This is a genomic window from Bacteroides sp. OF03-11BH, assembly GCF_003604005.1.
GTDB classification, from domain to species: Bacteria; Bacteroidota; Bacteroidia; order Bacteroidales; family Bacteroidaceae; genus Bacteroides; species Bacteroides ovatus.
Genome location: NZ_QTMW01000024.1, coordinates 1 through 57,671, shown reverse-complemented (window position 1 = coordinate 57,671; position 57,671 = coordinate 1). Strand labels below are relative to the sequence as shown.

Below are 57,671 nucleotides of genomic sequence, written 5' to 3'. Positions count from 1 at the left end.
GACACTGACCGCCAAATCTGCCGGAGACATGAAAGCGGAAACTAATTCTTCGCTGTTAGCTTTATATCCGTTGAAGAACTGTGTTTTAAACTCGGAAGAAATGGTATAGTACCAATTCTTGAAAGCTCTCAAACCTAATTTATTATATAAGCGGAATTGGTCGGTATTAAAAAGATATTTATGATATTCATCTGACGGCGTGGAAGTCATACCCACTTTAGCTTCCAGTTGATTCTCAAACAGGACTTTTTCATTATCATTATAGTTGGCAAAAATCTGAAAAGTCGCTAATCCGGAGAAGTTACTTTCACCTCCCTTATACCAGTTATCCGAAAGGTGGTTCTGACTGATCTGCAACGATCCGTTACCTCCGGTCACCCACCAGTTAGGCCTGCTAATCTTCATATTGGCCTTTCCTACATTATCATCCATGTTTTCCGGTTGAAACAGATGAATAACGTTTGCTTTGGGAGATATTTTCGGCTTCACATCGTGACGGAATACATCACGACTCATGATGCGGTCTTCTGTAGTGACAACCAAGTTCGGACGTTCCAAATAAAGATCCATCAATGCACTGTTCACTATTTTCTCGGCACGCTGGGTTTTGGTAAATGCCAGGGTATCATAAGGCAGAAGTTCCGCTGTCAGTTGAGGAGTGGTGTCCCATTGCATAGGCTTCCATTCCAATTTCGAATATTGTGCCATCGGAGCATAATAATATGCCAATGGTGTGAACAGACGAAAATAATCGGGATCAGACGGAATATAACGTGGCGGCACAGACAGGTCGTTCAAATAATCTAATTGCGCGACATACTTATTATATAAATAAGAAACGGTATCCAGTTTCGGAGTCGGCCCCGACATATTCAGTTTGAGCATCAAATATTTCTGAAGCTCCGCCGAAAGCGTATCTGCTTTCACAACTCTGGCTTTTGCCACAACTGTTGAAGATTTAACCGTTTTGGCTGGTTTAATCACTTCAGGAGCAGGCTGCAGAGAGTCAGTCGGAAGTGAAGCGGATTCGACAGGTTCCTGCGCAAAAAGCGATAACGATAAGATTGACAGGATAAACGCTGAACATAAAGTAGTAATTCTCATCATATTTGTCTATGGTTTAGGGTGCAAAGCTACATTATTTTGTTCAGAAATCATAGGATTCTTTTAAAATTGCATTTTTTAATAAAATTGTGGAGACGAAAGACTGTAATCTTCCTCTTTTTTTTATAATTTTGCGGTTTTTAAGTTCGTAAGAATACTACTAAGTAAACAATTATTAAAACAGTTATAGCTGTGGGAGAAACAAAGTATATTTTCGTCACCGGTGGTGTTGCCTCTTCTTTAGGAAAAGGGATCATCTCATCATCCATCGGTAAGTTGCTGCAAGCAAGAGGTTATAATGTAACCATCCAGAAGTTTGACCCGTATATCAACATCGACCCGGGAACATTGAATCCTTATGAGCACGGAGAGTGCTATGTAACCGTAGACGGACACGAAGCCGATCTCGACTTGGGACACTATGAGCGATTCCTGGGTATACAAACGACAAAGGCGAACAACATTACTACGGGACGTATCTACAAGAGCGTCATTGACAAGGAACGTCGTGGAGATTATCTGGGTAAAACGATCCAGGTGATTCCTCACATCACAGACGAGATCAAACGGAATGTAAAACTGCTTGGTAATAAATACAAGTTTGATTTTGTGATTACTGAAATCGGTGGTACGGTAGGTGACATCGAATCACTCCCCTACCTCGAAAGTATCCGTCAGTTGAAATGGGAACTCGGTAAGAACGCTCTTTGCGTACACTTGACCTATGTTCCTTATCTTGCTGCTGCCGGAGAATTGAAAACAAAACCGACGCAACATTCTGTAAAGGAACTCCAAAGTGTGGGTATTCAGCCGGATGTACTGGTACTGCGTGCCGAGCATCCGCTAAGTGACGGACTGCGTAAGAAAGTGGCACAATTCTGTAATGTAGACGATAAAGCCGTCGTGCAGTCTATTGACGCGGAAACAATCTACGAAGTACCTATCCTGATGCAAGCGCAAGGGCTGGACAGCACTATCCTCGAAAAGATGGGACTGCCGGTAGGAGAAACTCCGGGACTCGGCCCATGGCGTAAATTCCTGGAACGTCGTCACGCTGCAGAGACTAAAGAACCGATCAATATTGCACTGGTTGGAAAATACGATTTGCAGGATGCTTACAAATCTATCCGTGAAGCTTTATCGCAAGCGGGTACTTACAATGACCGCAAAGTGGAAGTTCATTTCGTAAACAGCGAGAAACTGACAGATGAGAATGTAGCTGAAGCTTTGAAAGGTATGGCGGGCGTAATGATTGGTCCGGGATTCGGTCAACGGGGTATCGACGGCAAGTTTGTCGCTATCAAATATACACGTACACATGACATTCCGACTTTCGGTATTTGTCTGGGTATGCAATGTATTGCTATTGAGTTTGCACGCAACGTACTAGGATACGCAGATGCCAACTCACGTGAAATGGATGAAAAGACTCCGCACAACGTGATTGATATCATGGAAGAGCAGAAAGCAATCACCAATATGGGTGGTACGATGCGTCTGGGTGCTTACGAATGTGTATTGCAGAAAGGTTCGAAAGCATATCAGGCTTACGGACAGGAACATATTCAGGAACGTCACCGCCATCGCTATGAGTTCAACAATGATTATAAAGACCGATATGAAGCTGCCGGCATGAAATGTGTAGGTATCAACCCGGAATCGGATCTGGTAGAAATCGTTGAAATCCCGACTTTGAAATGGTTTGTCGGTACACAGTTCCATCCGGAATATGGCAGTACGGTACTGAACCCTCATCCGTTGTTCGTTGCATTTGTGAAAGCTGCCATCGAAAACGAAAAAGCAACGGTGAATGGCTAACGATACGTGGTAAACAACCGGTAGTTTGTAATTTATATAATTTGTAATTAAAATAAGAATGGATAAAAACACCATCACAGGTCTCGTTCTGATAGGTATATTATTGGTAGGATTCAGTTTTTTGAGCCGTCCAAGCGAGGAACAGATAGCTGCGCAAAAAAAATACTACGATTCTATTGCCGTGGTACAGCAGCAGGAGGAAGCGTTGAAGGCTAAAACGGAAGCTGCACTGGCTAACAGTCAAAAAGAGGTGGCATCGGCTGCCGATTCTTCTGCTTTGTTTTTCAATGCCTTGCATGGAACCGACTCTAAAATCAGCATCCAGAATAATGTAGCGGAAATCACTTTCACAACCAAAGGCGGACGTGTCTATTCAGCCATGCTGAAAGATTATATGGCACAGGACAAAAAGACGCCGGTCATGCTGTTCGACGGTGACGATGCTTCGATGAACTTCAACTTCTACAACAAGGCAGGAGCCATCCAGACCAAAGATTATTTCTTTGAAGCTGTGAACAAGACGGACAGTAGTGTTACAATGCGTCTGGCTGCGGATAGCGCAAGCTATATCGATTTCATCTATACGCTGAAACCGGATAGCTACCTGATGAACTTTGAAATCAAAGCGACAGGCATGGAAAACAAGTTGGCAAGCACCAAGTATGTGGACATCGACTGGTCACAACGTGCCCGCCAACTGGAAAAAGGATTCACTTATGAGAATCGTCTGTCGGAACTGACTTATAAAGTAACAGGTGACAATGTAGACAACTTGTCTGCTGCCAAAGATGACAGTCAGGATTTGCCGGGACGCATTGATTGGGTAGCTTTCAAGAATCAGTTCTTCTCGTCTGTATTTATCGCTGAACAGGATTTCGACAAGGTTTCCGTTAAGTCAAGAATGGAACAACAGGGAAGCGGATATATCAAAGATTATTCTGCCGAAATGAATACTTTCTTTGATCCGTCAGGCAAGGAACCGACAGAGATGTACTTCTACTTCGGTCCGAACCACTTCAAGACGCTGAAAGCGCTGGATAAAGGACGTGACGAGAAATGGGAGCTTCACCGACTGGTTTACCTGGGTTGGCCGCTGATTCGCTGGATTAACCAGTTTATCACGATCAACGTATTCGACTGGTTGTCCGGCTGGGGATTGAGCATGGGTATCGTTCTGTTGATTCTGACTATTATGGTGAAAGTGCTGGTTTATCCGGCTACCTGGAAAACGTACATGTCTTCTGCCAAGATGCGTGTATTGAAACCGAAAATTGATGAAATCAACAAGAAATATCCCAAGCAGGAAGATGCAATGAAGAAACAGCAGGAGGTGATGAGCCTTTACAGCCAATACGGGGTAAGTCCGATGGGTGGCTGTCTGCCGATGTTATTGCAGTTCCCTATCCTGATGGCTTTGTTTATGTTCGTGCCGAGTGCTATCGAACTGCGTCAACAGAGTTTCTTGTGGGCGGACGACCTTTCTACTTATGACGCTATCATCACATTCCCGTTCCATATCCCGTTCCTTGGCAATCACCTTAGCTTGTTCTGCTTGCTGATGACGTTGACAAACATCTTGAACACAAAGTACACAATGTCTATGCAGGATACCGGAGCGCAGCCACAAATGGCGGCTATGAAATGGATGATGTATCTGATGCCGATTATGTTCTTGTTCGTCTTGAACGATTATCCGTCAGGTTTGAACTATTACTACTTCGTGTCAACGCTGATTAGTGTGGGTACTATGATTCTGCTTCGTAGAACGACTGACGAAACTAAATTGTTGGCTATTCTTGAAGCGAAAAAGAAAGACCCGAAACAAATGAAAAAGACCGGATTTGCTGCTCGCCTGGAGGCGATGCAAAAGCAACAAGAGCAATTGCAGCAGCAAAGACAGAATAAAAAATAAGGAGTAATTCCTGAATCATATTCTAAGAAAGCCGGACATCCTATTTTGGTTGCCCGGCTTTCTTTCTCTAAAAAATAAAATAAGATGAAAACTAAATATTCTTATAAACAAATCTGGACAATCTCCTACCCTATCCTAATCAGTCTGATTATGGAACAGATGATTGGTATGACGGACACTGCTTTTCTGGGACGTGTCGGAGAAATCGAATTAGGTGCTTCCGCCATTGCAGGTGTATATTACCTTGCCATTTTCATGATGGCATTCGGTTTCAGCATCGGTGCCCAGATATTAATTGCGCGTCGCAATGGAGAAGGAAACTACAAGGAAATCGGACCCATTTTTTATCAGGGCATATATTTCCTGCTTGCCATGGCAGTGATTTTATTCACGTTCTCCATCGTATTCTCACCATATATCCTCAAGAATATCATTTCGTCTCCTCACATTTACGATGCAGCCGAGAGTTATATTCACTGGCGTGTGTACGGGTTCTTCTTCTCTTTTATCATGGTCATGTTCCGCGCCTTCTTTGTAGGTACGACACAAACCAAGACGCTGACTTTGAACTCTATTGTGATGGTACTTTCGAATGTGGTATTCAATTATATCCTGATTTTCGGTAAATTCGGTTTCCCGCAATTGGGAATTGCCGGTGCTGCTATCGGCTCTTCGCTGGCTGAAATGGCATCGGTGATTTTCTTTATCATCTATACCTGGAAGCGGATTGACTGCAGGAAGTATGCATTGAATATACTGCCTAAGTTCCAAGGGAAAACACTGAAACGAATACTGAATGTTTCTGTGTGGACAATGATTCAGAACTTTGTTTCTTTGTCTACCTGGTTTATGTTCTTTCTATTTGTGGAACATTTGGGAGAGCGCTCTTTGGCAATCGCGAACATTATCCGAAACGTGTCGGGAATCCCGTTTATGATTGCAATGGCATTTGCATCCACCTGTGGTTCATTGGTCAGCAATCTGATCGGTGCAGGTGAACAGGATTGTGTACGGGGTACTATCAGGCAGCACATTCGCATTGGATATATATTTGTATTGCCAATTCTGATATTCTTCTGTCTATTTCCGGATCTGATCCTACGTATTTATACAGATATGCCGGATTTGAGAGCAGCATCCGTGCCTTCACTATGGGTATTGTGTTCTGCCTATCTGGTGCTGGTGCCTGCCAATGTTTATTTCCAATCAGTATCAGGTACAGGGAATACGCGGACTGCACTGGCTATGGAACTTTGTGTATTGGCTATCTACGTCACATACTCTGCATATTTCATCATGTACCTGCGGATGGACGTCGCATTTGCCTGGACAACGGAATGCGTATATGGTATTTTCACGCTGATGTTCTGCTACTGGTATATGAAGAAAGGAAACTGGCAGAAAAAGAAGATTTAAATCCTTTTTTCACTATCTTCGCAAGAAAATAAACATTTTATAAAATATATGAGACAAGCTAATTTAATTATGATGTCGGCGGCAATGTTGTTAGCTGCCTGCGGAGGAACCAAAGACGCAGGCAAGACAGATCAGGTGCTTATCGAGGAATCGGATATTAAGATCGAAGGGAAGCGCATGACTCCCGAAGCACTTTGGGCTATGGGACGTATCGGCGGATTCGCCGTATCGCCCGACGGAAAGAAAATTGCGTATACGGTAGCGTATTACAGCGTACCGGAAAACAAGAGTAACCGCGAAGTTTTCGTAATGAACGCAGATGGAAGCGAAAATCAACAAATCACTCATACCACGTATCAGGAAAATGAGGTGACTTGGATTAAGGGAGGCACCAAACTGGCATTCTTAAGTAATGACAACGGAAGCAGCCAGCTTTATGAAATGAATCCGGATGGTAGCGGGCGCAAGCAGCTGACCAACTACGACGGAGATATTGAAGGATATTCCATCTCACCGGATGGCAAAAAACTGCTGTTTATTTCACAAGTAAAGACGAAAGAAAGCACTGCTGATAAGTATCCGGACCTGCCGAAAGCTACCGGTATCATCGTTACCGACCTGATGTACAAACATTGGGATGAATGGGTGACAACCGCTCCGCATCCTTTTGTTGCCGACTTTGATGGTAACGGCATTTCCAATATTGTGGATATTCTGAACGACGAACCGTATGAAAGTCCGATGAAGCCTTGGGGTGGCATTGAGCAACTTGCCTGGAATATGACTTCGGACAAAGTGGCTTACACTTGCCGTAAAAAGACAGGACTGGAATATGCGATTTCTACCAACTCTGATATTTATATCTATGACTTGAATACTAAGAAAACAGAAAATATTACTGAAGAGAACAAAGGATATGATACCAACCCGCAATACTCACCGGACGGCAAGTATATTGCCTGGCAGAGCATGGAACGTGACGGATACGAAGCTGATCTGAACCGTCTGTTCATCATGAACCTGGAAACTGGCGAGAAGCGTTTTGTGAGTAAGGCATTCGAATCGAATGTGGATGCTTTTGTCTGGGGAGCAGATGCTAAAGTGATCTATTTCACAGGTGTATGGCATGGAGAATCACAAATTTATGCGCTTGACCTGGCAAATGATTCGGTAAAGGCTATTACTTCAGGAATGTATGATTACGAAGGGGTAGCTCTTTTCGGAGATAAGCTGATTGCGAAACGTCATTCAATGAGTATGGGTGATGAGATTTACTCTGTGGCACTGGATGGTTCTACCACTCAACTGACACAGGAGAACAAACAAATCTATGACCAGTTGGAAATGGGTAAAGTGGAAGGTCGCTGGATGAAAACAACAGATGGTAAACAGATGTTGACATGGGTGATTTATCCTCCACAGTTTGATCCGAACAAGAAATATCCGACTTTACTGTTCTGCGAAGGAGGTCCGCAGAGTCCGGTAAGCCAGTTCTGGTCTTATCGCTGGAACTTCCAGATTATGGCAGCTAATGATTATATCATCGTTGCTCCGAACCGTCGCGGTTTGCCGGGATTCGGTGTGGAATGGAACGAACAGATTAGCGGCGATTACGGTGGCCAGTGTATGAAGGATTACTTCACTGCTATCGATGAAATGGCAAAAGAGCCGTATGTGGACAAAGATCGTCTGGGATGCGTAGGTGCCAGCTTCGGAGGATTCTCCGTATATTGGTTGGCCGGACATCACGACAAACGGTTCAAAGCGTTCATTGCTCATGATGGTATCTTCAACATGGAAATGCAATATCTGGAAACTGAAGAAAAATGGTTTGCCAACTGGGATATGGGAGGCGCATACTGGGAAAAACAGAATCCGGTGGCACAGCGTACGTTTGCCAACTCTCCTCACCTATTCGTAGAGAAATGGGATACTCCTATTCTCTGTATCCATGGAGAAAAAGACTACCGTATCCTGGCTAATCAGGCTATGGCTGCTTTTGATGCTGCCGTGATGCGTGGTGTTCCTGCAGAGCTGCTGATTTATCCGGATGAAAACCACTGGGTATTGAAGCCACAGAATGGAGTGTTATGGCAGCGCACATTCTTTGAATGGTTGGACAAATGGGTGAAGAAAGCTCCGTCTAAATAAAATTTTACGTTAATTACATAGTAGAATAAACATAGTAAACTAAAAGAAGCCCCTGTTCTCAATCTTTTGAGTTCAGGGGCTTCTCCATTGCATTCATCAAAATCGGCTAAAATTATAAAAAAGTTCGCTAAATTTACTCCGAATAAATATTTTCAATTTCTACAATATACATCTTATGGAAACCTCCATGAGCACCACCGTACCACTTTTCTATTGATTCTTTATCCAGAAAACATTCCGGTTTGATAGTGTCAGCATAAAGTTTCTTACATTCCAGACTCAAACGTGCCTGCTCGAACAGGACATTTCCTTTTTCTGTAAATACAGGTTTCAATCCGGTTTCTTTTACTTTATCTATATTACGTCCCGACTTGGAACCACAAACAGCGTGAATTTTCTTATTTTCTTCTCCTAAGAAAGAAAGTGTCAGGTAATCGTTCTTCTCTACAAACTCGTATGTATACCGTTCGGGACGGATAAAAACGAAAGCAACCGGTTTATTCCACAACCAGCCGATGCCACCCCAACTTGCTGTCATCGTGTTAAACTTCTCTTTTGTTCCGGCTGTAACCAGCATCCACTCTTTTCCGATCGCTTCGAAAAAGTTTTCTTTCAAATCTTTTACTTCTAATTTCTTCATCTCTTTATTCGTAAATATGTATTCATAATTAGTTTATATAATAATTTAGGCACGGATTACACAGATTAACACGGTTACTTTGCAACAATAACAACACTAAAAACCGTGAAATCCGTACCTAGAAAAATAACGATTAATTCATGGCAGGTACTTATCTAATTATTTCTGTTTATTCAATTTCACAATCTCTCCCAAATAGGGAATCTTCACCGGAATCTTCCGTTTCTTAGCCTCTGTTGCGAAGACTTTCGGGGGATCATGCAAAGGCTCGTCAGACAAATCGAATGTGCCATAATGCATGGGAATGGTAAGACCAGCATGCATTTCCTCGGCGGCAGTCAATGATTCGTAAGGCGATATATGATTGGGACGCATAAACCAGCGAGGTTTGTATGCCCCGATGCCTAACAAAGCATAATCCGGTGCTCCGAACAGATCGGGAATCTCACGGAAGTGACTGGAATAACCTGTATCACCGCTATAATAAAGAGAAATTCCATTTCCTTGCAGCATGAAAGCTCCCCACAGTCGCTGGCCACCATCACGTACGGAACGTTTGCTCCAGTGTTGTGCCGGTAGAAAAGTAATCTTCAATCCCTCATCTTCCATTTGTTGATACCATCCGGCTTCAATCACTTTCATTTCGGGAAACCATCCCTGAATCAGCTCACCGGTTCCCAAGCCGCAAAAGAGTTTCATTTGCGGGTTATTCTTCAGTAAACGGGCTATACTCTGTTTATCCAAATGATCGAAATGGTCATGGCTGACAAGTAGATAATCAATCCCTGTAAATATGTCAGGATTAGCGGGAAACTCGCTCTGTCTCTTCACAAAAGGAATACTGCCGAACACAGGATCGAACATGATTCGTTTACCTGCTAACTGGAGAAAGAAAGAATTATGTCCGAGCCATATCAGGGAATCTCCCACCACTGCATCCAATGAACGGAGATAACAAACCTTTGGATCCCATTTCACCGTTTTCTTCTCTTTGCGTTGGGGATTGGGCGAAAGACGCCATTTCAGTACACTCCCCATCCCCGGACGGAAGCGATGCTGCCGATTAAAAAAACGCCCGCGCACCATCGGATTTCCTCTCCAATAAGGGTTGACTGTCGCTAAACGTTCGTTTCTCCTAAAACATATATGTTCACCCATTTTTATTTCCTGAATACGTATTTACAAACTTACTAATAAATTCTCGATTTACGATGAATTAGAGTAAACAAAAAATGTACCCCGGACACACTATCGGGGTACATTTACTTATAAAAGAATAAATATTATCCTTTTTTATATAGAATGAGACTTCGTTAAGAGCAGTGCAAGCCATACAAAGGCAGTTGCCAGCCAAGAGCTGAAAGATTAATAATCATTATGACTGCACCCAATATCCATAGAATCAATAGCGACCATTTCAAGCCTGCTCCCATCGGCGACCAATGGAATAACTGCCGCAAGATAGTATACAAGAAAGCTCCTAATGGAATACCGATGAGGGCAACTCCGGCAATCGTACCTAGCAGTGTCATCATTGGAGATACGGAAGCAACCGGCATCCAGTCGATGGCAGGCAGCATCTCGTAAAGCAGTGCTCCTCCGCTAACTGCCACGGCAATTGCTGCAAACACCAGTGCTACCAGTACAACGGCCAGTACGAACAAGACAGGGCAGCAGAGAATGACAAGAGCTACCAGAAATATTTTAAAGAGAACAGCAGCAATGGAAACAAATACATCGCCTATCTTTTGAAGAAAGGTACGAGGTTTGCCGGAGTTCATATAGTTGTTAACTCCGTCCGCTACACGTTCGAAACCGTCTGTCACTGTTTTGCCAATATTCTCAATGGTCACTGCTTCTCCACGCATACTCAATTTTTCCGCGGCAGTACGGGCTTCCGGAATAACGATCCATCCGATAATATAAAGTATAATCATCGGGCAATAAGGTACAAATACAAGGATAATCATCAATATACGCACTAATGTGATGTCCCAACCGAAGTAAGCTGCCAATCCTGCCGCTACGCCTCCCAACAATTTATTATCCGGATCACGAAACCAGCGGCGTTGAGCAGCGGTTTGCGTACTGCCTTGATTAGCGGACGATGTTTGTTCCGTTCTTTTCTGTGAGTCCATATCCTCATCAGCAATTCCAAAGTCTTCCGGTTTGCCGACACGGGCGATAATTTCTTCTACATCCGAAACTGTGATGACCTGTTTTCCTTCAGTTACTTTCTCTGCAAACAGTTCGGCAATACGCATCTCAATATCGTTTACGATCTCTTCCGCACCCTCCTGTTTACGAAAGTAATGCTTCAAATTAGACAGATAATTATCTAACAGTTGGTAGGCATCGTCATCTATATGATAGACAATTCCTCCTAAATTTATGGTCAATGTCTTTTTCATTTTTATTTCTTCTTTTTCGGATTATCTATTGGCTATATGATTCACTGTATCGTTAAGTTCTTTCCAGGAAATTTCCAGCTCTCCCAAAAAGACTTCTCCTTGTTCAGTGAGTTTATAGTATTTGCGGGGAGGTCCCTGGGTAGATTCTACCCACTCATAACTTAACAGGTCATCATTTTTCAGACGGGTAAGCAATGGATACAAGGTGCCTTCCACTACAATCAGTTGGGCTTCTTTCAATTTCTGAATAATATCAGAAGCATAAGCGGGCTCCTTGTGCAACAAAAGCATGATACAATATTCAAGCATGCCTTTCCTCATCTGTGATTTTACATTGTCTACTTTCATTATTCACTTCTTTTAGATGCACAAATATATGCATTACTTTAGTACCTTGCATTACAAAGTACTATAAATTAATAATAATTAAAACATTAGAGACTCTCCACCTTATTATAAAAAGAAATAATGGCTATATTTGTGCCCGTTAAACCAAGAAATAGAAAATACATATGTTTACAATTCGAAAAGCAACGGTAGCCGATTGCGAGCTTATTCATAAGATGGCAAAGGAGGTATTCCCCGCCACCTACAAGGAAATTTTATCTCCCGAACAACTGGATTATATGATGGACTGGATGTATGCACCTTCCAATGTGCGCAAACAAATGGAGGAAGAGGGACATGTGTACTCCATTGCTTATAAAGAGAATGAACCATGCGGATACGTTTCCATTCAACAACAGGAAAAGGATGTATTCCATCTTCAGAAGATATATGTCCTCCCCCGTTTTCAGGGCACGCATTGCGGCAGTTTTTTATTCAAGGAAGCAATCAAGTGTATCAAAGAAATACACCCGGAACCTTGTTTGATGGAGCTCAACGTAAATCGTAATAATAAGGCTTTGCAGTTTTACGAGCACATGGGAATGAGAAAGTTGCGGGAAGGTGATTTCCCGATTGGTAACGGGTATTATATGAATGATTATATTATGGGACTGGATATTTGATATACAAACAAAATGCCCCGGAACATTTATGATACTTGTTCCGGGGCATTTTGTTTATTTAGTTAATGGCAAGATTTTATTTCGCTACACGTTCCAACCATTTTACCATTGAAAGCATTACAATCATGGAAGCACCAGTTGCTCCTACAAATACCAACCAACAAGCCCAAATAGGCACAGTTGTATAAAGAATACCACCGATAAACAACAGTGAGTTACCCACAGCTGTTGCAGCCAACCAGCAACCTTGCATCAGCCCCTGCAAATGAGGAGGAGCTACTTTAGATACAAATGATAATCCCAGAGGAGAGATGAACAGTTCGGCAACCGTAAGAATGAAATACAGGCCGATCATAATCCACGGAGTCACACGAATAGCATTGATTTCAGCAGCACTCATAGTACCCAACACCTCTTTCGAAGGCAATGTAAATGAGAATACCATTAAGAATACATACGCTAACGCGGCAATACCCATACCAATGGCAATCTTCATCGGAGTAGAAGGTTCTTTACCATTCTTTTTCATTGAACCGAACATCCACATGATAAAGGGAGTCAGGAATACAACGAAGAACGGATTAACGCTCTGGAATATTTCAGCTCCCTTGATCTGCGTAAAACCTAAGTCAATATTAATCACACTCAAGTCCACATAGTCACGGGCGAAATAGGTCAAAGAATAACCATTCTGATGGAAAGATAACCAGAAGAAAATAACAACACCGAATACTGCAAACAAAGCATAGATGCGCTGTTTTATTTCAGTAGCGCTCATTTGGATTTCTTCCTTGTTCACAGTCGCAGTCCCTTTACCAGTTTCCATTTTAGTCGCAGGATCCGGGAAACGTTTCTTATTTGCCATATAAATAATCAGCGAAACAAGCATAGCACCAATAGCAGCCATAAAAGCATACTGGAAACCACGGTTAAACACGTCAAGATAGCTATTCACAAACATACCCATATCGGTTACAGGAGTTCCATCGAGAACAGCAGTCTTAGCCAAAGTTGTCAGATTCTCCATTGCCTGTGGAGCCATATCATTTCCTTTTTCTAAATATTGATGGCACAATTCAGGTAAAGTAGCATCATAATCGAAGTTGTTCACCTTCAACCACCAGTTGCGTACACCAATAGCAATAAACGGTGCAAAAACAGCTCCAATATTGATAAACATATAAAATATCTGGAAACCGGCATCACGAAGATTGGAATATTTGGGATCATCGTACATCTGACCGACCAAAGCCTGAAGATTTCCTTTAAACAAACCATTACCAAAAGCAATCACCAAAAGCCCGAAACAGGTTAATCCCAAGTAAAGAGCCATACTAGGAACAGGAGTCGGAGTTGGAATGGCAATAATCAAATAACCGACAGCCATTAATATCAGCCCTACTAAAATAGTGCCTTTGAAATTTTTCGTCTTATCAGCAATAACACCTCCCGCCAAAGCTAAAATATAAATGGAAGCATAAAACGCGGAATAAATGTATCCGGTAGTTGTCTCGGACAATCCAAATTTCGCTGAAATAAACAATGTCAAAATCGCCATCATAATATAGAAGCCAAAACGCTCTCCCATATTAGCTAAAGCTGCAGCAATCAGACCTTTAGGGTGTTTACTGAACATAGATATAAGTTTTTAGAATTAATAATTGATTGATTTAAATAAATATTTCTTGCAAATATATACTTTTTCTCGAGTTTTTGCACAATGATTTGTTAAACTACTCCTCAAATAAACGACAAATTTCCGCCCTGGATTCACGAATCAAATCTTCCGGAGCTATTTTTATCTGAAGTCCCCGTACACCGGCACTTACATAAATATACGGAAATTGTTGGCTGGTTTCATGAATATAAGTAGGAAAATGCTTTTTCATACCGATCGGCGAACAACCTCCCCGGATATATCCGGTAAGTGGCAGAAGTTCTTTTACGGGAATCAACTCGCACTTCTTGTTACCCGAAGCTTTAGCTGCCAGTTTCAAATCAACTTCATGTTCTCCCGGAATGACACAGACAAAATATCCGCTTTTATCGCCGTGCAGAACAAGCGTTTTAAAGACCTGCTCGATGTTCTCTCCTAAACTTGCTGCCACATGAACAGCACTCAAGTCGTTTTCATCTACTTCGTAGGGAATTAATTCATAGGCTATCTTAGCCTTATCTAACAGCCGTGCGGCATTTGTTTTATTGATTTTCATTTTCGTTGTATTTATAAGTTCTATATCTGATAAATAAAGAATATGATATGATAAGTGCCAACTCATCGAAGATTGTCCGATAAGTTGGCACTCTATGATTTAAATTAGAGACCCAGCTCTTCGCGAAGGAACTTAGATGTATATCCTTTAGGGCTCTTCGCAACTTCTTCCGGTGTTCCGTAACTAAGGAGTTCTCCCCCGCCCTTACCACCTTCAGGGCCCATATCGATAATATAATCCGCCATTTTAATCACATCCAGATTGTGCTCGATGACGATAACAGTATTACCTTTATCTACAAGCTTATTCAATACTCCCATCAATACACGGATATCTTCAAAATGAAGTCCGGTAGTCGGTTCGTCAAGGATATAAAGAGTTTTGCCCGTATCTCTTTTCGATAGCTCCGTTGCCAGTTTCACACGCTGGCTTTCTCCGCCGGAAAGAGTGGTAGAAGATTGCCCCAGTTTTATATATCCGAGTCCGACATCCTGCAAGACTTTAATCTTATTCAAGATTTGCGGCACATTTTCAAAGAATTCCACAGCACGGTTGATCGTCATGTCAAGTACATCGGCAATTGATTTTCCCTTGAAACGCACTTCTAGTGTTTCCCGGTTATAACGTTTACCATGACAAACCTCACAAGGCACATATACATCAGGAAGAAAATTCATTTCAATCGTCTTATAACCATTTCCCGTACATGCTTCACAACGCCCACCTGCAACATTAAAGGAGAAACGTCCCGGTTTATAACCACGAATCTTAGCTTCCGGCAGACCCACAAACAGGTTACGGATATCAGAAAACACACCGGTATAAGTCGCAGGATTGGAGCGTGGCGTACGTCCCAAAGGTGATTGATCCACATCTACTACCTTATCTATATTTTCCAACCCTTCAATCGAATCGTATTCCAAAGGATCTTGTAAAGAACGATAGAATTTCTGTGAAAGAATCGGCTGCAAAGTTTCATTAATCAAGGTGGATTTTCCACTTCCTGATACACCAGTTACACAAATCAGTTTACCCAACGGAAATTCAACATCTACATTCTTCAGGTTATTCCCCTTCGCTCCTTTCAGCCAGATAGATTTCCCATTTCCTTTTCTACGCTTGGCAGGGATTTCTATCTTCATCTTGCCATTCAGATATTGCGAAGTCATTGTATCTGTATTCAGCATCTCCTGCGGGGTTCCGGCGAAAACGACTTCGCCTCCGAGACGTCCGGCTTTCGGACCCATATCGATGACATAATCGGCAGCCAGCATCATATCCTTATCATGTTCCACTACAATCACGGAGTTCCCCATGTCGCGGAGTTCTTTCAACGAGTTGATAAGACGCAGATTATCACGCTGATGCAGACCGATACTCGGCTCGTCGAGAATATAAAGTACATTCACTAATTGCGAACCAATCTGTGTAGCCAAGCGGATACGCTGACTCTCACCACCGGAAAGACTAACAGAGCTACGATTCAATGCCAGATAATCCAGACCCACGTCCAGCAAGAACTTCAAACGTGTGCGAATCTCTTTCAGAATCTCCACCGATATTTTCTTCTGCTTATCGGACAGGAACTCATCCACCTTCATCAACCAGTCGTACAACTCGTTGATGTCCATATTCGCCAACTCATTGATATTCTTATCATGGATACGAAAATGCAAAGCTTCTTTATTCAAACGAGCCCCTTTACATTCGGGACAAACCGTTGTTTTGGCAAATTGTTCCGCCCATTTCTGTGCTGTTGCAGAAGCATCCTTTTCCTGCAACATCTGAATATACTTCACCACTCCTTCGTAAGTAACAAAGTAATCGGAGGAAGTACCGATCAGCGAACTCTTGATTTTAATCCGTTCATCAGAACCGTACAAGACTTCATCAATCGCATCGTCCGGTAACTCCTTTATCGGAGTTTTCAGTGTTGCGTCGTACTTCTCGAGCAAAGCACCGATTTGCCAGAAAATCATCGCATTCTTATATTTTCCCAAAGGTGCTATCGCTCCTTCATAAATGGAAAGTTCACGATCGGGAATCACTTTGTCCACATCAATCTGATTGACTACTCCCAATCCCTTACACTTCGGACATGCTCCTTGCGGTGAATTGAATGAGAAGTTATGCGGAGCCGGTTCACGATAAGACAATCCGGTGACGGGACACATGAGCCGCTTACTATAATGACGGATACTTTCAGATTGGGCATCCAGAATCATCATCAACCCATCTCCCTGGCGCATAGCGGTTGCCACACTCTGTTTCAAGCGCCGGTCATCTTTCTCCGCTACCACTAATTTATCAATAACCACTTCTACATCGTGATTTTTATAGCGGTCGAGTTTCATACCATGCGTGATTTCACGCACTTCTCCGTCCACCCGCACATACAGGTATCCTTTTTTACGTATTTGTTCGAAAAGTTCCCTGTAATGTCCCTTACGTGAACGAACTAGCGGAGCCAGCAGATATATTTTCTTTCCTTTATAATCTTTCAGAATCAAGTCCAGAATCTGCTCTTCGGTATATTTCACCATCTCCTCACCCGACAGATACGAATAAGCCACTCCCGCACGGGCATACAGCAAACGGAGATAATCATATATCTCCGTAGTCGTTCCTACGGTAGAACGGGGATTTTTATTCGTTGTTTTCTGTTCAATGGAGATAACCGGACTCAAACCTGTTATCTTATCGACATCCGGACGTTCCAGATTGCCCAAGAAGTTACGGGCATACGCTGAAAAAGTTTCGATATAACGACGCTGTCCTTCGGCAAAAATCGTATCGAAGGCTAAAGAAGATTTTCCACTACCGCTCAATCCGGTGATAACAGTCAAACTGTTACGGGGAATTTCGGCATCAATATCCTTTAAATTGTGCACGCGCGCACCGTACACATTAATATATTCTGTTTCCTGCATATTCATATCCTTCCATAAATGTTGCAAAATTAATGTTTCCGCCCGAAATATGCTCCTAAAAAAGCACAATATTATTTTCTTAACTCAAATCTTATGAAGATATAGGGCATTATTTGTACCTTTGTTCCTTGATTTCAAGAACCAATAGTTATAATTTGATGAAACCGATAAACCGTATATTCTTATTTCTGCTTTTTATAAGCGTTTCATATGCTATCAGTTATGCACAGGAAAACCAATCATATTTCTTGCATACCATCGAAAAAGGACAAAGTTTATACTCCATCTCCAAGATGTATAATGTCACTACATCAGACATCATACGTCTGAATCCTGGCTGTGACGAAAAGATCTATGCCGGACAGACAATCAAAATCCCTACAGGGAAAGAGAGTCAGAAGGGAGAAACATTCCATACGATTCAAGCCGGAGAAACACTATACAAACTGACAACCATGTATAATGTATCCGCCAAAGATATTTGTGAAGCAAACCCCGGTTTGAGTGCCGAAAATTTCCGCATCGGACAGGTCATCCTGATTCCGCAGAAAAAAGAAGAGCAAACTGCTACTGCAACTCAAACGCCTACCGAACAGACCACCATTCAAGGTCCTGTTGTGCCGAAATGCAAGGATATGCATAAGGTAAAACGCAAAGAGACTATTTTTAGCGTGAGCCGTGAATATGGAATCAGCGAGCAGGAGTTAATTGCAGCTAACCCGGAACTGAAAAAAGGCATGAAAAAGGGACAATTCCTTTGCATCCCTTACCCGGCAGCAACGACCGTGCAACCTACACAGAAGGAAGATCCTTACGCTATTCCTCCCAGCAATAGCGAGCTTTTCCGCAAAAGTAAAGAGACTCCCCAAAAGCTGTCTACCATTAAAGCAGCTTTATTGTTGCCTTTCCAGGAAGAGAAACGCATGGTGGAATATTACGAAGGTTTCCTGATGGCAGTAGACAGTCTGAAGCGTACAGGTATTTCTCTTGATCTATATGTATATGATTGCGGAAAAGAGGTTTCTACATTAAATACGATTCTTGCCAAGAACGAGATGAAAAGTATGAATATCATCTTCGGTCCGATGCATCAGAATCAAATAAAGCCATTGTCCGACTTCGCAGAGAAGAACGACATACGCCTGGTGATTCCTTTCTCTCAAAAAGGAGAAGAGGTATTCAACAACCCAGCTGTTTATCAGATCAATACGCCTCAATCTTACTTATATTCAGAAGTTTACGAGCACTTCACCCGTCAATTTCCCAATGCAAACGTTATCTTCATAGAACCGGCGAGCGTTGATAAAGAGAAAGCGGAATTTATCAGCGGCTTGAAACAAGAGTTGAAAAGTAAAGGAATTCCAATGAGAACCGTCAGTGAAAGCGCAACGAAAGAAACGTTGAAAGCAGCGCTCCGCAGTGATAAAGAAAACATCTTTATTCCGACATCAGGCAACAACGTCTTACTAATTAAGATACTTCCTCAACTGACGCTGTTAGTCAGAGAGAATCCTGCAGAGAATATTCATCTGTTCGGCTATCCGGAATGGCAGACCTATACCAGAGATCATCTGGAAAACTTCTTTGAATTGGATGTATATTTCTATTCTTCATTCTATACGAATACGTTGTTCCCGGCAGCTGTGCAGTTTACCAATGCTTACCATAAATGGTATAGCAAAGATTTGGCAAGCAAATACCCTAATTACGCAATGCTGGGTTTTGACACCGGCTTCTTCTTCCTGAAAGGATTATCGCTTTATGGCTCGGAACTGGAAAACAATCTGCCTAAAATGAACCTGACTCCTATCCAGACCGGATTCAAATTCGAGCGTGTAAACAACTGGGGAGGATTTATTAATAAAAAGGTGTTCTTCATACGTTTCACTAAGAATTTTGAATTAGTAAAACTTGACTTCGAATAATACGAAAATGATAAAGATAAAACCATTTTTGATCGCAACACTCCTACTTACAGGATTTGCCTTTCCTGCTGTCGCTCAAATCGGAGAAGCACGAAGCAATTTATCGGTAGGTATCAATGGAGGTGTCAATTTAAACAGTGTTTCTTTTACTTCTAGTATCAAGCAAAATAGCCTGATGGGAATTACCGGAGGTTTGACAGCACGTTATATATCCGAGAAGTATTTTGCTATGATTTGTGGTGCACAAATCGAGCTCAATATATCGCAACGAGGTTGGGATGAATTATTTGAAATAACAACAACTAATGCAGATGGATATGAGGTAACAGAAAAGGACCCTAGTAAAACTTATACTCGCAAAATGACCTATCTTGATATTCCTTTTCTTGCCCATTTGGCCTTTGGGAAAGATAGAGGATTGCAAGCATTTATAAATCTAGGTCCCCAAATCGGATTCCTAATTAGCGAATCAGAAACAATGAAAGGTATAGATATGAATGATGTGAGAACTAATAGTCCCCAGAAAGCCGTGTACGGAGTTAAGATTCAAAATAAATTTGACTATGGTATTGCCGGTGGCGGGGGTGTAGAACTTAGAACAAAGAAAGCAGGTAGCTTCATTGTTGAAGGTCGCTATTACTTTGCCTTGTCCGATTTTTACAGCACTACAAAGAAAGATTTTTTTGCCCGTGCAGCACACAGTACAATTACCATAAAGCTCACATATTTATTTGATTTGAAGAAATAATCCCTCTTTCAAGGAGGAAGAGATTAAAACCTCTTATTTAAAAATCCTATTCACAACGAACTAAAAAAATCCCCACTAACTCTAAACGAATTAGCGGGGATTTCTATTTCTGGGAGCTTTAGTCCTTTTTATCGTAATCTATCCGCAGCTTTTACCATCACCTCATCCCGTCCGATAGCACGGATAGCCAGTATATTCAGGATGATAGAAACAAGTGGCAAACACAATGCCCAGCCTATACGGAACATATTTTCATCATTCTTCAATGCAAAATAAAAAGCAAGGGCAGCAATGTAATAACCTACCAATAATAAGCTATTGAAAATTGTCATGCGAATCTGCAACATACGGTTCTTATACAAAAAGATAGTAGCCACAGACACGATGGTGCTAACCATCAGAATTCCGAACAAGCCCCATGTAGACTGAATAGCACCGTTTACTTCCAATCCTAACGCCTTAAAAGGATGTTCTCCCATTGCGTCAATGAAGTAACCCATCGGCAAACACATGGCTGTAATCAGCAATCCTACAACAATCAATAAATAAACAGTTTGAATTCGTTGAATCATAAGTATTCTAAATAGTAGTTGAGTTAAACAATAATAGCCAAGCAATAAGGAGCAGGGATAATCATCCCACTTACTACTTGACTATCAAATTCTTCGTCAGAAAATAAATTACTGAAGTTTTTCTTTCTCCTTAGCCGGATTTCTATAATATATTTTCCCTTCGATGTATTCTTGCGTAGCAATCAAGTCCGGTTTCGGCAATTTCTCATAATAACGAGAAATTTCGATTTGCTCTCTATTTTCAAACACTTCTTCCAAATTGTCATTGTAAGAAGCAAACTCTGCCAGTTTCTTAGAAAGATCGTTTTTGATTTCTACACTGATCTGATTAGCACGCTTACCAATAATGGCAACTGTTTCATAAACATTACCTGTATCAGCACAGAGTTCCATCATATCACGGGTTACTGTTGTAGCAGGAGCATTTGTTTTTTTGTAGTCCATAAATCTATTTAAATTTAGTCTTTAATTACTTTCTGTGATTCATTGAATATCTTCTCGGCTTCTTTCAAATATTTACTTTCAGGAAATTCATTCTTAAAAGCGTAATATTCATCAATCGTTTCGCGGTAACGATCCATCTTCTTGTCTTCAACGCTATAGATAGCCATTTCGTGTCTTGCACGCAGAACCAAAATGGAAAGTTCTTCACGATAATCAGTATAAGGATAATCCTTCAATGCATTTTGAGCTGTAATTACACAAGACTCATAGTTATTGCCCAAATAATTACCCAGATTATAATATAACCTTGCTGAATAAAGCTCTTTCAAAACCAGTTTATCCTGTAAAGCAAAAATCATATCCTGTGCTTCCTGCTTCTTTGTGCTGTTCGGGAAATACTCCATGAACATCTGCAATTGCTGGATAGCCTGATAAGTGCTTGACTGATCCAAACGTGGTTCCGGAGTATCCAGGAATAAAGCCTTACCTGCATGGAAACGTGCCAGTTCAGTAAAAGTACCACGAGGATATGTATTGAAATAGGTGATAAATGTCTGGGCAGCTGTCTGATAATCTTTCTGATTATAGTAGCTCATTCCCAACATATACAAAGATTCTTCCGCTTTATCGGTTCCTTTCAGAATGGTTATCAACTCATTCAGCAACGTAGCTGAACGATTATACTGTCCCTTCGCAAAATAGTTTTTGGCGGCTTCGTACTTGTATTCGTAATCGGTGCTTTTCAGCAATTTATTATACTCCCCACATGATGTAAGAGTAGCCGCCGCAAGCAAAGTTATAATGATATTTTTCTTCATCCTATTTAAAAATAATGCGCAAAGTTACTTATTCGCTGGGAATTTAGCAATTAATCTGTGTTTTTTAATACATAAAAGGCGTTAAACATCGACAAAAGGAGAGAAAATGACGTCGAATTACAAACGACAAACTATAAACAGCAGATTATAAACGAATCACAATAGTGACGGTATGTGTTCGGGATAGTAACGGTATCGTTGGCATATACCGTCGCTATCTTCACCGGATAGCGTCACTATATTTATAGTAAAAACGGTAAGCAATTGCGTTGTCCTTGAATTGGATAACACAACTGTTTACCGTTCATTATTTATTGCTCACTGTTATATTTACAGTTTATACAAATCACTTGCAGCCAGTAAATCGACTTTCTTTTCTTTCAATACCTCGATACATTTATCCAGGTTGCTGGGGCGAATCACTACATTTGCAATATGGTTATTGGCAAACGAATACATATATTCAATAAATACACCCTCTTCTGATAAATATCCCAGCACTTTTGCCAAAGCACCCGGCACATTGGGACAGCTTATACCTACTACATCAGTCACATTCACTGCAAAATGATTATCTTTTAAAGCTTTGTATGCTCTATCCGGATCGGATACAATTCCACGCAAAATACCAAAATCAGCATTTTCGGCAATGCACAAGGCAGAAAGATTGATATTTTCTTTCGCCAGCACTTCAGTCACTTCCGTCAAACGGCCTGACTTATTTTCCAAAAAAATAGAAAGTTGTTTTGCTACCATATTTATTAAAGTATTAAGTAATAAGTATTAAGTATTAGGTAACAAGCATTAGGTATTAGGTAACAAGTATTACCGTAGTTCCAAGATCACCCGCATGGTCAATACTTAATACTTAATACCTAATACTTATTTACATTTTTCTGTTATCAATTACACGTTTCGCTTTACCTACGCTGCGTTCAATGCTGCGAGGCTCTACCAGTTTCACGTTGACTCCCAGTCCGAGTACGCTTTGCAAACGTCCTCCCAGTTTCTTCTTCAAAGCCAGCATTTTGTTGATCTCATCCGAATAGAATTCCGGACGTACTTCAACCTGGAGTTCCATTGTATCGGTATTGTTTTCACGACCTACTATCAACAAATAATGCGGTTCAAACTCTTCCATTTCAAGAATGACTGATTCAATCTGCGTCGGGAATACATTCACACCGCGGATAATCAACATATCATCACTACGTCCCAAAATACGATCCATACGTACCAATGTACGGCCACAGGAACATTTATCATGATGCAAGGCCGTCAAATCACGCGTACGGTAACGAAGCAACGGCATACCCTCTTTGGTTAAATGAGTAAATACCAGTTCGCCCGTTTGACCGGATTCCACCGGTTGCAATGTATTCGGGTCGATGATTTCCGGGAAGTAATGGTCTTCATTCAAGTGAGTCCCGTGCTGACATTCGCACTCGTACCCGACACCCGGTCCGGCAATCTCACTCAAGCCATAAATATCGTATGCTTTGATTCCCAGCTTTTCTTCTATCTCATGACGCATATTTTCCGTCCAGGGTTCTGCACCGAAAGCACCGACTTTCAGTCGGAATTCTTCACGCGGCAAACCGGAATCTTTGATTGCATCTGCCAGATAAAGCGCATAGGAAGGAGTACAACACAGCACGGTCGATCCGAAATCGTGCATCAAGGTTATCTGTTTTTCCGTGTTACCACTGGACATCGGAATAACAGAAGCACCAATATTTTCGGCTCCTGCATGTGCTCCCAATCCGCCCGTGAACAGTCCGTATCCGTATGATACCTGAAAAATATCAGAACGCCCCGCTCCATAAGCGGTAAAAGCACGCGATATACATTCCGCCCATGTAGACAAGTCCTTACGGGTATATCCGACAACCGTCGGTTTTCCGGTTGTTCCGGAAGAAGCATGAATACGTACAATTTGGCTCATCGGCACGGCACAAAGTCCGAACGGATAATTATCTCTTAAATCATGTTTCGTGGTAAACGGCAATTTTACAATATCATCAATACTATTGATGTCATCGGGAGTAATCCCCATTTCCTGCATCTTCTTTCGATAGAAAGGCGTGTTGTGATAAACGTAATCTACTATTTTCTTGAGTCGTATGCTTTGAATCTTGCGAAGACTTTCGCGGTCCATACACTCAATGCTCTCATTCCAAATCATTATGTTTCTGGTATTACTAGTTGTATGAATCTGTTTTTTGATATTAATATGTTGCAAAGTAAAGGATTTATTTGGAAAAATGATTTGTTATCTCGATTATTTTACCGAATATTGCTCCACTTTTTAGGATTTAACTATGAATTATGAACTAACATCAGCTTATAAACCTACCGGAGATCAGCCGGAAGCTATAGCACAACTTACTGAAGGGGTCCTTCAGGGAGTTCCCGCACAGACTTTATTGGGAGTGACCGGGTCGGGAAAAACATTTACCATTGCCAATGTGATCGCCAATATCAATAAACCCACCTTGATTTTGAGCCATAACAAAACACTGGCTGCCCAGCTCTACAGTGAGTTTAAAGTTTTTTTCCCAAACAATGCGGTAGAATATTACGTTTCTTACTATGATTATTACCAGCCGGAAGCTTATCTGCCGAACAGTGATACATATATAGAGAAAGATCTCGCCATCAATGACGAAATCGACAAGCTCCGGCTCTCTGCCACTTCCGCCCTACTCTCCGGAAGAAAAGACGTGGTAGTGGTTTCTTCCGTATCTTGTATCTACGGTATGGGAAATCCTTCGGACTTCTACAAAAATGTCATCGAAATAGAACGGGGACGGATGATGGACCGCAATGTGTTTCTACGTCGTTTGGTAGACAGTTTGTATGTCCGCAATGATATCGACTTGAACCGTGGCAATTTCCGAGTCAAGGGCGACACGGTGGATATTTATCTGGCTTATACCGACAACCTGCTCCGCGTCACCTTCTGGGGGGATGAAATTGACGGTATCGAAGAGGTAGACCCTATCACAGGAGTCACTATCGCACCATTTGACGCCTATAAGATTTATCCGGCCAACCTGTTCATGACTACCAAAGAGGCTACTCTCCGTGCTATTCATGAAATAGAGGATGATTTGACCAAGCAAGTAGCTTTCTTCGAATCTATCGGCAAGGAATACGAGGCCAAACGATTGTATGAGCGAGTAACTTACGATATGGAAATGATTCGGGAATTGGGACATTGTTCCGGAATTGAGAATTATTCCCGTTATTTCGACGGCCGTGCTGCCGGTACCCGCCCCTATTGTTTGCTCGATTTCTTTCCGGATGATTTCCTGATCGTTATCGACGAAAGCCACGTAAGCGTACCCCAAATCCGTGCAATGTATGGAGGAGACCGTGCGCGAAAAATCAATCTTGTGGAATATGGTTTCCGATTGCCTGCCGCTATGGACAACCGTCCGTTAAAATTTGAAGAGTTTCAGGAGATGGCAAAACAAGTAATCTACGTCAGTGCTACACCGGCGGATTATGAATTGATTCAGTCGGAAGGAATTGTCGTGGAACAGGTGATTCGTCCTACCGGTCTGCTTGATCCTATCATCGAAGTACGTCCGAGTCTCAATCAGATTGACGATTTAATGGAAGAAATCCAGCTCCGTATTGAAAAAGAAGAACGCGTACTCGTCACTACACTAACCAAACGAATGGCAGAAGAACTGGCAGAATATCTTCTTAATAATAATGTGAGATGTACCTATATCCATAGTGATGTCGACACACTGGAACGTGTGAAGATTATGGATGATCTCCGGCAAGGAGTTTATGACGTACTTATCGGGGTCAACCTGCTTCGTGAGGGTCTCGACCTTCCGGAAGTGTCTCTCGTCGCTATTCTCGATGCAGACAAAGAAGGATTCCTCCGCTCCCACCGTTCGTTGACACAAACTGCGGGACGTGCCGCGCGTAATGTGAACGGTAAGGTAATCATGTATGCTGATAAGATGACGGATAGTATGAAACTGACGATTGATGAAACGAACCGTCGCCGCGAAAAGCAGTTGGCATACAATGAGGCAAACGGAATTACCCCGCAACAGATTAAAAAGGCCAGAAACTTGTCTGTATTCGGTAATGCAAAAGAGGCAGATGAGCTGTTGAAAGAAAGACATGCTTATGTAGAACCTTCTACTCCGAATATCGCAGCAGATCCGATAGTGCAGTATATGAGTAAAGCGCAGATGGAAAAGAGTATCGAGCGTACCCGCAAACTGATGCAGGAAGCAGCCAAGAAACTTGAATTTATCGAAGCCGCACAATATCGTGACGAATTATTGAAACTGGAGGACTTGATGAAAGAGAAATGGGGATAAAATTTCCCCTTTGTTCACTTATTATAGCCTGATTGCTAAGGGCTGAAACTCTTAACAAACCTGTAACTTCGCATTTAGTCTATTAATTAGTGTTATAAAAACACCAATTAAGGGCTGATAATTTGCAAAGTTACCGGAATCCCGTATCTTTGCACTGTGTTTTTCATAGTATTAGATTTAAGGTTAACAAAGGTTGGAGCAAGGCGTTGCTCCTTTTTTTATGTCTATACGTCACCTTCAATGAAAAATATAAAATTGAAAAGACATAATGTACCACTCTCTAAAGCATAAATTAAGGAGGATTGCAGATATAGACTGATCGTTCATTACGACTGAATCTATTCATGCAATCCTCCCATTTCTTATAGTTGGATTATTCCTACTTCAAGCGATGATAAATCAAAGAGCCTTCTCTATGGCATTTTTAATCAACGGTTCCATAATATCATACCCTTCGCTCGTTGGGTGAACTCCATCTTTAGTATATTGAGGATTCAAGGCCTGATTTTCGTCAACCACCATTGCCTTGTAATAATTAACAAACGGAATTTTATTTGCTTTTGCATAAGCCTCTATCCGATCATTTAAAGATTTAATTTTCTGCGGAACATCTTTTATTTCCATTCTCCACTTAAATGCAGCAGCAGGCAATACGGAAGTCAAAATTACTTTTATTTTATTTGCTTTTGCCAGTTCCGCCATAGAAACAATGTTTCCGAATGTATAATCTTCATTATACGCTTGTGTATTTTCAGCGACATCATTTGTTCCGGCATTAATCACCACTAAAGCAGGAGAAAGATTAATCACATCTTCCCGGAACCGTAACAAGAATTGATAGGAAGTCTGCCCACTGATTCCACGGCCAATGTAACCATTTGATTTGAAAAAATCCGGATGAGTCCTTACCCATCCTTCCGTAATGGAATTTCCCATAAAAATAACCCGTTTGTCTTTCTTTGTCGCTTGTGGAAGTGCAGCATTTTCTTTTGAATAACGACGTAGATTAGCAAAATCATTTTTCTGTGCATAGCTTTCTCCTATCGAGAAACTCAAGCAAACAACAGCCAATAATATCCATTGGCCCCATCTTCTTTTATTCATGTTTATATTAAGTATTAGTAATATTATATTTCATGCAAAGATAAAAAGAAAAGCGATGCACTATACTTTGTATGGCCATTTTTTGTGCATTTCCATGCCATAATGTGCTGATAAATGTCAGACGGGAGAGATTTTTTCTGCATATTTGTTATTGTTTTCAGTTTTCCTGCAAAAATACGCCATACGCGGGGAGCTTCTAAACTCATCGGTTCTTTTCAGTTGGTTTCGGTTCTAAATAGTCATATACGTTCGCATATTAATAACCTTTCTTTGGGGAAGCAAAAGTTAGAGGCTCCATTTGCTTGAAACAAAGCCTCTGAATGTATCAAACGGAGGCTCTGCCGCATGAGTTTAGAGCCTCCATTTGGGGGATAAAAAAGCGCCTTTTTGCCGAACGCATAGTGGAACGCTCTCCAAAGGCAGATAACTCGCTATATGGCAGCCGGTTACACCTACCTAAAAAAGTCCCCCTTGAACACTTACCGGTATTATTATAAATATATAAATAATAAACTATATATTAAAATATATAGTTCGATTTTTCTATTTTTTGAATCTTTATAACGCAAATCGCATGTGCTAAAATTTATTTGTAGCTTTGCTTTTTTCGAATAAATTCAGCTGTTAAATCAGTTCATAGTAATTATTAAAAAAGTTGATGAAGAAAGAAGAATGGAGCATCCACATTTGTCTATCGCCCAAAACATCGAATAACCGTTAAGGCGAAGGTACTTTTTCTTAATCAATGTTATATAACATACGTTTTTTCTTGGATTATTTGCTAATTTCACGATAGTCCGTATCTTTGCACTGTGTTTTTCATAGTATTAGATTTAAGGTTAACAAAGGTTGGAGCAAGGCGTTGCTCCTTTTTTTATGTCTATATGCTTGATTTCCTAAAAAAGAATGGTATTTTTGTGAAGTCACAATTATTATCCGAAACATGAAACGCAAACTGCTTTATACCACTCTAATAATTGCTATCCTGTGTGTAATCAGCATAGTTGTATGTAACAGGACGATCAAGAAACACACAGTCTCCAAACTATATACGGAAGTAAATACCATCCCTTCCAACAATGTAGGATTACTTCTCGGAACTTCTCCCAAGTTGAAAAGTGGAAATAACAATTTATACTTCGATTATCGGATTCTTGCAACAGTGGAGTTATATAAAGCCGGAAAAATTAAATATATCCTCATCAGCGGCGATAACCGTAAAGAGGATTACAATGAACCGGAAGAAATGAAGAAAGCACTCATGCAAAAAGGTATTCCTGAAAAATCCATTTATTTAGATTATGCCGGATTCCGGACTCTCGACTCTGTTGTACGTGCCAAAGAAGTGTTTGGACAAAATCGTCTGACCATCATCTCCCAACGTTTCCATAACGAACGAGCGATCTATCTTGCAGAGAAAAATGGAATAGACGCCATCGGGTACAACGCCCCAAATGTAAATGCTTATGCCGGACTGAAAACTAACATCCGGGAATTACTTGCAAGAGTCAAAATGTTTATAGATTTAGGTATAGATAAACAACCTCATTTCTTGGGAGAGAAAATAATAATTGAATAAGCGAGATACCTCCGATGCATGGAAGTGAGTTTAACATATTCTGAATAAAAAGTGATATACGTTTCTTTATTCCCAAATATAGCTCTACCTTTACTGAAAAATCAGAATATGGCAAAGATTACAGTTCAGAAAACAGATGTTACTATCCTAAAAATCAACGATACAGATTACATTTCCTTAACCGACATAGCTAAATACAAGACGACAGATGCCAATGCTGTTATTGCCAACTGGCTACGTAATAGAATGACCATTGAATATTTAGGATTATGGGAGATATTGTACAACCCCCATTTTAAACCCCTCGAATTCGAGGGGTTTAAAAAAGAAGCAGGACTAAATGCGTTTACTCTTTCCCCTCAAAAATGGATAGAAACCACCTGTGCTATTGGAATTATATCCAAATCAGGACGATATGGGGGCACTTTTGCTCACAAAGACATTGCATTCAAATTTGCAAGTTGGATTTCCGTTGAATTTGAATTATACATAGTAAAAGAATTCCAACGTCTCAAAGAGCAAGAGCAAGCTCAACTTGGTTGGTCGGCAAAGCGAGAATTATCTAAAATTAATTACCATATTCATACTGATGCAATCAAACAACATCTTATCCCTCAAGAAATCACTTCACAGCAAACATCTATGATTTATGCCAGCGAAGCTGATGTCCTTAATGTAGCCATGTTTGGAATGACAGCCTTAGAATGGCGGGATACACACCCTGATTTAAAAGGAAATATCCGCGATTATGCCTCAATCAACGAACTTATCTGCTTATCAAATATGGAAAACTAAAATGCAGTTTTCATAAACGAAGGTTTGGCACAAAAGGATAGACTCATCAAATTAAATCAAATAGCAATTCAACAAATGAACATATTAGAAGATATTAAAAATAAAAAGTTATTGAAATAATTTATGGAACAACAAATTCAACTCAACGATCACAACAAGCAGGAATACCCTCCTATGCATACAGCAGAGCATTTACTCAATGCCACCATGGTGAAAACCTTTGGCTGCCCACGTTCTCGCAATGCCCACATCGAAAGAAAAAAAAGCAAATGTGACTATATACTTTCGTCATGTCCGACAGCGGAACAAATCCAGTCTATTGAAGATAGAGTGAACGAGGTAATCAGTCAGAACCTACCTGTGACTGTTGAGTTTATGACTCATGAACAGGCCAAAGATATTGTAGATTTAAGTAAGCTACCTGCCGATGCAAGCGAAACTCTTCGCATTGTCCGCATTGGAGATTATGATGCCTGCGCCTGCATCGGATTGCATGTATCCCATACTTCTGAAGTGGGTACCTTCAAAATCATTAGTTATGATTATGACGAAGAAAGGCAAACACTAAGAATAAGGTTCAAACTGATCGAGAAGAAGTAAACAGGTTATCAAATTAATATCTATCTTATATAAAATAAATAAAAACAGGATACATTTTGTCATTTATATTGCAAAAATGACATTATAAAAATGACAAATAGACAATTTTAGTCTCTAAAATCTCTTGGCATAAGGTTTGCATTTATAGAAGCGAACAACGGTTCGAGAGCGGACGATGGAAGGCGGGATAACCAATACCATCGGAAGTGAAAATGCCGAAGTTCTAAATTTATTAATTGAATGTTTAACTTAAAGATAGGAGACTAAAATTATGATGCCTGTTAGAAGAACTCAAAGTTGGTTACCAAGTATCTTTAATGATTTCTTTGATAACGATTGGATGGTAAAAGCAAATGCTACTGCACCTGCAATTAATGTTTTGGAAACAGAAAAAGAGTACAAAGTGGAATTGGCTGCTCCTGGTATGACGAAGGATGATTTCAATGTTCGCATTGATGAAGACAACAACCTCGTTATCAGCATGGAGAAGAAGACTGAAAACAAGGAGGAAAAGAAAGACGGTCGCTATCTGCGTCGCGAATTCTCATACTCTAAGTTCCAGCAAACAATGATTCTACCGGACAATGTGGACAAAGAAAAAATTGCTGCATCCGTAGAACATGGTGTTTTAAACATCGAACTTCCGAAACTCTCTGAAGAAGAAGTGAAGAAGCCAAATCGGCAAATCGAAATAAAGTAATACGGTAACCACTTGCTGTTCACCGGAAACGGTGATAAGAAGTAATAAAACAGCTCTTTCCCTGAAAAGGAAACGAGCTGTTTTTATATTATTATCCTTAGTTATTCTTCCGATAACTAATCACTGCCCAACTATTAAACACTACTGCAAAAAACAACAATACTCCAAACTGTGGCAGTAAATCAAAGAAACCACTCCCCTTTAAATACACCATTCGCATCACTTCCATAAAATACCTCAAAGGATTGAGCCTAGTAATTAGTTGAGCCCATTCCGGCATACTGCTAATGGGAGTAAACAAACCACTCATCAAAATTACAACCAACAAACAGAACCACATAACAAACATAGACTGTTGCATCGTTGCCGAGTAGTTGGAAATAACAAGTCCGAAACCGGACATTACCAGAACGAAAAGAACTGCGAAAAAGTAAATCAATAGAAAATGACCGACCGGCACTATGCCATAAATTAACCAGGCTAATATGAAACATACAGTCAGCACCACAAAACCAATCAACCAGTAAGGCAAGAGCTTTGCCAAAATAAAGATAAACTTCGGAACCGGCGTCACATTGATTTGCTCAATCGTTCCTACTTCCTTCTCGCTAACTATATTCAATGCAGGCAAGAAACCACAAATCAAAGTTAATAACATGACCATCAATGCCGGAATCATATAGAGTTTATAGTTCAGATTCGGATTAAACAACCCCTGTGTATCAATGCCTATCGAAGGGAAAGCACCGGAGACTGTAGCAGTTGTAGGATATTCCGAACGCAGCTCGGCTGCATAATCATTAATAATAGAAGATAGATAAGAACTCCCCAGCCCTCCTTTTGTCCCATTCACAGCATTGGCTGCTATCAGTATGTGGGTATCTTCTCCATTCATCCAATCCCGTTCCAGATGCCGCGGAATTTCCATCACAATATCCGCCGTTCCAATTTCAATATTCCGTAGGCCTTCTTCATACGAAGCCGGCACTTCCACCAGACGGAAATAGGTAGAGGCGGCAATCTTATTGACTAAACGTTGTGAAATAGCCGAATGGTCATTATCCACAATATTCAGCTGTATATTCTTGATTTCCAGATTTACCGCCCAAGGCATCAGCAGCATAATCATGCATGGAAATACAAGAATCAATTTCGGAAGAAACGAATTGCGAAGCAATTGTTTAAACTCTTTTTCTATCAGGAACTTTATCATAAATAATTCTTCCATTTATCAATCTGCCCATTAGCACACTGTATAGTATTCATACAGCCAATTGGCATATCGACATATTATTCCAATCTATACTTAAATTTCTTGATACTGATCGTAATAAGTACCGTCGCCATCAATAACAAGATACCAATCTCTTTATACACCAATGCAACTGGTACTCCTTCAATCATCAGTTTACGCACAGCCTGTATATACCAACGTGCCGGAAGTATATCCGAGATCCATTGAAGTATCACCGGCATACTCTCTATAGGGAAAATCATGCCCGATAAAAGCATTGTGGGCATCATCAGCATCAATCCGGAAACCAGCATGGCCGCAACCTGTGTACGTGTGACTGATGAAATCAATAAGCCCAATGCCAATGATACGAAGATAAACAGCAAAGATACCGTGATTAACCAGAACAAACTTCCTACCACCGGAACATCCAACACAAAGACCGAAAGCAAAAGGATCGTTATCAGATTGACGAACGACAGCACAAAATAAGGTACAGCCTTTGCCAAAATAATAAATAGCGGCTTCACAGGTGAAACCAATAATACTTCCATCGTGCCTGTTTCTTTCTCACGAACAATGGAAATCGAGGTCATCATGGCGCAAATCAGCATCAGGATCAAGCCCATCACTCCCGGAACAAAGTTATAAGCACTCTTCATCTGCGGGTTGTAGAGCAATTTGATATCAGGAGTCAGGCGGGCAGCCGACATATTCGGGGGAATCATCTCCTGGCCTACCATAGAAACGATTCCTGTCGCATAATTAACTTGCGAAGTCGACATATTGGGATCTGTTGCATCTACTATCAGCTGTACACGAGCATCACCCGTATAGAGATCATCCGCAAACCGTTCGCTAAAGACAATCGCCATATCAACTTCATTCTTTAGGAAAGCAGCTTCCATTTCCTGGGGCGAATGAAAACGTGCAGTAACGGTGAAATACTCACTGGCATCCAAACGATCAATTATTTTTCGCGTTACCACATCATTAGAAGGATCGAGCACCGCCAACCGAACATTCTTCACTTCCGTGCTGATAGCAAAACCGAATAGAATAATTTGCACGACAGGCATCCCCAACAAAATCAGCATGGTTCGCCGGTCACGGAAAATATGATAAAACTCTTTCTTTATAAAAGCTATAAACTGTCTCATAATCAATCTGCTTTGCGCACCGCACCGCGGGCTAATTTCTGAAAAACGTCATCCATCGTTTCCGCACCGAATTGTTGTTTCAGACGGGCAGGTGTATCAAGTGCTTTTATCTGACCGTCCACCATGATAGATATCCGGTTGCAATATTCCGCTTCATCCATATAATGGGTAGTGACAAACACGGTAATACCCTGATCGGCTGCCTGATAGATCAATTCCCAGAACTGTCTTCTCGTAGCAGGATCTACTCCGCCTGTCGGCTCATCCAGAAAAACGATTCTCGGTTCATGGAATATTGATACTGAAAAAGCCAATTTCTGTTTCCATCCCACCGGAAGGCTCTTCACCAGAGTATCCCGTTCGGCAGTAAGCTCCAAACGATCCAACAATTCTTCCGTCTTCCGTTCTATGTCTTGTTCCTTCATGCCATAAATTCCGGCAAACAGACGGATATTCTCCCACACTTTCAGGTCTTCATATAGCGAAAACTTTTGGCTCATATATCCGATATGTTTCTTAACTTGTTCGGCCTCCCGGTAAATATCATATCCTGCCACCTTCCCGATGCCTGATGTCGGTTTACTTAATCCGCAAAGCATACGCATAGCTGTCGTCTTTCCTGCTCCATTAGCACCCAGAAAGCCAAATATCTCGCCCCGGTTCACCTGAAAGGAGATATGATCTACTGCAGTAAAATCTCCAAAACACTTTGTCAACTGTTCCACTTCAATGACCGGAGCTACTTCATGCTTCACTTCCTCCCGCTCCAAAGAAGGAGGGCAAAGGATAGACGCAAATTGATGAAGAATACGTTCCGGGGTATCAATGCCATGAATCTGTCCATGATTGATGAAAGCAATCCGGTCACATTGCCGGGCCTCATCCATGATAGGAGTAGAAACGACAATGGTAATACCCTGTTCCCGTAAGTTTCGGAGCATTTGCCAGAATTCCTTACGCGACACGGGATCTACTCCGGTAGTAGGTTCATCCAGGAATAAAATATCCGGTTTATGAATCAAAGCACAGCTCAATGCCAGTTTCTGCTTCATACCACCTGACAAAGCCCCTGCCCTTCTTTTCCTGAACGGTTCTATCTGTTGATAGATATCTTTAATTAAATCATAATTCTCCTGAACTGTCGTATGGAACACGGTAGCAAAAAACTCCAGATTCTCTTCTACCGAAAGATCCTGGTAAAGTGAAAAACGACCGGGCATATATCCCACCTTCGTACGAATCTGTTTATAATCCGTTACCACATCCAGCCCGGCAACTATGGCCGTTCCTTTATCCGCCAGCAACAAAGTAGTCAGAATACGGAATAAGGAACTCTTACCGGCACCATCAGGCCCTATCAGCCCAAAGATTTCTCCCCGTTCCACAACGAAAGAAACGTCTTTCAGCGCCTCCACTGTTCCATAGTTCTTGCCGACTTCTTTCACAACCACTATGGGTTCTTCCTTTGCCATTCCCTTGCGTTTAATTTTTAATCTTCAATTTTTAATTTTTCAATGTCACTCCTCCGTACATGCCAATCTTCAATGCTCCGTCATTCTTCACGGCAATTTTCACTGCATATACCAGATTAGCACGTTCGTTTTTCGTCAAAATCGTTTTGGGAGTGAACTCCGAACGGTCGGAAATCCAGGTCACTACCCCCGGATAAGCTTTCTGCTCCGAGTTTCCATAATCAGCATACACAGTTACCTCATCTCCCAGTTTCACTTGCGACAACTGTTCGGAGGTGATGTAAGCCCTCAAATACATGCGATCCACTTCAGCCACTTTAAACAGCGGTTTACCTATTGCCGCCAATTCACCGGCTTCTGCATATTTTGCCAATACGGTACCTTCAATAGGCGACTGGACATGACATTTAGCTAATTGATCCTCCATCTGTGCAACTTGTATGGCAACCGAATTTCCTTGTTCTATCAGGCTGTTCGTACTATTCTGCAATGACGATTCCTGTGCGACAAGCTGCCTTTCAAGCAATTTGACTTGTGCGTCCCAGTCGTCCAACTGTTTCTGATTCGCCGCTCCAGCGGCAAGCAGGTTTTCCACGCGTTTCTTTTCACGTTCTGCTGTTGCTATTTGCTGTTTGGTAGCAGCTATCTGTTTAGCAAGATCCGGACGTTGGCTTTCCACTGATTTCATACTGGCCTCCAGTTGTAATTTCTTCAAATACAATTGCACCGTATCCACCAGCCCAATCTCCTCACCTGCTTTCAGTCTTGTTCCCTCTTCTACCTCCAGTCGCAACAGCTTTCCGGCAGCTTCGGCAGAGACTATCACTTCCGTGGCTTCAAACGTGCCGGTTGCATCATAGCCGGGTATTCCCTTACCACAAGCAGCCAACATAATCAATGCCACTCCATACATTCCTATCTTTGTCATTCGTTCCATATCTAAAGAAGTTATATTAATCATTCGTAGTATATTTCAATTGATAAATTCCCATTAACCGTTGAATTTCATGCAACGCTTTCGACTGACGTGCCAAACTCTCATTGGTCAATTCCCGAAGCATCTCGGTCACCGTCAATGTTCCATTCGCCACTTTGGCCTCTGCCGATTTGCGAATATTGGTACGCAAACGGATAATCTCATCATCATCCTGCATTTGCTTTTCCAATGATTGGATGGCCTGATCTTGTTGTGTCATCTCCAATCTTGTATTAAACAGAAACACATCCCGGTTATTATCCAATTGCCGGCGTTTATTTTCAATTACCTTCCGGTCATTCTTCAAGGTATACAAACTACCAAAATTCCATGAAAGGCGAACACCCGCAATATAGTAGGGAGAAAATTCATTTTTCAGCATATTCAATCCGGGGTTTCCATAAGCTCCCTGCACGAATAATCCGAACTGTGGAAGATGACGCACATTCAAAGCTTTCTCCTGTACTTGCAATCCTACTCCTTGCGCATTGAACAAAGATAATTCCGGACGACGAATCTCACCGACAGCCGAAATGTCATCTTGAGGAACAGGTTTCTCCAAAACCGTTTCCTGCGACAATTTCTCTCCTACCAAAAGTGAAAGCATCTTCAAATACGCCATACGCGATGAAGCCAGTTCAACTCTTTTCTGCTTTGTGTTCAACTGCTCCACTTTCACAGCATCCAAATCGGCCTGATTGGCAATGCCATTTTCTACGTAAGCAGTAATCTGGCGATAATTTCTCTCCAGTTCATCTTGCAACAATGCATTCTGTTTCAGTTGCTCGTCCAACAAAAGAATCCCAAAATAAAGGTCATTTACACGACTATTTAGCGCATACATATCCACATTCAGTTTTTCTTTCTCTATCTCCGCTTCCGCAGTCGTTTGTTTCTTCTGCATCCGGATTCCTCCACCATCCCAGATTTTCTGTTGTAACTCCAACATCACCTGATACTGATCTTTCGGCACTCCTTTCAAATCCACTCCGGGAAGCTTCACCGGAATTTCCGTTACCTCACTCTGATAAGAAGCTTTAGCCGAAAGGGCAAACTGTGGCAAATATCCTTTTGCCGCATTCTCAAGATTATATTCCTTTGTTTTCTCCACCAAGCCATACTGATGTACCAACGGATAATTTTCTTGCGTCTTCCGTTGACATTCTTCCAACGTTATCTGCGCATTTATTCCCGATACAAACAATAAAAAGGAGAAACTGAAAACCATTCTTTTCATACACATCATTTCTTTAATTTCTTCAAAAGACAAAGATAGAGGTTTCAAAGATACGTTCACATTCCGATAGTTAGTAAAAATGTTCCAATAGTTCGATAAAGAGAAAGAATAAAAGGCTATTTGCTGATTTTTATTATCTTTGGCGGAAAAAACAGATAAAGATGGAAAAGAAAATACCATTAAATATAGGTCTCGAAATCTTAGAAAATCCGGATATCGTCCGATTTAACGAATTTCGTTTCATATCTCCGCATTTCGGATTCGTAAACAGCTTCGCCAAAATAGAATCCAATCTTATCACAATAGATCAACCTTATCGTATCAAAGAGGGACGTATCGCAGTTATCAAACAGGGATATGCACGCGTATTAATCAACCTGATAGAAGAAACTTTTCAGCCGGACAAGCTACTATTAATTGTTCCGAATTCCATTCTTCAGATTATAGAAGTCTCTCCGGATTTTGATATGCAGATGGTAGCCATGGACGCGGAATTTCTTTCTATAGCCGGAAAAGACAATTTCTTCACTCATCTCTCACAGTTACAGAAAAACCTCATATTATCTCTGACCTCACATGAATACGACTTGTTTAAGAGTTATTTTGCTTTAATATGGAATATATTACAAGAACCGACGTTCCGACGGGAAGCTATTCAATATCTACTAATCAGTCTTTTGTGCAATATAGAATATCTTGTCAAAAACAACAATCAAAAAGAACAGAGCTGTCAGACACATCAGGAAGAGATTTTCCAGCGTTTCATTTCTTTAGTCAATGCTTATAGCAAGAAAGAACGTAATGTTAGTTTTTATGCGGATAAGCTATGTCTCACTCCTCGTTATCTTAATACGATCATCCGCCAAACCAGTCAACAAACAGTAATGGACTGGATAAACCAGTCCATTATATTAGAAGCTAAAGTATTGCTAAAACATAGCAATCTGCTTGTTTATCAAATTTCTGATGAATTGAACTTCCCTAATCCTTCTTTTTTCTCGAAGTTCTTTAAGCGAATGACAGGAATGACACCACATGAGTATCAATTCTCGAAATAAATTTTATTTCGAGAATTCCTTAATTCTTTGCTCTTCTTCCAGCTTGCAGATCAATAATGTGTTATCTTTCTCTGCAATGATATATCCATCCAAGCCTTGAATGACTACTCGTTTTTCTTCGCTGGCATGCACAATACAATTTTTACTTTCGTACAAACGGATATCGGTTCCTACGGTTGCATTTCCAGACTTATCCTGTGGAAGCAAACCGCGAAGTGCTCCCCATGTACCCAGATCTGACCAACCAAAAGAAGCGGGAAGTACATAAATCTCCTGTGCTTTCTCCATCACTGCATAGTCGATAGAAATGCTTTCGCAAGTAGGGAATAACTTCTTGATTGTTTCATTCTCTTTCTCTGTATAGAAATCGGGGAAAATGCGATCGAAAATTTGTGCGATGCCCGGAGCATATACACGCATCACGGAAGTAATAGTACGCACATTCCATACAAAGATTCCCGCATTCCAGAAGAAATTGCCTTCTGCCAGATACTTTTCGGCAGTCTCTTTATCCGGTTTTTCCTTAAATGCATCTACTGTATAAATCTCTTTATCTGTCTGGAGCTGATCGGCAGCAGCAATATATCCGTATCCGGTTTCCGGACGAGTTGGCCGGATACCTATCGTTACAATAGCGCTGCCATCATCTGTGAAACGAAGGGCTTTCTCCATCACTCTACGGAATTCTCCCGTATCAATGACTAATGCATCCGAAGGAGTTACTACAATGTTAGCATTCGGATGTTTTTTCTTGATCTTCCAGCAAGCAAAAGCAATGCAGGGCGCAGTATTGCGCGCACAAGGCTCCGCCAAAATATTACTTTCCGGAATTTCCGGCAACTGCTCCCGAACAATATCAATGTATTTTTCAGAAGTTACGACCCACATATTTTCCCTAGGGCAAACACCGTCGAAACGGTCTGCCGTCAACTGAATCAGCGACCGGCCACATCCCATTACATCAATAAATTGTTTAGGACATTCCGGAGTGCTCATCGGCCAAAAGCGGCTCCCTATGCCACCAGCCATTATTACAACATGATTATCCATACCTGTTATTCTCCTGTTAAAAAAATATTCTTTAAAATAGGTGTGCAAGGTACTTCAAAATGTCCAAAACAGCAAATAAAAATAAGAGTATTTGTAAGCTCCCGATAAAGTACCAATATTTATAATGAAGAAGTATTCAATATAAAAACGGAAGACAACAAAAGTGCTGTCTCCCGTTTTGAGTTGTATATTATCTAGTGATAATATCATTTCAAATATCAACGATCTTCACAGACAGTTGATATAATAGAAATCACATCGGATTTACACCGACATGAGGGCATTGATCAGGAATACACCGCCGTACATTTCCTGACCACAAAATGTAGGGTGCTTCATATGTGTAGCATGAAGTTAGGGACCTACATGTTCCATCTCACTTTCGTGTAAAGTATTAAAAGTACTCTATGACATTATTAACTTAAAAAAATCTCGATCACCAATAAAATATATATTGGCGAATTCTATGTCAAAGTTTATTAACCGCTATATTTTGGTTGAATTTATGACTCCTTGTCATGAAAATGTTCTCCATATCCATAACCGTAACCATAGCGCTTACCATAACCATAGAACTTGCCATATTTACCATAACCGTAATAATAACCGTATTTTCTTCTTTTCAGATCCAAACCATTGATTACAGTACACAGGCTAGGCAATTTATCTTTTTTAGCAAGTTCGTTGATCAAAGTATACTCGTTTTTATGAGTATAGTCTGCACGGCAGACATAAACAGACAGGTCAGCCACACGTCCTATCAACAAGGTATCAGTTACCATACCAACAGGAGCTGTATCCAGAATCACATAATCAAAATTCTTCTTAAGAGTTTCAATCGCTTTATCCAGTCCATCACGAGCCAATAATTCGGTAGGATTAGGAGGAACTGTTCCACCGGGAAGAATATAAAGATTCTTACTTACATCAGAAAGCTGTACTAAATCCATCAAGTTCTTTTCCGGATTAGCCAAATATTGAGTTATACCAACTTCTTTTCTCGGAATATTAAATACTTTATTCAAGCCCGGTTTACGAATATCAAGACCAACGATTACTACTTTCTTCCCTAATAAAGAAAGACTAATAGCAAGATTAGCAGAAATGAAAGATTTACCCTCACCACTAACCGTAGAAGTAACCAGAATCACCTTCTTGTCATTTTCAAGCATAAACTGAAGATTCGTTCGGATATTGCGGAAAGTTTCACTCATCAAGTTATTGTGATTCTCAAATACAGCAATAGTACCCTGCTTTTCATCAGTCAATGGAATATCACCAACAATAGGCACACAAGTAAGCTTTTCTACATCAGAACGACCTTCAATCTTGAATTTGGTTAATTCGAGCAGGTAAATAATCCCCACCGGAATTCCGATTCCTAACACTAAAGCAACCAGATAAATTATCTTGCCTCTAGGAGATACAGGAGTATCATCCGCTATAGCGTCATCTATAATCTTCGCATTATTGGCTGTAGCAGCCAGAGTTATCGCATTCTCTTCACGCTTCTGAAGAAGCATCAAATAAAGTCCGGCCTTTATCTCCTGTTGGCGAGCAATACTCACAAACTCACGCTCCTGACCAGGTGCCTCACTAATACGACGGGAATAACGATTCGCTTCACGATCCAAATCTGCCTTTGTAATCAACAATCCACGCAAAACCCTGTCTAAAGATACTTGTACATTCTCTTTCATGGCATGAATACTTGTATCCAAGTTTATAATGGTAGGATTATTCTCCGTTGATGTACGCAGCAAACGTTTTCTCTCAACAAGCACATCATTATAACGGTTGATGGCAGCCGCAAGATTCACATCCTGCAATCCGATATTACTAGGTAAAACCTCATAACCTTCATTTTGCATATATTTTTGCAAATCCTGCAGCAAATTAATCTGGGTTTGATTCTCCACACGCTTCTTTTCATATTCAGCACTACCCGTCAAAGCTATTTGTGCATCACTGGTCAAATCCGTAATACCCGCCCCACGTTTGAAACTTTCCAGATCCTTTTCCGTACTACCCAGTTCTTTAGAAATAATACTAATACGTTCATTGATAAATTCTGCTGTTTTCTGTGCCACTTCATTCTTATCATTATTCGTATTGATATTATACATCTCCAATAACTTATTGATAAAATCCTTGCCGCGTTGTACATTTGAGTTTTTCAATGATATGACAGCCACAGAAGTGGTCTTGGAAGTAGGCTCAATAGTCATATTTTTGCAATACCCTTTCGCTACAGCCAAAGGCTTATTAATTGTTGCTGTAATATTACGTGTAGTCTTTTCTGAATCTGTATTTTTTTCCAATATTTTTTTAGATAATACAGAATCCGGTGTCAGGAAAAAAGCCAATGTTCCTTTATCGGTAGGAAAAACAGCCGGTAACTTTTCGAAATGTTTCTGATATTCATCATCGCCAAGCTTCACATTCACATCCAGACTTCCTTGTGGTTGCAATATCATCTCCACAATTATCGGTTTCTCCAATAAATCGGCCTCCTGCGGAGTCATGCTCACTTGTACAGGTGAAGTTTTATACATATTCCTGGAAAGAAATTCATCCTCATCCGTATAAGAAATATAGAGGCCCAAATCTTCAACCACTTCTTTGACGATAGTCTTGGAACGGAGCACTTCAATCTCGTTATCAATATTCTGTGAAGAAGACATCAAACCATCCAATCCCAAACTCTCTAGCCCAGAAAGCATTCCGGCACTACCTCCCTTTTTATCGTCCTTTATTAAAACCGTAGCAGATATGTTATACACAGGAGTAGCTATATACAAATAGACCCATGCTGTAATCAAACATACCACAACCGCCCCCACAAACCAAGGCCAATGGAGCAAATACTTAAACAGCAGTTCCTTGACATCTATACTTTCTTCCTTAGGCTCTTGTGTTCCGTTGAATTCTGTTTCTTTCATTGCAAATCGTTATTTTAAGATGTTTACTAATAGGCTGACAACGGATACCAAGATAGAGGTAGCGGAGAACCAGAGGCTGGTACTATTGCCCACATCAGAATTTCGAGCCTTTGCTTTATTGGGAGTTATATAAACAATATCATTCTGTTGTAACCAATAGTAAGGTGAAAGAATCGTTTCGGCATTATTTAAATCCAAAGTGACAATTTGCTGTTTGCCATTTGCGTCCTCACGAATCAGCTTCACATTATCACGAAGACCGTATACCGTCATATCACCAGCCATGGCCAATGCCTCCAATAGATTCACCTTCTCATTAGAAATAGTAAATGTACCCGGTCGAGCAACCTCTCCAATGACTGATATCTTATAATTTACCATACGTACTGTAACAATAGGATTTTCTTTCATATAAGGCTTCAATTTATCAACGATTAACTGCTCTGCCTGTTTCTTTGTAAGCCCTCCAACTGTCAGTGCTCCTAATACTGGAAAAGATATTTTCCCTTCATTGTCAACCAAATATTGTTGTAACACAGGCTGAGTAGTAGTGTACTGTATTGATAAATTAGACGGGCTGGCAATTGTCAAGTTAAAGGGTGCAGCTAGTTCCGGACTGGTACACGAAACCACAATTGTCAATAAATCTTTCGGCATGATCTTTGCATCATAAAGAGTTTCCTGCTGAGTAGCTTGATTGACTGCTTCCACGTCTTGCAAATAAGGTACCTTTTTATAAGATTGACATGCTGCTAATAAAAAAGACAACAATATCACACATATTAGTTTATTTACTTTTTCCATATTCTTATCATCTTATTCACTTTTAAAAGTAATATCATCTGTAGGGGGGTATATAAATTCAAACTCTAAAGTTCTTGCCAGCCCCTCTCCTAAAGAATAAGGAGCTTTAAAAACAGAAGAATGTATTTTAGCAGCATCAAATTCAGTTGTTGCACAAAACTTCTTCACACGCACAGAACTTACTGCCAATTTCTTACGAGTAATGCAAGCAAATATATCAAAACAATATCCTCCTATCATGCCCAACCAATAAGGGAAATGAGTAGCCGGAATATGTTTATTCATAACTTTGCTCACATGAGCCACTAGTTCATTCATTGTAAAATCCGGCTTGTCAACATAATTAAACACATTATAACCTGTCCGAACCTCATCAATCATGTATTTTACAAAAGCAACAACATTACCGACATAAGCCATTGACTTTTTATTGTTTCCAGAACCAATCATTAGAAACTTTCCACTCGCAATTTGCTTTAATAAATTGTACACATTGCCTCTGTTACGTTCTCCAAAAATGACTGTTGGACGAATAATATCAATATTCCAATCCGGATGTAACTTATACCATTCATGCAAAATTTGCTCTGCCTGCCATTTACTTTTCCCATAGTGATTAAACGGATCTGCCGGATATTCTTCATTTGGATTCTTTTTATTTAGACCATATACTGCAACAGATGAAAAAAAAATGATTCGTTTTATATTATTTTTCTCCATTGCTTTTAATGTCTTTTCTATACCACCTACATTTGTATCATAATAAAGAGATACCGGAACAACATCATCCCGATGCTGTGCTGCTAATAAAACAACACATTCAGCCCCTTCCAATTTCTTATCTAAATAATCCTGATCACGTACATCACCAATTGCTGTAACTTCTGGAAAGAAACGACTTTGTTGCAAATCAATATTCAACATCTCATATCTTTGTGCTTTTTTCAAAAGTGTAATCAAACGAGTCCCGACAAAACCTGACGCACCAATTAAAGTTATTTTCATGTTTTTTACTAATTATCTTTTTACTAACAATTTACAAATTACAGACATCTTTAAATTTCACGCATAGTTTCGCATAATCATATTTTTCGGCTGCTTTTTTCGCTTTATTACATATTGTCTGATACTCATCAGAAGGCAAGTTTTTAAGCGAAAGTATAGCAGCGGCATAATCCTGCGGATCAGTTAACTTACAGTCTATGCCGACACCCTCCTCTAATATGATACTGTATGGCATTCCCACATTACAACATAATGGTTTACCACTTGCCAGTCCCAAAAACATCTTATTCATACTGCCACCATACTTCCCGAAATTAGTAGAATAATTCAGAGCATTCACATCTGCTTTTGAAAGTATATATGGCACATACTCAGGTGATGTCCATTTTGCTTTAAATTTTACGTTTGTAATCTGTTGTTCTTCACAATAATGCTCTAAAAAAGCCCTATCCTCACCATCACCATAAATCAAGACCTGCACACTATTATTCTGCAATATTTTAGCTGAATCTATAAGCAGTTTAAGATTATTTGCCAATCGAATGCTTCCCAAATAAATAATATTGAAAGTTTTATCGTTTGCCAAATCAAAATCTTCTATTTTGTATCTTTGCATGTTAACATTAAACTCAGACAAATCAATACCATTATTTATATAATGCAATTTATTTAAATCAATTGTCCCCCCCTGATCACTATCCCATCCGTTTTCTCTCACATAATTAACTGCACCAGGCATAGAAAAAACAACGTTGTCTGCTTTACTATAAATATATCGTTCTAAACAATAAGCAATTTTCACGCATGGATTATTTTTTCCCAATAAGCCTAAGCTTACGAATGAATCAGGCCATAAATCTGTAACATCCACAATATATTTTGCTTTTACCTTTTTAGCAAGTTGATAAATTGGAATATCAAAAGGAATACGAGATGTATGAATTATCACATCCGGTTTCTCAAATTGTTTTCTATGGATGAATAATTTAACCGCAAACCTAAAATATGATATAATCCTTCTTATCCCATTAGTAGATCCACAACCTGCATTTACTAAAACAAAAGGGATATTATCATAAGTTTTCTCTTCAAATGTCTTATTAGAGTCAGACAAACATAAGTTTCTATTGTGAACATAACTAGAACAAAACAATTTCACATTATAGCCTTCTGATTGAAAATATTGTGCCAACTTTATTGTTCTCAAATGAGTGCCATAAAATTCAATAGGTGCTGCATCTTTATTTATGAACCAAATAGTCTTTTTCTTCATCATAAGATTATTACTTCCAAGCATTCAACACTTTTACAACCCTTTCAACCTCTTCCATAGATATAACAGGACTCATTGGAATACTCAATTCTTCAGCATGAATCAATTCTGTAATTGGAAAGCTAAGATCATTCCATTCTTTATAGCATTCTTGTTTATGAGGAGGAATAGGATAATGGATATTAGTTTGAATATCATTCTCTGCTAAATATTGTTGCAAGCCATCACGATCTGCACAACGAATTGTAAAAAGATGAAATACATGTGCATTCCAATCTTTCACAATTGGCAAAATAATCGCTGGATTCTCAATGTTTTCTATATAATATTTTGCAACTTCTTTTCTTAATTGTATATCATTATCAAGATAACGGAGTTTAACATCAAGAATAGCTGCCTGAATTTCGTCAAGACGACTATTACGCCCTACATATTGGAAAACATATTTCTTTGCAGATCCGTAATTAGCAACCGACCTTACTATATGTGCCAACTCATCATCATTCGTTGTCACAGCTCCTGCATCCCCTAATGCACCTAAGTTTTTACCCGGATAAAAGCTATGCCCTGCAGCATCGCCTATCGAGCCTGTCATTCTCCCATTAAATTTGCAGCCATGTGCCTGCGCATTATCTTCTACAAGCTTAAGATTATATTTTTCACATAATTCTCCTATTTTCTCAGTATACGCACACTGACCATAGAGATGTACTATAAGTATAGCTCTTGTACGAGAAGTTATAGCTTTTTCAATCTTAGAATCATCAATTTGATATGTTTCCAGATTGGGTTCAACCAACACAGGAATGAGTCCGTTCTCAGTAATGGCTAAAATAGAAGCAATATAGGTATTTGCAGGAACGATAACTTCATCTCCAGGTTTCATTATCCCCATTTCAATATAAGCACGGAAAATCCAAATCAATGCATCAAGGCCGTTAGCACATCCTATAGTATATTTAGTACCAATATATGAAGAATAATGTGTTTCAAACATTGCATTTTCTTTGCCTTGTAAATACCACCCTGAATCAACGACTCTCAATACTGCTTCATGAATCTCTTCTGCATATTTTGCAGTAACTTTCTGTAAATCTAAAAATTTAATCATATCCGTTTTATATTTTATGTTTAACTCCATTTTTATCACACATATTTAAGTCCAGAGCAATACCATCTTTAGTGATATACCCTTTTTTACATGCAGGATTACCAAACCAAATCTCATGTGCCGGAACATTTTTTGTAACAACACTTCCTGCCCCGACAAGAGCGTACTCACCAATAATCAATCCTCCCATTATTGTAGAATTGGCTCCGATCGAACAATGTTCCTCAAGTGTCGTCATTAAAAATTCACTTGGATAGACTTTTGAACGAGGAATCAAATCATTAATAAAAGAGACATTTGCTCCGATAAAAACATTATCTTTTACTCTTAGACCATCCCACAATTGTACTCCTGATTTTACAGTAACATTGTTACCTATAATAACATCATTCTCTACAAAAACATGGGCACATAAATTGCAGTTACTTCCAATAACAGCACCATTTAAGATGACACAAAATTGCCATATAGTAGTCCCGTCACCAATTAATTTACTTTGACAGTCAGCCAGTGGGTGTATCATATATTCCTCGCTTTATATATTTGTTAATACTTCAATGTATAGTTTAGCCTGACTTTCCCAGTTATACTCTTCTAAAACTGCTCGCCGACCATTTTGCCCCATCTGATAAGCCATTTCCTTATTTTCAACTAAATATTGAATAGCCTCCTTTATTTGCTGCGAATTATGTGGATCAACACAAATTCCACAATTATATTTTTCTACAATTTCACGATAGCATTTCACATCCGAAAGCAACACCGGTAACCCCGCCTCCATACTTTCAAATATTTTCAACACACCAAAAGATCCATTCGGACTGCCTGTCCGACTAAAATCCCGAAGAGTATTACTAATAGTCATTTTTGAAAAAACTGTTGATATCTCTTCTTTCTTAAACGGCCCTGCAAAATCCACATTCTTCCAGTTTGGAAAAGTTTCAAGAACATCAACATATCCTTCTTCAATCACACCTGCAACATAATATTTGATATCCGGCAATTCCGCTAAAGCTTTTAATACTTCTTTTTGACAACTAATCCAATAGACTGTTCCAATATATCCAAGAACATTTTTACGGGATAAATATTCCTCCTTGGATAAAGTAAACCTGGAAGATACAACAGGGAAATTTTTAATAACATAATGATTCTTTATTCCCCACTTTTCAAGGCGATTGTCAGTATCATCAGTTACAGTAAATACAGCATTATATTTCTTTAGAGATGACTTCAGATATTTCTCCATCAGCACTGCAATTACATTACGAGCCATTTTAGGCAAATATGCTTTATCATGAATGATGCCAGGATAAAACTCACGAAGATTAAATACAACTTTATATCCCTTATGTTTCAATTTAACCCCAAGAGATAATAGCTCCGGATCAGAAATTTGGTATACATCTGCATTTATCATCAGTGCTTTCCTATAAAGAAATTTCTTGGTATTCAGCATCCTCTCTATACGCGAGCATGGCTTATAGTTACACGAAATAAACTCAATACCATCAATTGTTTCATTCGGTTCTAAGTCACAAACAACAATAGTAACTTTATAGCCAGCCATTGCCAATGCCTTCCCCTGACGGTCAAAGATCAATGGGTCTTTTCGAGAATAAAGCCCTGTGAGATAACAAATATGCATCATGGATTTAATTTTATATTTTCACGTTTGTCGTGCATTACTATATACATAGAAAATAGAAAGATATAATTAACAGAAAATAACCCAGGACGCTGATATAATGTAGCAAGTAGCAAGGTTATAAATATAAGAATATACCATATGGACTTTATACGATTTAAGGCATAAAGAACAAAGAAAAGCAGGTACATAATACAGACAACAGCTCCATTGGACAGAATTGCATTTCGATAACCAGCACTATCCGAGAAGTTTGCCAACTGTCTCTTATTATCTACCCCCCACCAATATTGACTTGTACCCTGAATAGAATTAAAATAACTTTTTAAACTACTATCAGCCCTATTATCCCCACTGATCATCCCTTGTGTTTTATCATATTCCAATCTATCCCAAATCAACAACCTAGTCATTGTATTTTGCATAGAAAAAACAATTAACAATGCCATTAAAGAAGAGATGAAGAATTTATATACGACCTTGACATTTCTAGAAAATAAAAAATACACTAAAAAAATGGCAGAAAGGACATAGAAAAATAGAGACAATGAAAGAAGTCCAGAAATTAAAATAAATATATTCCTTTTATCCTTCAGATTAAAATTATCTATATACAGCATAAGTCCGGCGATAGTACCAACAACACCCGGCTCATCAAAAGGGCCACAAAATCTTAATGATTGAAAATAAACATCAAGACCTGCCCCTAAATAGTTGGGAATAACTAAAAATGGATATGCAATATAATTATATGTTTTTACAGCATTCAAAGGAGCTATTATTTTTCCAGGGACAGGAATACCAAAGAAAAGTAACAGCCATACCAAAATGGATATTCCAATTATTATAGAATATAACGTTTTGTACCTATCAAACACGTTAACCATAAATCTTTTCGATCCAAAAGGTACTGCTGCCAAAATAATCATAAAAAAGAATCCTATCAGATTACGATTTTGAGAAATAGAAGCTAACAAAAGGGTAAAAACAAAGAAAAACAGATACAGCACATTCAATCTATTCATTCTATAATTCCGCCAGAATAGAATCGCCAATGGGAAAAGAAATACAATTTGCGCATAAGACCCACTTAGACTCCAAGTAAAAAATGGCCTTAGAGTTAACAAAAGTAATATACCTCCTATAAAATAAGTTATGTCATTACTATTTTTAATCCTCATTATAATCAATCATTTTTTTCAGTTTATCAGTGCTGACAATGTAATCAGCATGTAAATCTACTGTACTATCAGAAATACCAGCTAAATACCGCATTTTAACATCGACAATATTAGCAATAGTCGAAAATATTGGAGAATAGTTTCTTATGGATCTAAAACAAATAACCTTACAACCGCTATGACAAAACAATAAATTTGTAAATGCAGCTCCAGAACCACCCACAATATAGTCAGCATTATTAAACAAGGCCATTTGCTCACAAAAAGTGTATGTTTCGGGAGCAACAACTTCAAACCCATATTCTTTAAGTACTCCCCAAACTTCAGATTCATTATAATGCCTCTTTTTTGTACTCTTCCGTGTCAGATAAATGCGTTTCGGAGTTGCTAAATTAGACTTAAACAAGAGCAATTTATCACGCATTTGCAATGTTAAATGACAATCAAAAACAAACCCAAATAAATGATCAGGATCAGTAATATCTCTATAATGAGGTGCAATAGAATTCACAGCAGAAAGAGAATATAAAGTACCAAATTCTACTATTTCTTTTTCTCCTATAGTAATTATGTCACGTTGGGTTTCATTAAGAATCTCAAAAATCTTTTTAAAAGAATCTATTTTCATTACGATTTCATCGATTATCAACGGAGCATCTTTTGATATGTTTATTCTGTTGAAGACAAGCAGTTTAATGAGAATTTCATACAATTCATGATAGTAATTACATGAAAATTTCCCTGAAAGCATAATTCCAGACTTCAAATAACGACATTTCCCAATACCGCCATCGTTACGTAAAACAGCAACATTATTCTTTAACCGCAATAAAAGCCCATCAAACATCACATAGCGATCGTTCATATTATAACAGAAGTCGTTAATTACACACTTTTCTTTCACATTTAAGATAAAATCGGAATTTCCTTGTATTCTAACACCTTCATGTTTATAAATAAAAATATCTTGCATCGGAACTGATATCAGTTCTTTCTTCAAAGGCTCCAACTCATAGGTTAACTTACTTGTATACCCTACTCTATTAGTAATAAGTGGTATTATAGATGAAGTCAAATGCGATTTCGCATAGACATGATGACTAACAACTTCAAACGGTACAAACGAAACACAACGTAAAACCATATTATTCATCGCATATAAACAATGCCCCCAACTGTTCTTTTTTGAATGATAATAGAGTCTACATGATATACTTTCTATAGCATTTCCGATTCTTTTATTTATTGAATGTTTTATTTCGAGCAATATTTTCTTCATCATCCATCATATTAGTTTTTACGATGTAATTTGTTTATTATAACCTGCCTAATCCCTATCCTACGATCTAGTCCCGTATATGAATAATATGTCGTTAAAACTAAAAACACTGTCACCACTGCGTATCCACTCCAGCCAAACATTAATATTTTGCAGGTAAGGACTATGGCAGTGATACAAGAAAATAGTATAAATAATTTCATTATTGATCTGGTAAATTTGAGATTACATTTTATTCGACAAATGATCCATAGCTGCAAAAAATAGAATCCATATTTAATGAATGATGATATGCCAAGTCCTATTAATCCCCAATAGTAATACCCTATCATATTAAAAATTAATCCATAACAAACTGTAATAAATTCATTCCAAAAGTATACTTTGGAATCACCTTTCGCTAATAAACCATAAGACATACTCCACGCCATGGCTTTAAAAAACATGGCTGCCATTGCCCAATACATCATACCTTCAGTAGGTATAAACTTTGTAGAATAAAGTACTACTACAGCTACCCGTATATAAGCGATAAAAGCAATAATTATTGGAGCAAGCAACAGTAACGAAATCTCAGCCTGCTGATTAATCGCCCTAACAAATGAGTCATTATCCGAAGCTATCGCTGACAATCGGGGATAATAATCTGTTGCCATAGCCGTAAATACCAATCCAACATATGTGTTGACTATTGTAAACCCCGCATTGAACAACCCGACATCATCAATAGAACCCATACGACTTATGAAAATACGAATGAAATAGGAAGCTAATATTGCCAACATACCCTGAAGACTGATCAACACTCCCATCTTCAACATATCTCGCCCTTCAACTTTTATATCCGTAATGGTTATTTCTTCCTTCTCAATCTTTATTTTGCGGGCATATATATAAGACAGGATAAAAATCAAAGCATTCGAAAACAATAAAACAGGGACAATAGCATCTATCTTCCAAAAATAATATAACGGTATGATAAATATTAAACCGACTGCATTGCCAACTACATTGGCCTTCGCCAAATAACGATACTTCCGCATCCCCTGCATTAAAGCATTTTGCCCGGAAGTTAATTGCATCAATAAAACCGAGAATGAAAGTATTATAAAAGCAAAAGTAAAATCTGTATTTCCAAATGTCACTTGACTTAACAATGAAGCTGAAACCAAACAAATCAATGCACCTGTCAATCCGGTAATCCAAACCAATCTCCTAAATACAGAAATAATTAAAGCTATACGTTTAGTATCATTGGCTCCGTTAGCTTCTGCAATATTACGTACGGCACTGGTCCCTAAACCACAATTTGTAAAGGATGAAATCATTGTAATGGTAGAATTAAGCAATCCCATAACCCCCATCCCTTCAGGGCCTAATAATACTGCAGCAAATTTAGACCTGATGATTTGTATAAGTATATTAAAGATTTGAACCCCTCCAAACAATGATGTAGCTTTTAGGCTTTGTTTATACGAGTTTCTGTTTTCAGTGTCCATTGCTTCTGACATTCCTAGTATTATTGAATTAATCTTCCATAATTCTTCTCAAGAATTTTGCAGGTAACCCTACATGTATTTCAGAGTCTGGTATATCATGAGTAACCAAACTTCTTGCTCCTGCCATAGCAAAATTGCCAATCTTTCTCTTTTCTAAAACTGTAGCACCTATAGAAACATCAGCACACTTACCTATAACCACCAATGAACCGGTTATCGAACCCATTGCAAAATGACATAATGGTCCACATTTAACATCGTGTCCGATACAAGTATTGGATTTTACCATTGTCCCTATGCCCAGTTCTGTTCGAGGAGCAATATATGCATGACACATGACCACTACCCCTGGATGAAGAACCACGTTCTCTCCAATAAATGCTGTATAATGTATTATTGTTACTAATCTATCCAATGGAACATTTAGTCTCTTAAACAGTTCTTCTGTCAAGACATTTCGTCCTATCATATGTATTCCCCATATAAAATAATACCCTTCATCGACAAAATGCTGAATTCTATCAGTACCTCCCAAAACAGCATACTCATCTACATTATCTACAAAATCGTTCACAAAACCACAGATTTCAATATCTTCATCGTATCCGTTTTTCTGATTATCTTTTATACAAGCTGCAATAACAGAACCATGTCCATTACCACCAATTATCAATACCCGCTTTTTCATTTTGTATTCTTATACTCCAAGAAATCCTTATATATTCGTATATAATCAGCTTCATCATAAGGCATTGAAGCAAGTACCAGGCACACTGCTCCAGATGAAAAGTTATCCAGTTCTCTCCACATTCCCGGAACAATATATAGACCTTGATAAGGACGATTTAATGAAAAGGTACGTTTCACACTGCCATCATCAACTGTTACATTAAAACTACCGCTAGCAGCTATCACCAGCTGAAACAATTCTTTATGAGCGTGTCCACCACGCGCCTCGCCACCTGGTATATCGTATAGATAATAGGTACGTTTTACTTCAAATGGAACAGTTTTAACATTTTCAACCACAGTGATATTACCTTCATCTCTGTGATGCTTATCAAGCTCTATAATTGTGCAGTCATAGACTGTACTATTTTTACTCATAATGCAGTATTTTTGAAAGTTTCGTAATCACGTATATAATCATTTTCTCCATATGGAGTTGAAGATAATATTAAAGCTAACGAATTAGTAGAAAAATTATCCATCTGTCTCCATATCTGCTTTGGTACGTACAATCCATAGTATGAACGATTCAAATGGATTTTTCTCCTCTCTTTACCATCATCCAAGAGCACATCAAAACTACCGGAAAGTGCAATAATAAATTCCTGATTTTCTTTATATGCATGCCCTCCACGTTTCTCTCCACCAGGGACATCGTATATCCAATATGTCCGTTCTATTTTAAATGGAATATGCTTAAATTCCTCGGCAAAAGAGAGATTACCTCTTTTATCCAAAAATTTTGGAAGATCAATCAACCTACAATCTGATACATTCATAACTTTTATATTTTGTACATACTTTCATAATACTTATTATACTCTCCACTCGCTATATTTTCCATCCATTCGTTATTTTCCAAATACCAGCGAACAGTTTTTTCAATACCTTCCTCAAATTGCAAAGACGGTTCCCATCCTAATTCTTTTTTCAACTTATTAGAATCAATAGCATAGCGTAAATCATGTCCTTTTCTGTCAGCTACATATGTAATCAACTTTTCGGAAGTACCGTCCGGATTACCCAATAACCGATCCACAGTTTTAATGATAACCTTAATTAAATCAATATTTGTCCATTCATTGAAACCACCAATATTATAAGTCTCAGCTATTTTTCCTTTATGAAAAATGATATCAATAGCACGTGCATGATCTACTACATACAACCAATCACGTACATTCTCACCCTTACCATAAACCGGTAAGGCTTTACCATGACGGATATTATTAATAAAAAGAGGTATAAGCTTTTCGGGAAATTGATAAGGCCCGTAATTGTTACTGCAATTGGTAACAATAACAGGCATTCCATATGTATCATGAAAAGCACGTACGAAATGATCACTACCAGCCTTGCTAGCAGAATAAGGACTATGTGGCTGATATTTTGTTTGTTCAGTGAAGAATGTTCCGTCAAAATCTAATGCACCATATACTTCATCTGTTGAAATATGATAAAAAAGTTTATGATCATATCCCGTTTCTGAAGTTTCCCAAGCCAACTTAGCTGCCTGTAATAATGAAAGGGTACCCATCACATTCGTTTGTGCAAAAATAAATGGATCTTTAATACTACGATCAACATGGCTTTCTGCTGCCAAATGTATCACACTATCAATATTATACTGTTTAAAAAGCTGTATTATTCTCTCAAAGTCACAAATATCAGCTTTTACAAAAGTATAATTCGGCTGACCTTCAATATCTTTCAAATTAGCTAAATTTCCAGCATAAGTCAACTTATCTAAATTTATAATATGATACTCAGGATATTTATTCACAAATAAGCGAACAACATGGCTTCCAATAAATCCTGCACCACCAGTAATCAATATATTCCGCTTCATCTTTCTATTTCTCTTTTAATTCATCTATTACATTCATCAAGTATTTCCCGTATTGATTCTTTAACATCGGCTGTGCCAATGCCATCATTTTTTCAGGAGTAATCCAGCCTTTCCGAAAAGCAATTCCTTCTAAACAAGCTATTTTTAACCCCTGACGTTTTTCTATCACTTCAATAAAATTACTAGCCTCTGATAAAGAATCGTGCGTACCAGTATCAAGCCATGCAAAACCACGTCCTAAAAGTTGGACTTTTAATTCTTTAGTATCCAAGAAACATTGGTTTACTGTAGTTATTTCCAATTCTCCACGTGCAGATGGCTTGCTATTCTTTGCTATTTTAACCACTTTATTGGGATAGAAATAAAGGCCCACTACAGCATAGTTTGATTTTGGGTGAACAGGCTTTTCTTCCAATCCTAATACATTACCGTTTTTATCAAATTCCGCAACTCCATAACGTTCGGGATCTGATACCCAATAGCCAAATACAGTAGCTTTGTTTTCTTCTTCAGCCATGCGTACAGCTTCTTTTAGCATATAAGTCAGCCCCTGACCATGAAAAATATTATCTCCTAGTACCAAGCAAACCGAATCATCACCAATAAATTCCTCTCCAATAATGAATGCTTGCGCAAGACCATCAGGCGAAGGTTGTTCTGCATATTCAAAACGGACACCGAAATCAGAACCATCACCTAATAATCGTTGAAAACCAGGAAGGTCATACGGAGTAGAAATTATTAAAATCTCACGAATACCTGCAAGCATCAAAACCGAAATGGGATAATAAATCATCGGTTTATCAAATATGGGAAGAAGCTGCTTACTAACTCCCTTGGTAATAGGGTACAAACGAGTACCAGATCCACCGGCTAAAACAATACCTTTCATTTTAATATAATCTGTTTAAATGTGTGCGCTTATCTCTCACTTTATCCCACCAAAGATTTAAAGCAATCCAGGCTACAATATCTCCTATCAATATCACAGTATTATTCACCCATGGTATCAATAAAATATTTACAACACTAAATGCACAGGATATTAATATTATAATAATCATAGCTTTACGGGGTGTAAATCCCATTGCCAAAAATTTATGATGAATATGATTCTTATCTGGTTCAAAAGGGCTCTTTCCATTACGCAAACGTACCATTACCACACGAATCACATCAAAAGCTGGAATTATTAGTGTACTAAAGGCTATAAGAAAAGTACCTTTGGTATTAGAAATTACCTCAGGATTGTTCTGACTATATTTGATAGCAAGAAAACTTAGTATATACCCCAAAGTTAAGCTGCCGGTATCTCCCATAAATATTTTCCGTGCCCGTTCTGCATTACCGAAAACATTATAATAAAAGAAAGGAACTAATACACCTAAGGTACTAAACGCAAGCATACTATACATCCACAGCCCTTTCTCTATAAACAAAAGGCCAAAGACCAAAAGCGCAACACTACTCAATCCTGATGCTAATCCATCAATTCCATCTATTAAATTAATAGCATTAGTAATGAAAACAATGGTCAATATAGTAAAAGGAATACCAATCCAATTTGGAATTGCATATATCCCCAATAACCCATATAAGTCATTTATCCAAAGCTCTGCGATAGAAAAAAAACAAGCACAGAGAATTTGTATCACAAACTTTTGGCGATAACGCACTCCAATAAGGTCATCTGTAATTCCTGTCAAATATAAAAGAGTCAACCCACAGACTAAAAACAAACATTCCAATAAAAAACAAGTTGCATGTAAATCTGAAATATAATATCCTGTTATAGTACGGAATGCCAATACCAAACAACAAGAAAATAATATCGTTGGGAAAAAAGAAACTCCCCCCAAACGTGGAATGGCACATGTATGGATTTTACGTTTATCTGGTATATCAAATAATCTCTTACGAAGAGAAATTAGTAATATGCGAGGTATGACAAATAACGCTATACAGACAGAAATAACAAAAGCTAAGATTATAAATATATAATTCATTCGAATAATTATTTCATGAATAAAGTTTAATATTAAGCCCCATTTAGTTGATGCAATAATTCATTTTTATACAGCAACTTGATTTTCAATCTTTTCCACATACCCAACCGGCATATCCGCACAAGCACACCCCAGCATATTCAACCGGACAGCAATCTTACTCCTGCCATCCACCGTGACAAGTTCTCCTACAAGACCAGTCAAAGGACCTTTGACAACACGTACTTTTTCACCACGTGCCAAAGGAGCGCTATTCATACAGATTGCCTCTTCGGAATAGTCGAGCATAAAACGGAAACGGGCCATTTGTTCATCAGGAATGATAGTCGGACTGCTCTCACCGCGCATTACCATATAACGACTAACGGTAGAAAAGGAAAGAACCTCTTTGCGTTCTTTAGGATCAGCATGTACAAAAACCATCATGGGAAGCAGCACGGATTCAACCACTTTACGGCGGTCGCTCCATTGATGTACTTCTTGCTGGACCGGTACAAAATTTTCAATCCCCATTTTGTCTAAACGTTCGGCTACCTTCTTCTCATGATGCATACGAACCAGAGCGACATACCAGCGTTTAGAGTGTGCTACGCCTTCCCCTGTCCCAATTTTAGGCCCAGCACTTAAAGTTTCTTTCGTTAGAATCATACTTTTTTACCCCTTAAGTTTCCGTTACTTCTTAGGTAACGGACAATACACACACAAGGCGCGCGTCTCTATAAAAATGGAAATCACATATAGGAATAGGGCACAAGAAAGGAACTGCCTAATACTCAACAGGAAAAATCCAGAGATTAGGCAATAAAAAGTTTAGAACATGAAAATAAAGTTATTTCATGTTCGGATAGTTTTTTTCCTATATTTCAGATCATTAGTGTCCCATTAAAATTGGGACGAATTAAAAATTAAATAAACT

The 57,671-nt window shown here is 39.3% G+C and carries 49 protein-coding genes and 1 pseudogene (1 of these 50 running past the window's edge); 13 read left to right on the top strand and 37 right to left on the bottom strand.

Translation table 11 applies throughout. The features are described from left to right. A protein-coding gene (locus DXA54_RS17370; RefSeq protein WP_120080183.1) for a DUF3078 domain-containing protein crosses the window boundary here: on the bottom strand, nt 1–1,107 show its 5' portion. Its footprint begins 402 nt before the window's first position; the window shows 1,107 of its 1,509 coding nt (coding positions 1–1,107); its start codon is at nt 1,105–1,107; its stop codon lies beyond the left edge, outside the window. Nucleotides 1,108–1,296: 189 nt separating this feature from the next. Between DXA54_RS17370 and DXA54_RS17365 the strand changes: the two genes are divergently transcribed. From DXA54_RS17365 to DXA54_RS17350, 4 genes are all read left to right on the top strand, one after another. Continuing rightward, a complete protein-coding gene (locus DXA54_RS17365) occupies nt 1,297–2,922 on the top strand; it encodes a CTP synthase (protein ID WP_004299973.1) in 1,626 nt (541 codons plus the stop codon). A 58-nt stretch (nt 2,923–2,980) separates the two neighbouring features. Continuing rightward, nucleotides 2,981–4,834: a membrane protein insertase YidC gene (gene yidC, locus DXA54_RS17360; RefSeq protein ID WP_120080181.1), complete on the top strand. Its 1,854-nt coding sequence runs from the start codon at nt 2,981–2,983 to the stop codon at nt 4,832–4,834. Between the two features lie 84 nt (nt 4,835–4,918). Further along, on the top strand, nt 4,919–6,250 hold the full coding sequence (gene bexA / locus DXA54_RS17355) for a multidrug efflux MATE transporter BexA (RefSeq protein ID WP_120080179.1): 1,332 nt from the start codon (nt 4,919–4,921) through the stop codon (nt 6,248–6,250). A gap of 48 nt (nt 6,251–6,298) precedes the next feature. After that, nucleotides 6,299–8,401, top strand: coding sequence for an alpha/beta hydrolase family protein (locus DXA54_RS17350; protein ID WP_120080177.1), 2,103 nt, complete (start codon nt 6,299–6,301; stop codon nt 8,399–8,401). A 133-nt stretch (nt 8,402–8,534) separates the two neighbouring features. Here DXA54_RS17350 and DXA54_RS17345 read toward each other — a convergent pair whose 3' ends face one another. From DXA54_RS17345 to DXA54_RS17330, 4 genes are all read right to left on the bottom strand, one after another. Beyond that, a complete protein-coding gene (locus DXA54_RS17345; protein ID WP_004299977.1) occupies nt 8,535–9,041 on the bottom strand; it encodes a flavin reductase family protein in 507 nt (168 codons plus the stop codon). A gap of 159 nt (nt 9,042–9,200) precedes the next feature. After that, nucleotides 9,201–10,199 (bottom strand): MBL fold metallo-hydrolase, encoded by a 999-nt coding sequence (locus DXA54_RS17340; protein WP_004309258.1) that lies wholly within the window; start codon nt 10,197–10,199, stop codon nt 9,201–9,203. Nucleotides 10,200–10,354: 155 nt separating this feature from the next. Further along, nucleotides 10,355–11,452 (bottom strand): PspC domain-containing protein, encoded by a 1,098-nt coding sequence (locus DXA54_RS17335; RefSeq protein WP_120080175.1) that lies wholly within the window; start codon nt 11,450–11,452, stop codon nt 10,355–10,357. 21 nt (nt 11,453–11,473) lie between these two features. Continuing rightward, on the bottom strand, nt 11,474–11,800 hold the full coding sequence (locus DXA54_RS17330) for a PadR family transcriptional regulator (RefSeq protein ID WP_004299980.1): 327 nt from the start codon (nt 11,798–11,800) through the stop codon (nt 11,474–11,476). A gap of 164 nt (nt 11,801–11,964) precedes the next feature. Between DXA54_RS17330 and DXA54_RS17325 the strand changes: the two genes are divergently transcribed. Further along, nucleotides 11,965–12,462 carry a GNAT family N-acetyltransferase gene (locus DXA54_RS17325; RefSeq protein ID WP_004299981.1) on the top strand — a complete coding sequence of 166 codons (498 nt, stop codon included), beginning with the start codon at nt 11,965–11,967 and terminating at the stop codon, nt 12,460–12,462. A 76-nt stretch (nt 12,463–12,538) separates the two neighbouring features. Here DXA54_RS17325 and DXA54_RS17320 read toward each other — a convergent pair whose 3' ends face one another. The 3 genes from DXA54_RS17320 to uvrA all read right to left on the bottom strand — a co-directional run bounded on the left by DXA54_RS17320 (nt 12,539) and on the right by uvrA (nt 17,605). Next, complete coding sequence (locus tag DXA54_RS17320; protein WP_004303622.1) at nt 12,539–14,098, bottom strand: peptide MFS transporter; 1,560 nt, start codon at nt 14,096–14,098, stop codon at nt 12,539–12,541. Between the two features lie 97 nt (nt 14,099–14,195). Continuing rightward, a complete protein-coding gene (gene ybaK, locus DXA54_RS17315) occupies nt 14,196–14,675 on the bottom strand; it encodes a Cys-tRNA(Pro) deacylase (RefSeq protein ID WP_004309260.1) in 480 nt (159 codons plus the stop codon). Nucleotides 14,676–14,779: 104 nt separating this feature from the next. Beyond that, nucleotides 14,780–17,605: an excinuclease ABC subunit UvrA gene (gene uvrA, locus DXA54_RS17310; RefSeq protein ID WP_120080191.1), complete on the bottom strand. Its 2,826-nt coding sequence runs from the start codon at nt 17,603–17,605 to the stop codon at nt 14,780–14,782. 158 nt (nt 17,606–17,763) lie between these two features. Here uvrA and DXA54_RS17305 point away from each other — a divergent pair, with 158 nt between their 5' ends. Further along, the gene (locus tag DXA54_RS17305; protein WP_120080173.1) at nt 17,764–19,530 is read left to right on the top strand and encodes a LysM peptidoglycan-binding domain-containing protein; all 1,767 of its coding nucleotides are present in this window, start codon (nt 17,764–17,766) and stop codon (nt 19,528–19,530) included. A 7-nt stretch (nt 19,531–19,537) separates the two neighbouring features. Then, nucleotides 19,538–20,278, top strand: a complete 741-nt coding sequence (locus DXA54_RS17300; RefSeq protein WP_120080171.1) for a porin family protein — start codon at nt 19,538–19,540, stop codon at nt 20,276–20,278. Nucleotides 20,279–20,406: 128 nt separating this feature from the next. On the opposite strand, the gene DXA54_RS17295 is transcribed toward DXA54_RS17300, so the two are convergent. From DXA54_RS17295 to DXA54_RS17275, 5 genes are all read right to left on the bottom strand, one after another. Beyond that, a complete protein-coding gene (locus DXA54_RS17295) occupies nt 20,407–20,850 on the bottom strand; it encodes a DUF4293 domain-containing protein (RefSeq protein WP_120080169.1) in 444 nt (147 codons plus the stop codon). Between the two features lie 108 nt (nt 20,851–20,958). Further along, a complete protein-coding gene (locus DXA54_RS17290) occupies nt 20,959–21,294 on the bottom strand; it encodes a DNA-directed RNA polymerase subunit omega (RefSeq protein ID WP_004299989.1) in 336 nt (111 codons plus the stop codon). A gap of 14 nt (nt 21,295–21,308) precedes the next feature. After that, nucleotides 21,309–22,112, bottom strand: a complete 804-nt coding sequence (locus tag DXA54_RS17285) for an outer membrane protein assembly factor BamD (protein ID WP_004299990.1) — start codon at nt 22,110–22,112, stop codon at nt 21,309–21,311. Nucleotides 22,113–22,442: 330 nt separating this feature from the next. After that, entirely contained in the window at nt 22,443–22,868 is a 426-nt protein-coding gene (locus DXA54_RS17280; RefSeq protein ID WP_032847305.1) for an amino acid-binding protein, read from the bottom strand. Between the two features lie 130 nt (nt 22,869–22,998). After that, a complete protein-coding gene (locus tag DXA54_RS17275) occupies nt 22,999–24,297 on the bottom strand; it encodes a phenylacetate--CoA ligase family protein (RefSeq protein WP_120080167.1) in 1,299 nt (432 codons plus the stop codon). Between the two features lie 136 nt (nt 24,298–24,433). On the opposite strand from DXA54_RS17275, the gene uvrB reads away from it, so the two are divergent. After that, on the top strand, nt 24,434–26,464 hold the full coding sequence (gene uvrB, locus DXA54_RS17270; RefSeq protein ID WP_120080165.1) for an excinuclease ABC subunit UvrB: 2,031 nt from the start codon (nt 24,434–24,436) through the stop codon (nt 26,462–26,464). Between the two features lie 399 nt (nt 26,465–26,863). On the opposite strand, the gene DXA54_RS17265 is transcribed toward uvrB, so the two are convergent. Continuing rightward, nucleotides 26,864–27,568, bottom strand: coding sequence for an SGNH/GDSL hydrolase family protein (locus DXA54_RS17265; protein ID WP_004317900.1), 705 nt, complete (start codon nt 27,566–27,568; stop codon nt 26,864–26,866). 943 nt (nt 27,569–28,511) lie between these two features. On the opposite strand from DXA54_RS17265, the gene DXA54_RS17250 reads away from it, so the two are divergent. From DXA54_RS17250 to DXA54_RS17235, 4 genes and pseudogenes are all read left to right on the top strand, one after another. Further along, on the top strand, nt 28,512–29,147 hold the full coding sequence (locus tag DXA54_RS17250; RefSeq protein WP_004300005.1) for a vancomycin high temperature exclusion protein: 636 nt from the start codon (nt 28,512–28,514) through the stop codon (nt 29,145–29,147). 108 nt (nt 29,148–29,255) lie between these two features. Then, a pseudogene (locus DXA54_RS17245) lies at nt 29,256–30,062 on the top strand (KilA-N domain-containing protein). A gap of 3 nt (nt 30,063–30,065) precedes the next feature. Then, the gene (locus DXA54_RS17240; RefSeq protein WP_004303639.1) at nt 30,066–30,542 is read left to right on the top strand and encodes a hypothetical protein; all 477 of its coding nucleotides are present in this window, start codon (nt 30,066–30,068) and stop codon (nt 30,540–30,542) included. Between the two features lie 271 nt (nt 30,543–30,813). Then, on the top strand, nt 30,814–31,242 hold the full coding sequence (locus tag DXA54_RS17235; protein ID WP_004300008.1) for an Hsp20/alpha crystallin family protein: 429 nt from the start codon (nt 30,814–30,816) through the stop codon (nt 31,240–31,242). Nucleotides 31,243–31,339: 97 nt separating this feature from the next. Here DXA54_RS17235 and DXA54_RS17230 read toward each other — a convergent pair whose 3' ends face one another. From DXA54_RS17230 to DXA54_RS17210, 5 genes are all read right to left on the bottom strand, one after another. Then, a complete protein-coding gene (locus DXA54_RS17230; RefSeq protein ID WP_004325722.1) occupies nt 31,340–32,455 on the bottom strand; it encodes an ABC transporter permease in 1,116 nt (371 codons plus the stop codon). A 77-nt stretch (nt 32,456–32,532) separates the two neighbouring features. Next, complete coding sequence (locus DXA54_RS17225) at nt 32,533–33,636, bottom strand: ABC transporter permease (protein WP_004300010.1); 1,104 nt, start codon at nt 33,634–33,636, stop codon at nt 32,533–32,535. Between the two features lie 2 nt (nt 33,637–33,638). Beyond that, entirely contained in the window at nt 33,639–35,108 is a 1,470-nt protein-coding gene (locus DXA54_RS17220) for an ATP-binding cassette domain-containing protein (RefSeq protein WP_120080163.1), read from the bottom strand. A gap of 31 nt (nt 35,109–35,139) precedes the next feature. Beyond that, nucleotides 35,140–36,045, bottom strand: a complete 906-nt coding sequence (locus DXA54_RS17215; RefSeq protein WP_004325720.1) for an HlyD family secretion protein — start codon at nt 36,043–36,045, stop codon at nt 35,140–35,142. Nucleotides 36,046–36,061: 16 nt separating this feature from the next. Then, complete coding sequence (locus tag DXA54_RS17210) at nt 36,062–37,321, bottom strand: TolC family protein (RefSeq protein WP_022199077.1); 1,260 nt, start codon at nt 37,319–37,321, stop codon at nt 36,062–36,064. 161 nt (nt 37,322–37,482) lie between these two features. Here DXA54_RS17210 and DXA54_RS17205 point away from each other — a divergent pair, with 161 nt between their 5' ends. Beyond that, nucleotides 37,483–38,379, top strand: a complete 897-nt coding sequence (locus DXA54_RS17205; protein ID WP_004300016.1) for a helix-turn-helix domain-containing protein — start codon at nt 37,483–37,485, stop codon at nt 38,377–38,379. Between the two features lie 3 nt (nt 38,380–38,382). Here the strand turns inward: DXA54_RS17205 and DXA54_RS17200 are convergent, their stop codons facing one another. The 18 genes from DXA54_RS17200 to DXA54_RS17115 all read right to left on the bottom strand — a co-directional run bounded on the left by DXA54_RS17200 (nt 38,383) and on the right by DXA54_RS17115 (nt 57,403). Continuing rightward, nucleotides 38,383–39,429 (bottom strand): mannose-1-phosphate guanylyltransferase, encoded by a 1,047-nt coding sequence (locus DXA54_RS17200; RefSeq protein WP_004325717.1) that lies wholly within the window; start codon nt 39,427–39,429, stop codon nt 38,383–38,385. Between the two features lie 503 nt (nt 39,430–39,932). Beyond that, complete coding sequence (locus DXA54_RS17195) at nt 39,933–42,371, bottom strand: GumC family protein (protein ID WP_004309274.1); 2,439 nt, start codon at nt 42,369–42,371, stop codon at nt 39,933–39,935. Nucleotides 42,372–42,380: 9 nt separating this feature from the next. Next, nucleotides 42,381–43,175 (bottom strand): polysaccharide biosynthesis/export family protein, encoded by a 795-nt coding sequence (locus DXA54_RS17190; protein ID WP_004309275.1) that lies wholly within the window; start codon nt 43,173–43,175, stop codon nt 42,381–42,383. A gap of 12 nt (nt 43,176–43,187) precedes the next feature. Continuing rightward, entirely contained in the window at nt 43,188–44,180 is a 993-nt protein-coding gene (locus DXA54_RS17185) for an NAD-dependent epimerase/dehydratase family protein (RefSeq protein ID WP_004300024.1), read from the bottom strand. A 31-nt stretch (nt 44,181–44,211) separates the two neighbouring features. After that, nucleotides 44,212–45,456, bottom strand: coding sequence for a glycosyltransferase family 4 protein (locus DXA54_RS17180; RefSeq protein WP_224262691.1), 1,245 nt, complete (start codon nt 45,454–45,456; stop codon nt 44,212–44,214). 7 nt (nt 45,457–45,463) lie between these two features. Further along, entirely contained in the window at nt 45,464–46,564 is a 1,101-nt protein-coding gene (locus DXA54_RS17175; RefSeq protein ID WP_004309278.1) for a DegT/DnrJ/EryC1/StrS family aminotransferase, read from the bottom strand. A 7-nt stretch (nt 46,565–46,571) separates the two neighbouring features. Continuing rightward, a complete protein-coding gene (locus DXA54_RS17170; RefSeq protein WP_004300033.1) occupies nt 46,572–47,087 on the bottom strand; it encodes an acyltransferase in 516 nt (171 codons plus the stop codon). Nucleotides 47,088–47,099: 12 nt separating this feature from the next. Then, a complete protein-coding gene (locus DXA54_RS17165) occupies nt 47,100–48,215 on the bottom strand; it encodes a glycosyltransferase (protein ID WP_004309280.1) in 1,116 nt (371 codons plus the stop codon). Next, complete coding sequence (locus DXA54_RS17160; protein ID WP_224262690.1) at nt 48,212–49,237, bottom strand: hypothetical protein; 1,026 nt, start codon at nt 49,235–49,237, stop codon at nt 48,212–48,214. The genes DXA54_RS17165 and DXA54_RS17160 overlap by 4 nt, the downstream gene beginning before the upstream one ends. 145 nt (nt 49,238–49,382) lie before the next feature. Then, nucleotides 49,383–50,675: a glycosyltransferase family 61 protein gene (locus tag DXA54_RS17155; RefSeq protein ID WP_243647662.1), complete on the bottom strand. Its 1,293-nt coding sequence runs from the start codon at nt 50,673–50,675 to the stop codon at nt 49,383–49,385. Between the two features lie 8 nt (nt 50,676–50,683). Continuing rightward, complete coding sequence (locus tag DXA54_RS17150) at nt 50,684–52,183, bottom strand: O-antigen translocase (RefSeq protein WP_004300040.1); 1,500 nt, start codon at nt 52,181–52,183, stop codon at nt 50,684–50,686. 16 nt (nt 52,184–52,199) lie between these two features. Next, nucleotides 52,200–52,859 carry an acetyltransferase gene (locus DXA54_RS17145; protein WP_004309283.1) on the bottom strand — a complete coding sequence of 220 codons (660 nt, stop codon included), beginning with the start codon at nt 52,857–52,859 and terminating at the stop codon, nt 52,200–52,202. Continuing rightward, nucleotides 52,856–53,278: a sugar 3,4-ketoisomerase gene (locus DXA54_RS17140; RefSeq protein WP_004300044.1), complete on the bottom strand. Its 423-nt coding sequence runs from the start codon at nt 53,276–53,278 to the stop codon at nt 52,856–52,858. The genes DXA54_RS17145 and DXA54_RS17140 overlap by 4 nt, the downstream gene beginning before the upstream one ends. After that, entirely contained in the window at nt 53,275–53,679 is a 405-nt protein-coding gene (locus tag DXA54_RS17135; protein ID WP_004300047.1) for a sugar 3,4-ketoisomerase, read from the bottom strand. The genes DXA54_RS17140 and DXA54_RS17135 overlap by 4 nt, the downstream gene beginning before the upstream one ends. Before the next feature lie 5 nt (nt 53,680–53,684). Next, on the bottom strand, nt 53,685–54,749 hold the full coding sequence (gene rfbB, locus DXA54_RS17130) for a dTDP-glucose 4,6-dehydratase (protein ID WP_004309284.1): 1,065 nt from the start codon (nt 54,747–54,749) through the stop codon (nt 53,685–53,687). Nucleotides 54,750–54,753: 4 nt separating this feature from the next. Continuing rightward, nucleotides 54,754–55,641, bottom strand: coding sequence for a glucose-1-phosphate thymidylyltransferase RfbA (rfbA, locus tag DXA54_RS17125; protein ID WP_004309285.1), 888 nt, complete (start codon nt 55,639–55,641; stop codon nt 54,754–54,756). 1 nt (nt 55,642) lies between these two features. Then, nucleotides 55,643–56,755: an MraY family glycosyltransferase gene (locus tag DXA54_RS17120; protein WP_008776601.1), complete on the bottom strand. Its 1,113-nt coding sequence runs from the start codon at nt 56,753–56,755 to the stop codon at nt 55,643–55,645. Between the two features lie 66 nt (nt 56,756–56,821). After that, entirely contained in the window at nt 56,822–57,403 is a 582-nt protein-coding gene (locus tag DXA54_RS17115; protein WP_004300054.1) for a UpxY family transcription antiterminator, read from the bottom strand. Between the last annotated feature and the right edge of the window lie 268 nt (nt 57,404–57,671).

What these genes read in the sequence shown, in the direction of transcription:
- yidC (WP_120080181.1), top strand. Translation starts at nt 2,981, where the DNA reads ATGGATAAAAACACCATCACAGGTCTCGTTCTGATAGGTATATTATTG.
- bexA (WP_120080179.1), top strand. Translation starts at nt 4,919, where the DNA reads ATGAAAACTAAATATTCTTATAAACAAATCTGGACAATCTCCTACCCT.
- DXA54_RS17350 (WP_120080177.1), top strand. Translation starts at nt 6,299, where the DNA reads ATGAGACAAGCTAATTTAATTATGATGTCGGCGGCAATGTTGTTAGCT.
- DXA54_RS17345 (WP_004299977.1), bottom strand. Translation starts at nt 9,041, where the DNA reads ATGAAGAAATTAGAAGTAAAAGATTTGAAAGAAAACTTTTTCGAAGCG.
- DXA54_RS17340 (WP_004309258.1), bottom strand. Translation starts at nt 10,199, where the DNA reads ATGGGTGAACATATATGTTTTAGGAGAAACGAACGTTTAGCGACAGTC.
- DXA54_RS17335 (WP_120080175.1), bottom strand. Translation starts at nt 11,452, where the DNA reads ATGAAAAAGACATTGACCATAAATTTAGGAGGAATTGTCTATCATATA.
- DXA54_RS17330 (WP_004299980.1), bottom strand. Translation starts at nt 11,800, where the DNA reads ATGAAAGTAGACAATGTAAAATCACAGATGAGGAAAGGCATGCTTGAA.
- DXA54_RS17325 (WP_004299981.1), top strand. Translation starts at nt 11,965, where the DNA reads ATGTTTACAATTCGAAAAGCAACGGTAGCCGATTGCGAGCTTATTCAT.
- DXA54_RS17320 (WP_004303622.1), bottom strand. Translation starts at nt 14,098, where the DNA reads ATGTTCAGTAAACACCCTAAAGGTCTGATTGCTGCAGCTTTAGCTAAT.
- ybaK (WP_004309260.1), bottom strand. Translation starts at nt 14,675, where the DNA reads ATGAAAATCAATAAAACAAATGCCGCACGGCTGTTAGATAAGGCTAAG.
- uvrA (WP_120080191.1), bottom strand. Translation starts at nt 17,605, where the DNA reads ATGCAGGAAACAGAATATATTAATGTGTACGGTGCGCGCGTGCACAAT.
- DXA54_RS17305 (WP_120080173.1), top strand. Translation starts at nt 17,764, where the DNA reads ATGAAACCGATAAACCGTATATTCTTATTTCTGCTTTTTATAAGCGTT.
- DXA54_RS17300 (WP_120080171.1), top strand. Translation starts at nt 19,538, where the DNA reads ATGATAAAGATAAAACCATTTTTGATCGCAACACTCCTACTTACAGGA.
- DXA54_RS17295 (WP_120080169.1), bottom strand. Translation starts at nt 20,850, where the DNA reads ATGATTCAACGAATTCAAACTGTTTATTTATTGATTGTTGTAGGATTG.
- DXA54_RS17290 (WP_004299989.1), bottom strand. Translation starts at nt 21,294, where the DNA reads ATGGACTACAAAAAAACAAATGCTCCTGCTACAACAGTAACCCGTGAT.
- DXA54_RS17285 (WP_004299990.1), bottom strand. Translation starts at nt 22,112, where the DNA reads ATGAAGAAAAATATCATTATAACTTTGCTTGCGGCGGCTACTCTTACA.
- DXA54_RS17280 (WP_032847305.1), bottom strand. Translation starts at nt 22,868, where the DNA reads ATGGTAGCAAAACAACTTTCTATTTTTTTGGAAAATAAGTCAGGCCGT.
- DXA54_RS17275 (WP_120080167.1), bottom strand. Translation starts at nt 24,297, where the DNA reads ATGATTTGGAATGAGAGCATTGAGTGTATGGACCGCGAAAGTCTTCGC.
- uvrB (WP_120080165.1), top strand. Translation starts at nt 24,434, where the DNA reads ATGAATTATGAACTAACATCAGCTTATAAACCTACCGGAGATCAGCCG.
- DXA54_RS17265 (WP_004317900.1), bottom strand. Translation starts at nt 27,568, where the DNA reads ATGAATAAAAGAAGATGGGGCCAATGGATATTATTGGCTGTTGTTTGC.
- DXA54_RS17250 (WP_004300005.1), top strand. Translation starts at nt 28,512, where the DNA reads ATGAAACGCAAACTGCTTTATACCACTCTAATAATTGCTATCCTGTGT.
- DXA54_RS17240 (WP_004303639.1), top strand. Translation starts at nt 30,066, where the DNA reads ATGGAACAACAAATTCAACTCAACGATCACAACAAGCAGGAATACCCT.
- DXA54_RS17235 (WP_004300008.1), top strand. Translation starts at nt 30,814, where the DNA reads ATGATGCCTGTTAGAAGAACTCAAAGTTGGTTACCAAGTATCTTTAAT.
- DXA54_RS17230 (WP_004325722.1), bottom strand. Translation starts at nt 32,455, where the DNA reads ATGATAAAGTTCCTGATAGAAAAAGAGTTTAAACAATTGCTTCGCAAT.
- DXA54_RS17225 (WP_004300010.1), bottom strand. Translation starts at nt 33,636, where the DNA reads ATGAGACAGTTTATAGCTTTTATAAAGAAAGAGTTTTATCATATTTTC.
- DXA54_RS17220 (WP_120080163.1), bottom strand. Translation starts at nt 35,108, where the DNA reads ATGGCAAAGGAAGAACCCATAGTGGTTGTGAAAGAAGTCGGCAAGAAC.
- DXA54_RS17215 (WP_004325720.1), bottom strand. Translation starts at nt 36,045, where the DNA reads ATGGAACGAATGACAAAGATAGGAATGTATGGAGTGGCATTGATTATG.
- DXA54_RS17210 (WP_022199077.1), bottom strand. Translation starts at nt 37,321, where the DNA reads ATGAAAAGAATGGTTTTCAGTTTCTCCTTTTTATTGTTTGTATCGGGA.
- DXA54_RS17205 (WP_004300016.1), top strand. Translation starts at nt 37,483, where the DNA reads ATGGAAAAGAAAATACCATTAAATATAGGTCTCGAAATCTTAGAAAAT.
- DXA54_RS17200 (WP_004325717.1), bottom strand. Translation starts at nt 39,429, where the DNA reads ATGGATAATCATGTTGTAATAATGGCTGGTGGCATAGGGAGCCGCTTT.
- DXA54_RS17195 (WP_004309274.1), bottom strand. Translation starts at nt 42,371, where the DNA reads ATGAAAGAAACAGAATTCAACGGAACACAAGAGCCTAAGGAAGAAAGT.
- DXA54_RS17190 (WP_004309275.1), bottom strand. Translation starts at nt 43,175, where the DNA reads ATGGAAAAAGTAAATAAACTAATATGTGTGATATTGTTGTCTTTTTTA.
- DXA54_RS17185 (WP_004300024.1), bottom strand. Translation starts at nt 44,180, where the DNA reads ATGAAAATAACTTTAATTGGTGCGTCAGGTTTTGTCGGGACTCGTTTG.
- DXA54_RS17180 (WP_224262691.1), bottom strand. Translation starts at nt 45,456, where the DNA reads ATGATGAAGAAAAAGACTATTTGGTTCATAAATAAAGATGCAGCACCT.
- DXA54_RS17175 (WP_004309278.1), bottom strand. Translation starts at nt 46,564, where the DNA reads ATGATTAAATTTTTAGATTTACAGAAAGTTACTGCAAAATATGCAGAA.
- DXA54_RS17170 (WP_004300033.1), bottom strand. Translation starts at nt 47,087, where the DNA reads ATGATACACCCACTGGCTGACTGTCAAAGTAAATTAATTGGTGACGGG.
- DXA54_RS17165 (WP_004309280.1), bottom strand. Translation starts at nt 48,215, where the DNA reads ATGATGCATATTTGTTATCTCACAGGGCTTTATTCTCGAAAAGACCCA.
- DXA54_RS17160 (WP_224262690.1), bottom strand. Translation starts at nt 49,237, where the DNA reads ATGAATAGATTGAATGTGCTGTATCTGTTTTTCTTTGTTTTTACCCTT.
- DXA54_RS17155 (WP_243647662.1), bottom strand. Translation starts at nt 50,675, where the DNA reads ATGATGAAGAAAATATTGCTCGAAATAAAACATTCAATAAATAAAAGA.
- DXA54_RS17150 (WP_004300040.1), bottom strand. Translation starts at nt 52,183, where the DNA reads ATGTCAGAAGCAATGGACACTGAAAACAGAAACTCGTATAAACAAAGC.
- DXA54_RS17145 (WP_004309283.1), bottom strand. Translation starts at nt 52,859, where the DNA reads ATGAAAAAGCGGGTATTGATAATTGGTGGTAATGGACATGGTTCTGTT.
- DXA54_RS17140 (WP_004300044.1), bottom strand. Translation starts at nt 53,278, where the DNA reads ATGAGTAAAAATAGTACAGTCTATGACTGCACAATTATAGAGCTTGAT.
- DXA54_RS17135 (WP_004300047.1), bottom strand. Translation starts at nt 53,679, where the DNA reads ATGAATGTATCAGATTGTAGGTTGATTGATCTTCCAAAATTTTTGGAT.
- rfbB (WP_004309284.1), bottom strand. Translation starts at nt 54,749, where the DNA reads ATGAAGCGGAATATATTGATTACTGGTGGTGCAGGATTTATTGGAAGC.
- rfbA (WP_004309285.1), bottom strand. Translation starts at nt 55,641, where the DNA reads ATGAAAGGTATTGTTTTAGCCGGTGGATCTGGTACTCGTTTGTACCCT.
- DXA54_RS17120 (WP_008776601.1), bottom strand. Translation starts at nt 56,755, where the DNA reads ATGAATTATATATTTATAATCTTAGCTTTTGTTATTTCTGTCTGTATA.
- DXA54_RS17115 (WP_004300054.1), bottom strand. Translation starts at nt 57,403, where the DNA reads ATGATTCTAACGAAAGAAACTTTAAGTGCTGGGCCTAAAATTGGGACA.